The sequence below is a fragment of the Streptomyces xanthochromogenes genome, assembly GCF_014650455.1.
GTDB classification, from domain to species: Bacteria; Actinomycetota; Actinomycetes; order Streptomycetales; family Streptomycetaceae; genus Streptomyces; species Streptomyces xanthochromogenes.
This window is the reverse complement of sequence record NZ_BMUZ01000002.1, coordinates 86,915-144,585: the sequence shown is the minus strand read 5'-3', so window position 1 is coordinate 144,585 and position 57,671 is coordinate 86,915. Positions and strand designations below refer to the sequence as shown.

The following is a 57,671-nucleotide window of genomic DNA, read 5'->3' as shown; positions in this document are numbered from 1 at the left end:
GCGCTCGGCCGCTCGGCCCAGTCGGCGGCCTGCCTCGCGCTCCAACTCGCCTCGGAACACTCGGCTATGGTCTGTCTGGACGTCAACCACCGCCCGGAGCTGTGGAGTTCGGCGGAGGCGGCACAGGTGCTCCGGGAGTGGGCCCCCAGGGCCGACATCCTTTTCGCCACCGAGGACGAGCTGGCGCTCTGCCTGCCCGAAGGTTCCCCGGACGACACCGGGCAGCGGGCCGAGGAGCTGCTCGCGCTCGGCGTCGGCGAGGTCGTGGTGAAACCGGGCGCTGCCGGGGCGACCGTGTACGCGGCGGGCGCCCGCCCGCACCGCCCTGCCCGAGCGGTACGGTCCCCCGACGCGGCCGGCGCGGGCGACGCCTTCGTGGCCGGGTACCTCTCGGGACTGCTCGACGGCGCGGCCACCGCTGACCGCCTGGACCGCGCGACGGCCGCGGCGGCCTCCGCGGCCGCCTCGCCCGGCGGCTGGGAGGGCACCCCGACCCGCGCCGAACTCGCCCTGCTGACGGGCTGAGCGCGCCCCTCGAACCCCTCCGGGGCGGTCCACGGCGGTGGCCCGGCCCGGAGGCCCGCCCCTGGGGCCGGAGGTGGACGGACCCCCGGCCCCAGGTCTCCCCTAGTCTGGACCCATGCCTCGCTACGAGTACCGCTGCCGCTCCTGCGGCGACACGTTCGAACTCAGCCGCCCGATGGCCGAGTCCGCCGCCCCCGCGGTGTGCCCGGTGGGCCACGACGACACGGTGAAGCTGCTCTCCGCCGTCGCCGTGGGCGGCTCCGCCAAGTCCGGCCCGGCGGCGCCCTCCGGGGGCGGCGGCGGTTGCTGCGGAGGGGGCTGCTGCGGCTAGCCCGTTCCGCTGCCGGAAAGCGTCGCGCGCCCAAGGACGGCCACCTCGGCGGAACCTAGCGGCGCCGGGACAGCGTCAGGCCGTCCGCGACGGTCAGCAGGACGCTGTCCATCCGCTCGTCCGCGACGACGTGCTCGTTGAACGCCCGGATGGCCGCCGGCGCCCCCGTCGCCCCGGGGTCCACGACCCGCCCGTGGAACAGCACGTTGTCCGCGGCGATGAGGCCCCCGGGCCGCAGCCGGGGCACCAACTCCTCCCAGTACGCGATGTAGTTGTCCTTGTCGGCGTCGAGGTACGCGAAGTCGATGTGCGGCTCGGCCGGCATCGCCCGCAGCGTGTCGAGCGCGGGCGCGATCCGCAGTTCGATGCGGTCCGCGACCCCCGCCTTCGCCCAGGCCTCCTCGCCGTACGCCGTCCACTCCTCGGAGACGTCGCAGGCGATCAGCTTCCCGTCCGCCGGCAGCGCCTGCGCCATGGCCAGCGCCGAGAACCCGGTGAAGGTGCCGACCTCGACGACATGGCGGGCGTTCACCAGGCGTACCAGGAAGGCGAGGATCGGGGCCTGCTCCTCGGCCGACTGCATGCCCGCGTGGTCCGGCAGCCGGGCGTACGTGGTCTCCACCAGTTCCCGCTGCACCGCGTCCAGCGGCGGGTTGTGGGCCAGCATGTAGGCGTACAGCTCATCGGTGATTTTGGTGCTGTTTCCCTTGGTCATGCGGCGACCGTACCCAATACCGCACCGCTGCGGCATGCCCCTCAGGACGCCGCACGGGCCAGGAAGCGGCGCAGGATCTCCTCGCCCGCGAGCACCCCGCGCTCGGCCAGCGCCTCGGTGCACGGCGCCTGCCAGCCGGCCTCGGCGAGCTCGCCGTGGCCCGGGCGCCAGCCCTGGTCGGCGGCGAGCAGCAGGTCCGCGTCGAGGAGCGAGTCCCCGGCGGCCAGGGTGAGTTCGGCCCCGGTGCGGCGGGCGACCTCGCGGACCGCCGCGCTCTTGGTGAGCGGTTTCGGCACGGCGTAGATCTTGCGACCCTGGAGGGAGACGGTCCAGCCGCGCGGCTCGGCCCAGAGCGCGAGCTCCTTGACCCACCCCTCGGGCAGCAGCTCCCGCTCGACCACGAGGTAGGCGAAGAGGTCCTCGGCGATCCGCTCCTTGCGCAGCCACGCGGGGTCCGCGACGGCCCGCAGATGGGCCCGTACCTCGTCGAGGGAGGCGCACTCGGCGGCGATCCGGTCGGTCACCGAACGCGCCCAGTCCTGGTCGGACACCCCGTCCACGAGCAGGTGCCCGCCGTTGGCGCAGATCGCGAACCGCGAGGGTCCGCCCGGGAGTTGGATGCGCTGGTACTGCTTGCGCGTACGGGTCGTGGTGGGCACGAACACGGTCGCGGACTTCAGCTCGGCGAGCAGCCGGGCCGCGTGTTCGGTGACGTACGAGAGGGGCTTGTGCTCGTGCACCTCGACGCACAGGAGGCGCGGTGCCCGGTGGTCGGGCATGGTGAGGGCGAGGGCGGCGGCCGAGTAGATCAGGGTGCGGTCGAGGTCGCTGGCGACCAGGACGGGCGGGGTGCTCACTTGGCGGCCACCGCCTTGCCGTCGGCGCCGGTGGCGCCCCGGGTGTACTGGGGGTGGATCAGGCCGACGCAGCTGTACGGCAGGCCGTCCACCTCCTCGACGGGCACTCCCCGCTGCTCGGCGAGCAGCCTGACGTGGTCGAGGTCGGCCCCGGCGCCGCGTCCGGCGAGGATCTTCCAGGGGACCCGGCGCAGCAGCACCCGGGTGGTCTCGCCGACGCCGGGCTTGACCAGGTTGACGTCGTGGATGCCGTACTCCTCGCTGATCCGCTCGACGGCCGCCCAGCCCTCCCAGCTCGGGGTGCGGTCGGTGTCGCGCAGCGCCTTGGCCTCGCGGTCCACCTCGTCGGCGACCGCGTCGAAGCGGGCGGCGACCGTGTCGAGGAAGGCGCCCGACACATCGGCGCCGGCCAGCTCGCGGTAGAACTTGGCGCCGTGGAAGTCGCCCGGACCGATCAGGTCCTGGCGCAGCACGGTACGCGAAATCAGCCCGGAGACCGTGGAGTTGAGGCAGGCAGACGGGATCAGGAAGTCCTCGCGGGTGCCGTAGGTGCGCACGCAGGAGCCGGGGTCGGCGAGCACGGCGATCTCCGGGTCGAACCCCGCGAACTCGGGGAACTCACCTAGCGCGGCGGCCAGTTCGCGGGTGATGGCGCCCTTGCCGGTCCAGCCGTCGACGAACACGACGTCGGCGGGGTCGTGGTGGGCGGCGAGCCAGCGCAGCGCGTTGGGGTCGATGCCCCGCCCGCGCACGATGGACACCGCGTAGTGCGGCAGGTCCAGGCCGTGCCGGTGCCGGGCCCAGCGCCGCATCAGGACGCCGACGGGCGTGCCCGCGCGGGCCAGCGAGACGAGCACCGGGCGGGGTGAGCGCTCGGCCAGGACCGTCTCGGTGACCACGCCGACGGCCCGCGCGATCCGGTCGGCCGAGGCGTCGAGCGCGACGCGGAACAGCTCCTGGTACTGGGGGCTCGGCTGGTATTCGACCGGCAGCGACTCCGCGTAGTGCGCGCCGCCGCTCTGGATGGCCTCCTCGCGCTCCTCGGTGGGGGCTTCGAGCTCGACCCCGGACAGGTCCTTGAGCAGCCAGCCCACCTCGTCGGGGGCGTAGGAGGAGAAGGCGGGACCGCGCAGCGGCTCGGGCATGGGGGAACCTTCGGGTACGTACGAGGGCAGCACGGCGAGCACGACGTGCGGGATGTGGGCGGCGAGCTGGGCCAACAGGCCGTCGGCGGCGTGCAGTTGGGGGGTGTCGGCGGCCGAGTCGACGACGGCCACGACCGCGTCGAAGCCGCCGCCCGCGACGTTGTACGCGTACCGCTCGCCGGGGCCGTCGGCCGGGTCGTCGTGGGCGGGGAAGGCGAGCCTGGTACGGATGGCGTACCCGGGGTCGTCGAGGGCGAGCACGGGCGAGCGGGTGGTGGTGGAGTAGCGCACCTCGGCGCCGCCGCGCTCTTCGAGGGCGACGGCCAGACGCAGCGGCGCGTACATCAGCTCCTCGAAGCCGAGGACGAGCACGCGGCGCGGAGCCCCGGTACCGGCACTGGCACCGGCACCGGCCCCGAGCGCCTCGGCAAGGCTGCCCGCCATGTCCGGCAGCGCCGCCTCCAGGGCGGCCCGGTGGGCCGGGGTGAACCCGTGCCGCCCGCCGTCGGGCAGGCCTGCGGGCCAGCGGAGGGCGACGCGGTGTGCGCGGCCCGAGGACTGAGCGCCGCTCTCACCGGGCAGATGGCCCTGGTTGGGCACCTCGTGCTCCTCCACCAGCGCCCGCCCCTTCTCGAGCACCCCTTCCGGCAGCCGTACCGTGCCCGAGGCCGAAGCGATCAGGTCGACGCGGGCGCCGATGTCCGCCGCGAAGGCGGTGAGCCGGTCGCGGTCGCGCGGAGAGCGCATGTCGACGAGGGCGACGATCACGTAGTGGTCGCGGGGATGGCGCGCGTGCAGGTCGCGGATGGTGTTGAGGACCGTGTTCCCGGTGGAGAACTCGTCGTCGACCAGGACCAAGGGTCCCTGCCCCGCGAGGAGTTGGGGGTCCTCGGGGAGCAGCAGGTGGGAGGTGGCGTGGGAGTGGGACTCCTCGAAGCCGCCGGCCGTGGCCACGCCCGGGACCGGGCGGCGGGTGGAGTGCAGATACGGGGCGAGGGCCAGGCCGTCGGCGACCGAGTGGCCGAGCCCGGTCGCGGTCTCGGCGTACCCGAGCACCACGGCCCGCGCGGCCACCTCGTCCCCGAGCAACTCCCGCACCCGTACGCCCAGTTCGTATCCGGTCCCCCACACCAGCGAGGGAAGCTGCGGCACGTGCTTGCCCAGGACGTTGGAGACGAGCAGATGGGCCCGCTTCGGGTTGCGGCGCAGGGCGAGGCCGAGCAGGGCGCTCAGCCGTTCGTCCCCGACGAGCTCGACTCCGAGCCGCTCGGCGACCCACGTTCCCGACCACTCAACCACGTTGCTGTGTCCTTCTGTTGGTGCGTCAGCCGGCCGGGCCGGCTGCTGGTCCGTCCGGTGCGTCAGAGCGTCAGGCCGGCCGTCAGGAGGTCGACGAAGCCGACGTCCTCGGCGGCGACGCCGAACACCTCGGCGCGCAGCAGGGTCCGCTCGGCCCAGGCCCGGTGCGGCTTCACCTCGTTCATCTTGTTCGTGTATGCCGAGCGCAGCACACCCCCGCCGCCCCGTTCGGGCCGCAGGATGTCCGCCGCGTCGGTGAACTCCTCGTGACTGACCACCGACAGGGCGTGCACGGGCACCACGTGCGAGGGGTGGATGCAGGTCTTGCCGAGGAGGCCGTTGGCGCGGTCGAGCTCGATCTCGCGGAGCAGGCCGTCCAGGTCGTGCTCGATCAGCGCGGTGCGCAGCTCCTCGGCGCGGCCCTCCAGGAAGGGGCTGCGGCGCAGCTGGGGCTTGAACATCCGCTCCTGGAGCCGGAAGTACTCCCACACCGGGCCCGTGATGGTGAAGCCGCTGCCGTCGGCCCGGCCGAGCACGTTCACCACGTCTCCGATGACGCCGGCCACGATCTGGACGTCGTAGGCGGTCATGTCGGGCGAGCGGCGCAGTCCGTAGCCGGAGCAGAAGTCGGTGACGCCGAGGCGCAGGGCGAGGACGCGCTCGCGGTACTTCTCCACCGTACGAGCAATTCCGGCCAGGGTCTCGGCGCGGGTCTCCAGGTGGAGCAGTTCGGGCGATTCCAGGACGGGCATCGCGAAGAGCCGGCGGCCGCTCGCGGACTCGGCGGCGGTGAGCGCCTCCAGGAAGCCGATCCCGCGGTCCTCGGTGAACTTCGGCAGGACGAAGCCGCACAGCAGGCGGGCCGAGGCGCCGAGGCGCTGCACCAGGTCGGGTATCTGGAGGGGCTCGCGGACCCGGACGAAGAGCAGCGGGACCTCTTCGCCGCGGGCGTCGAGGTCGGCGAACTGGCGCACCAGATTGGCCTCGGCGGCCACCACCTCGGCGTCGTCTATCGAGTCCTCCAGGCAGAGCACCATGGACACGACACCCCTGCGGGCCTGTTTCAGGACGTCGTCGGCGAGCGCGGGGCGGGTCGCCGGGCTGTAGAGCGTGGCGCCGAGCGCGGCCGAGAGCACGCGCGGGGACGAGCCCGCGGTGAACTCGCAGGGCTCCTGATGAAAGAGGCTCTTCCGCGCAGCCGGCGGGAGGTGCCCGAAATGCCGCATACATATCTCCCGTACTGCCAGGACGGCCGAGAATTTGGGTGGCCGGTAATAGTACGTAGGAACACGTGTCAAGAGTTCCCCAAGTGCGTGAAGTTCAGGTAACTCGTCTGCATCAACCGCCCCGTACGTGGTCGGCGGCTACGCCGCGGGGCGTACCCGGCCGGGCCCCGCGTTGTCCGGGGGCCCTGCGGGAAGGCAGGATGACGGGCATGACGCACGCGATGCTGAAGGGATCGAACGTCCCGCTGGAGGCTCCGGCCGTACGGGCCGTGCTCCGCTGGTCGCCGGGCGCCGACGTCCCGGACGTGGACGCCTCGGCGCTGCTGCTCGGTGCCGACGGCCGGGTGCGTTCGGACGAGGACTTCGTCTTCTACAACCAGCCGCGCCACCCCTCGGGCCTGGTGCGCAGGCTGCCCAAGAAGCGTGTCGCGGAGGGGCTCACCGACACCGTCGAGGCCGATCTGGCCGCGCTCGACCGTTCCGTCGACCGGGTCCTGATCACCGCCTCGTCGGACGGCGCGACCTTCCGGGCGGTGCGCGACCTGCGCATCCTGCTCTTCGACGCGGCGGTGTCGGGGGCCGAGCCGGTCGCCCTGTTCGACGTGAAGCCGGAGACCGGCGAGGAGACGGCGATCATCTGCGGTGAGCTGTACCGCCGCGGCGACGGCTGGAAGTTCCGCGCGGTGGGCCAGGGCTATCCGACCGGCCTGGTGGGCCTGGCCACCGAGTACGGCATCTCGGTGGACGACGGCGAGGGCCCCGACGGCGCCGACAGCGCGCCGAGCACCCCCAGCGTCTCATCCGTGCCCCAGCCGCTGCCGCGGCACATGGCCCAGCCCGCGTACGGCTACCCGCATCCCGCTCCCCCGGCGCACCCGCCGGCCGTGCAGCCGTCCTACGGCTATCCGCAGCCGGCCTCGCCGCAGCCCGCGTACGGCTACCCCCAGCCGGCCCCGGCGCCCGATCCCGCGTTCGTGCTGCCGCCGATGGGGCCGCAGTTCATCCGTCCGTAGGCCGGGGGGCGCGGCTCAGGCCTTGGTCTTGTAGCCGCGGCCCCACTGGAGCCCCCAGCCGTACAGCCGGTCCAGCTCGGCCTGGAAGCCGTAGACGAACTTCACCTCGCGCCGCACCACCATGTCGCCCTTGACGTTCTCGATGGAGACCACCGCGCAGGAGCGGGCCTCGGGGGCGCGCTCGTCCAGCTCGATCTCGATGCGCGGGCCGTTGCTCGGGTAGAGCGTCACCTTGGCGTGGGTGCGGTCGAAGGCCGGGGTCTGGTCGTAGATGTAGACGAAGACCAGCAGCCGCTTTATCTCGTCGCGGTGATCCAGGTTGACGAAGATCGTCTCGCCCGAGGCCGAGCCGAACCGGTCGTCGCCGCTGCACTCCACATAGGGCGCCTTGTTGGTGGCGCCGAAGAAGTTGCCGAGCGGCTGGACCACGCCCTTGGTGCCGTCCTGGAGCTCGTAGAGACAGCCGAGGTCCAGGTCGACGTTGACCATGGACTGGGTGTGCCCCTGGACCATCTCCGGCTTGAAGAACTGCAGCGGATGGCGCAGCAGCCGCCCGCTCTGCTCGGACTTCCCGCCGAAGTCGGAGGTCCGCATCCGCCAGGACAGATTGACCCGCAGGCTGCCGGTGTTGGCCCCCTGCTTGCCGAGGGAGACCGTGTTGTGCCGTCGGGTCAGCTCGATCGTGTTGGTCGCCGCGCTGCCCGAGTCGAACTGTGAGGCCCTGCCTCGCCACAGGCCGTCCCAGAACGCCATTGCCCCCACCCCATAGGTCCGTGAACCGTCCCCGCACACAATGCTCTGCGGGGCGGTCGGCGAGGTTCGAGCCTCGTGACCGCCCCGCAGAGAGCGTTCCTCAATCCGGGCCGGATCACACGCGCCAGGGCGTGCGCTCCGGAAGCACCGGGGTCACACCCCGGAGCCGACTTCCGCCGGTTCGCCCGCACCGTCTCCGCCGGCCGCCGCCAGACGCCGGTTGCGGCGCACGGAGGAGAAGAAGGACCAGGCGATGAGGACGACGCCGACCAGACCGGTGATGACCTCGTTGATCTCGTACTGGATGGTGACGAGCAGAATCACGGCCAGCGCACCGATCGCGTAGTGCGCCCCGTGCTCCAGGTAGACGTAGTCGTCCAGGGTTCCCTGGCGGACCAGGTAGACGGTGAGCGACCGTACGTACATCGCGCCGATGCCGAGGCCGAGCGCCATCAGGACGATGTCGTTGGTGATGGCGAAGGCGCCGATGACGCCGTCGAAGGAGAACGACGCGTCCAGGACCTCCAGGTAGAGGAACATGAAGAACGCGGCCTTGCCGGCCATGGCCACGGCAGAAACCTTGCTGCCGGTGCGCTTGGCCTCTTCCTCGGCCTCGTGCTCGCGCTCCTCGTCCTCTTCGAGACGGTTCTCGAAGTAGCCGGAGAGGCCGCCGACGACCAGGTACGTGATGAGGCCGGCGATGCCGGAGATCAGCACCGTCTGCGCCTTGTCGACGTGTGCTCCGCCGTGCTGGTGGGCGTGGGTCGCGAAGGTCATCGAGGCGACGAGCAGGACGATCATCGCGATGCAGACGGACAGCATGTCGATCTTGCCCAGCTTGGCCAGCGGGCGCTCCAGCCAGGCCAGCCACTTGATGTCCCGGTCCTCGAAGATGAAGTCGAGGAAGATCATCAACAGGAACATGCCACCGAAGGCGGCGATCGACGGGTGCGCGTCGGTCACCAGCTGCTGGTAGCGGTCGGCGTCGTTCAGCGCCAGGTCGACCGCGTCGATCGGGCCGACCTTGGCGCTGATCGCGACGATGACGACGGGGAAGAGGAGTCGCATGCCGAAGACGGCGATGAGGACACCGATCGTGAGGAAGATCTTCTGCCAGAAGGCATTCATCTTCTTCAGGATTCCGGCGTTGACCACCGCGTTGTCGAAGGACAGCGAGATTTCGAGCACGGCCAGGATGGCGACGACCCCGAGGGCCGTCCACCCGTCGTACAGCACGGCCAGGGCCAGGCCGATCGCGGTGATCACGAATGACCAGCCGAAGGTTTTCAGAAGCACTGACTTCCCCATCGTGTAGAGCGGGCCGACCCCACGTAGAGCGGAGGTCCCCCCGCACCGCGCACGGCTTTACGCTGCTGTCTCCCGGGGAGGACCCCCGGACCCCCGGAAGGGAACGCCCCGGCCGGCACTCGATTTGAACGCAACCGGGCGATCTCTTTAGGAGACGTTGACCCCGAAGTCTAGAGCGATGCCCCGCAGACCCGATGCGTACCCCTGACCAACCGCACGGAACTTCCACTCGCCGCCGTACCGGTACAGCTCGCCGAAGATCATCGCTGTCTCCGTCGAGGCGTCCTCGCTCAGGTCGTAGCGGGCCAGCTCCTGGCCGTCTGCCTGGTTGACGACGCGGATGAAGGCGTTGGCGACCTGCCCGAAGGTCTGGCCGCGGTTGTCCGCGTCGTGGATCGAGACCGGGAAGACGATCTTGTCGCAGGCGGCGGGCACCTGCGTCAGGTCGACGATGAGCGACTCGTCGTCGCCCTCGCCCTCGCCCGTCAGGTTGTCGCCGGTGTGCTCGACCGAGCCCTCGGGGCTCTTGAGGTTGTTGTAGAAGACGAAGTACTCGTCGCCGAGCACCCGTCCGTTCGCGCACAGCAGGGCGCTGGCGTCGAGGTCGAAGTCGGCTCCGGTGGTGGAGCGCGCGTCCCAGCCGAGACCGACGAGCACCTGGGTGAGGTTCGGTGCGGCCTTGGAGAGGGAGACATTGCCTCCCTTGGCGAGCGTGACGCCCATGTTCGTGTCCTCCCCGAGAAGTGGAACAGGTGGTGAGCGCGTCCGGCGCCGCACCACAGGGGTGCGGCGCCGGACGGAGGAGCGGATCGGCTCAGACGTTGACGCCGAAGTCCTGCGCGATGCCGCGCAGGCCCGAGGCGTAGCCCTGGCCGATGGCGCGGAACTTCCACTCCGCGCCGTTGCGGTACAGCTCGCCGAAGACCATCGCGGTCTCCGTCGAGGCGTCCTCGCTCAGGTCGTAGCGGGCCAGCTCGCTGTTGTCCGCCTGGTTCACCACGCGGATGTAGGCGTTGCGGACCTGGCCGAAGGACTGCTGGCGGCTCTCGGCCTCGTAGATCGAGACCGGGAAGACGACCTTGGCGACGTCGGCCGGAACGGCGGCCAGGTTCACCTTGATGACCTCGTCGTCGCCCTCGCCCTCACCGGTGAGGTTGTCACCCTGGTGCTCGACGGAGCCCTCGGGGCTCTTGAGGTTGTTGAAGAACACGAAGTTCGAGTCGTTGGTGACCTTGCCCTGGTCGTTGGTCAGCAGGGCGCTGGCGTCCAGGTCGAAGTCACCCCCGGTGGTGGTGCGTGCGTCCCAGCCCAGACCGACGATGACCGCGGTCAGGTTGGGGGCGGCCTTGGTCAGCGAGACGTTGCCGCCCTTGCTGAGGCTGACTCCCACGAGTCCTCCCAATGGTGTGAGGGGGCCGGCTTGGTCAGCGTCCCCGTCGTGCGTTGGCATCGGATCAACGAATGGATCCTAGTAACCGGTTCCCGGGTCAAACAGACGATTCGGCCGAATGATCACGCGGTGTCGGCCGGTCGCCGGCCGGTGGTACACCCGGGTCGAGCAGGTCAGATGGTGTCGAGCGCCTTGAGGTACTCGTTCAGGTCGCGTGCGTCCGGAAGGCCGTTCACGACGGTCCAGCGGACCACGCCCTCCTTGTCGATGATGAAGGTGCCGCGCACCGCGCAGCCCTTGTCCTCGTCGAAGACGCCGTAGGCACGGCTGACCTCGCCGTGCGGCCAGAAGTCGGAGACCAGCGGGTACTCCAGGCCCTCCTGCTCGGCGAAGACGCGCAGGGTGTGGATGGAGTCGTTGGAGACGGCGAGCAGCTGGGTGTCGTCGTTGACGAACTTCGGCAGGTTGTCGCGCAGTTCGCACAGCTCGCCCGTGCACACGCCGGTGAAGGCGAACGGGTAGAAGAGCAGCACCACGTTCTTCTCGCCGCGGAAGTCGCTGAGCTTCACGGTCCGCCCGTGGTTGTCCTTGAGCTCGAACTCCGGGGCCTTGGTGCCGACCTCGATAGCCATGGAAACGCCTTCCCTTCAATGGGCCGATCTGGTGGCACCCACCCTACGCACCCCCCTATGCACAGGGCCCCCTCAGGCTGTGCCTGAGGGGGCCCTGTGGGGCGTGAGGAGGGATCAGCGCTTGGGGGACTTCAGGCGCGTGCCCGACCAGTCCTTGCCCACGCTGACGCTCTTGGCCGCCGACAGGCCGGCGGTCTGCGCGGCATCGTTGACGTCACTGGGCTCGACGTACCCGTCGCGGCCCGTCTTCGGGGTCAGCAGCAGGACCGCGCCACCGTCCTCAAGGAGACCGATGGCGTCCACCAGGGCGTCCGTAAGGTCGCCGTCCTCGTCGCGGAACCACAGCAGTACGACGTCGGCGACGTCGTCGTAGTCCTCATCGACGAGATCCTGGCCAATCAGGGACTCGATGCCCTCGCGGAGATCCTGGTCGACGTCTTCGTCGTAACCGATCTCCTGGACCACCTGTCCGGGCTCGAACCCCAGCCTCATGGCCGGGTTGGTCCGCTCCTCCGCGTGGTCCGCGGTCGCGCTCACGGCTTGCCTCCTGATCTTGATTCGGTAAGTTCTGCAGCCGCGCGCATGCGCGCGGCATTGGGCGTAGTCCACACGGGCGGGACGAATCTCGCAAGTACCCGGCCCCCGAACCCGCCCTTTGGGGGCCAGTGTGGCCGTGTTCAGGGACATCCGCATCCCCGCCGGTGATTCATCCCACACCATTGGTGACTGTTTGCACCGTTGTGTTCCTTTGGGTACTCCAATCGGGGCCGAACACCCTTCGGGAACTGGTGGCCGGGTTGAGCGTAAGGTTGCGATTTGGCCCGACCCGTCCAGGCCCTGAGCCTACTTCCTGCTCCGGTGACGGTTACCTCTCAGTTACCTCTCAGTAGAGATGACGTTTGCGCCCCAGCGGTACACGATGGGATGCGGCGCAGAATTGGCTGTCTTCCGCATCCCCCCGACAGTGAAGGAACAGCGTGGCTTCCGGATCCGATCGCAACCCGATCATCATTGGCGGCCTGCCGAGCCAGGTCCCGGACTTCGATCCCGAAGAGACCCAGGAGTGGCTCGACTCCCTGGACGCCGCCGTCGACGAGCGCGGCCGGGAACGAGCCCGCTATCTGATGCTCCGGCTGATCGAGCGGGCCCGCGAGAAGCGCGTGGCCGTGCCCGAGATGCGCAGCACGGACTACGTCAACACGATCGCCACCAAGGACGAGCCGTTCTTCCCCGGCAACGAGGAGATCGAGCGCAAGGTCCTCAACGCGACCCGCTGGAACGCGGCCGTGATGGTGTCGAGGGCCCAGCGCCCCGGCATCGGTGTCGGCGGCCACATCGCCACGTTCGCCTCCTCCGCCTCGCTGTACGACGTGGGCTTCAACCACTTCTTCCGCGGCAAGGACGAGGGCGACGGCGGCGACCAGATCTTCTTCCAGGGCCACGCGTCCCCCGGCATCTACGCCCGCGCCTTCCTGCTCGACCGGCTGAGCGAGCAGCAGCTCGACGCCTTCCGGCAGGAGAAGTCGAAGGCCCCGTACGGCCTTTCGTCCTACCCCCACCCGCGTCTGATGCCGGACTTCTGGGAGTTCCCGACCGTCTCGATGGGCCTCGGCCCGCTCGGCGCGATCTACCAGGCGCGGATGAACCGCTACATGCAGGCGCGCGGCATCGCCGACACCTCCAAGTCGCACGTGTGGGCGTTCCTCGGCGACGGCGAGATGGACGAGCCCGAGTCGCTCGGCCAGCTGTCCATCGCGGCCCGCGAGAACCTGGACAACCTGACCTTCGTCGTCAACTGCAACCTCCAGCGCCTCGACGGCCCGGTGCGCGGCAACGGCAAGATCATCCAGGAGCTGGAGTCGCAGTTCCGCGGCGCCGGATGGAACGTCATCAAGCTGATCTGGGACCGCAGTTGGGACCCGCTGCTGGCCCAGGACCGGGACGGCATCCTGGTCAACCGGATGAACACCACCCCGGACGGCCAGTTCCAGACGTACGCCACCGAGACCGGCTCGTACATCCGGGACCACTTCTTCGGTGACGACCAGCGGCTGCGCGCCATGGTCGAGGGCATGACCGACCAGCAGATCCTGCACCTCGGGCGCGGCGGCCACGACCACAAGAAGATCTTCGCGGCATTCGCGGCGGCCAAGGAGCACAAGGGCCAGCCGACCGTGATCCTGGCGCACACCGTCAAGGGCTGGACGCTCGGCCCGAACTTCGAGGGCCGCAACGCGACCCACCAGATGAAGAAGCTGACGGTCGACGACCTCAAGGGCTTCCGGGACCGGCTGCACATCCCGATCACGGACCAGGAGCTGGAGTCCGGCGCGCCGCCGTACTACCACCCCGGACGCAAGTCCGAGGAGATCCAGTACATGCACGACCGCAGGCTCGGGCTCGGCGGCTACGTGCCGACCCGTGTGGTGCGTTCGAAGCCGCTGGCCCTGCCCGAGGACAAGACGTACGCGGTCGCCAAGAAGGGCTCGGGCCAGCAGTCGATCGCCACGACGATGGCGTTCGTCCGCATCCTGAAGGACCTGATGCGGGACAAGGAGATCGGCAAGCGTTTCGTGCTGATCGCCCCGGACGAGTACCGCACCTTCGGCATGGACGCGTTCTTCCCGAGCGCCAAGATCTACAATCCGCTGGGCCAGCAGTACGAGGCGGTGGACCGCGAACTGCTGCTCGCCTACAAGGAGTCGCCGACCGGGCAGATGCTGCACGACGGCATCTCCGAGGCCGGCTGCACCGCGTCGCTGATCGCCGCGGGTTCGGCGTACGCCACGCACGGCGAGCCGCTCATCCCGGTGTACGTCTTCTACTCGATGTTCGGTTTCCAGCGCACCGGCGACCAGTTCTGGCAGATGGCCGACCAGTTGGCGCGCGGATTCGTCCTCGGCGCGACCGCCGGACGTACGACGCTGACCGGTGAGGGTCTCCAACACGCCGACGGGCACTCGCAGTTGCTGGCCTCGACCAACCCGGGCTGTGTCGCCTACGACCCGGCGTTCGGCTACGAGATCGCGCACATCGTCAAGGACGGTCTGCGCCGGATGTACGGCCCGGACAGCGAGGACGTCTTCTACTACCTCACCGTCTACAACGAGCCGATCCAGCACCCGGCCGAGCCGGCGGACGTCGACGTGGACGGCATCCTCAAGGGCATCCACCGCTACAGCGCGGGCACTTCGGGCTCCATCCCGGCCCAGATCATGGCGTCCGGCGTGGCCGTGCCGTGGGCGATCGAGGCGCAGCGCATCCTCGCCGAGGAGTGGAACGTCCGGGCCGACGTCTGGTCCGCGACCTCCTGGAACGAGCTGCGCCGCGAGGCCGTCGAGGTGGAGGAGCACAACCTCCTGCACCCCGAGGAGGAGCAGCGCGTCCCCTACGTCACGCAGAAGCTCCAGGGCGCGCAGGGTCCGTTCGTGGCCGTGTCGGACTGGATGCGGGCCGTTCCCGACCAGATCGCGCGCTGGGTGCCGGGAACGTACCAGTCGCTCGGCGCGGACGGGTTCGGCTTCGCGGACACGCGGGGTGCGGCCCGGCGCTTCTTCCACATCGACGCGCAGTCGATCGTGCTGGCCGTTCTCACGGAGCTGGCCCGGGAGGGGAAGGTCGACCGGTCCGCCCTGAAGCAGGCGGTCGATCGGTACCGGCTGCTGGACGTGACCGCGGCCGACCCCGGTGCGGCGGGCGGCGACGCGTAGTCGCGGCTGCTGGGCTGCGCAGTGCGGGGTGCGGTGGGTGCTGCGGGGTTTTTCCCTGGGCCCCACCGCTTCCGCGTGCTGATTGTCGGGTGCGGGTCGTTCGTGGCTGGTCGCGCCCACGCGGCGGAGCCGCACATGTCACAGCCCCGCGCCCCTGGTAGGTGGTCCGGCGTTGCGTTTGCTCGCGGCCCGGTAGGTGGCCCCGCGTGGAGAGTCGGAGGGTGGCAGGCCCCTTGGGGGGCCTGCCACCCTTTACCGGTCAGGGCGCGGTCGGATGATCCGGCGTCGCGCGGTCCGGCCCGGTCCGGGGCCACATGCGGTTCCGTGACCGGGGGTCCTGCGCGTATGGGTGCTGTGTCCGAAGCCCGCCATCATCACTGCCCGAGCCTGGTCGGCTCGGCCTCACTGCAACGGGTACCACGTCTCAGCTCTCCCACACCTTGAACGCCCGTACCCGGTAAGGAACTTGGGGCACCCAGGTCCCACCGCCGGGATACGTGTCGAACTCGGCCGTCTCCTGGCACTCGTCGGACTGATAGGCGGTGACGGGGCGGCCCGTGCGGTTGGCGAGGGACTGGACGTCGGTGCCCGGGGGCAGCGCGGTGCAGCTCTCGACGTCGATGCGCGTCAGGTCGTACACCTGCCGCGGGCCCTTGAAGGCGGCCTTCGCCCACAGGCACAGCTCGCCCGGCGCGCAGTCGCCGATGCGCGGGGCGGCGGTGGCCGGGACGGCGGCGGGCAGCAGGAAGGCGGTGGCGGCGAGCAGGGCGAGTGTGGTCGTCGTGGTGCGCATGAGCGGTCAACCCCCGTGGTGATGCGATCAGTTGGATTCCGATCGGTTGGAATTCGATCGGTTGGAATCGGAAAACGGGCGGCGCACGCCGACGGTTCCGCGTCGCGGGGCAACCCGCGCACAACCATCCGAATAGGTGAAAGCCCCGCCGGATCATGGCCGGCGGGGCTTTCGCGTACGGGAGTTGACGGGATCAGATGTGACCCACGCCCGCGCCCTCCTGCGCGTTCGCACCGCGCTTGGTGAACATGGCGACCGCGGCGGCCAGGACCGCGACGATGCCGGCGACGGTGAAGGCCGTGCTCATGCCCGACACGAACGTGTCGTGCGCGACGCCCGCGACCTTGGCCGCGATCTCCGGCGGAGTGTTCGGCGGGACCGGGCCCAGGCCGACCTCGACGGCCTTGGACAGGTCCGAGGTCTGCCCGGGCGTCATGGGCGGCAGCTTGGCGGCGGCCCAGTTGTCCGGGAGCTTGGAGGTGACCTCGGAGGACATCACGGCGCCGAGCACCGCGGTGCCGAGCGAGCCGCCGACCTGCATGCCGGCCTGCTGGAGACCGCCCGCGACACCGGACAGCTCCAGCGGCGCGTTGCCGACGATGACCTCGGTGGCGCCGACCATGACCGGGGCCAGGCCCATGCCGAGCAGGGCGAACCAGATCGACATGGTGACGGTGCCCGTGTCGATGGTGAGGCGGGACATGCCGAACATGGCGACGGCGGTGCAGACCATGCCGCCGACCAGCGGGACGCGCGGGCCGAGCTTGGTGATCAGGGCGCCCGCGATCGGCGAGGCGACGATCATCATGCCGGTGAGCGGCAGCAGGTGCAGACCGCTGTCGACGGCCGACATGCCGTGCACGTTCTGCAGGTAGAAGGTGACGAAGAAGAGGCCGCCCATGAAGGCGAACGCCATGAGGATCATCAGGATCGTGCCCGCGGACAGCGGCACGGACCGGAACAGGCCGAGCGGAATCAGCGGCTCCTTGACCTTGGTCTCCCAGAAGGCGAAGAGGACGAAGCTGATCACCGCGGCGGCGATGAACCCGAGGGTCCTGCCGCTGCCCCAGCCGTACTCCGAGCCCTTGATGAGCGCCCAGATCATGCAGAACATCGCGACCGACAGCAGCACGATGCCGAGGATGTCGAAGGACTTCGGGGCGTTCTCGGCGCGGTGGTCGCGCAGGATCAGCAGGCCGAGGACCAGGGCGATCAGGCCCACCGGCACGTTGATGAAGAAGACCGACTGCCAGTTGACGTGCTCGACGAGCACACCGCCGAGGATCGGGCCGCCCGCGGTGGAGGCGCCGATGACCATGCCCCAGATGCCGATCGCCATGTTCAGCTTCTCGGCCGGGAAGGTGGCGCGCAGCAGCCCGAGCGCGGCCGGCATCAGCAGCGCGCCGAACAGGCCCTGCAGGACGCGGAAGACGATGACGTAGGTGACGCTGTGGGAGAGGCCGATGGCCCCGGAGGCGGCACCGAAGCCGACGACGCCGATGAGGAAGGTCTGGCGGTGCCCGAACCGGTCACCGAGCTTGCCCGCGGTGATCAGGGAGACGGCCAGGGCCAGCATGTAGCCGTTGGTGATCCATTGCACGTCCTGGAGCGAGGCTCCGAGGTTGTGCTGGATGGCGGGGTTCGCGATCGCCACGATGGTGCCGTCGAGCGCGACCATCATCACGCCGATGGCCACGGCGAAGAGCGTCAGCCAAGGGTGGCCGCGCAGCCCCTTGGCCGGCGCCGGTATCTCGTCCTGTGGCGCCTTTTCGACGGTGGTCTGACTAGTCATGCGATCGAGGCTAGTGTCAGCCACTGACAGTTGACAAACCATTTCACAAGTCGGCAACTGTCACGTAGCTCACAGCTAGACTGAATACGCCAAATTGACCGAAAGAGGACCACGAAGTGACGGTGGAGCAGCGGCCGATTGCATCCGCGGGCGGCCTGCGCGAGCTGAAGAAGCAGCGCACGCGTGACGCCCTGTTGCGGGTGGCCCTGGAGCTCTTCACCACCAAGGGGTACGAGCAGACGACGGTCGACGAGATCGCGGATGCCGTCGACGTCTCCCAGCGCACCTTCTTCCGCTACTTCGCCAACAAGGAGGCCGTGGTCTTCGCGGCCCAGGACACGGTGGAGTGGCACTTCGTCGACGCGCTGCGCGAACGGCCGTCCGCCGAGGGCCCGTTCACGGCGATGCGCCGGGCGGTGCTCTCGGCCTGGGACACCATCGAGGAGCGGCTCTCGCCCGTGGTGCCGGTCACGCTCTACATGCGGACGTACCAGGTGATCGAGTCGACGCCCGCGCTGCTCGCGGTCCACCTGCGCCGCTCGGCGGAGCTGGAGGAGCACATCGCCCGGCTCATCGCCGAGCGCGAGGGCCTCGACATCGACGCCGATCCCCGGCCCCGGGTGGCCGTGGCCGCCTTCACCGGGGTGATGCGGGTCGCGGGCGGGCTCTGGGGGCAGGGTGAGGACCCGAGCGTGGCGGCGATCCGCGAGCTGACCGCCGGCTACCTCGACCACCTCGGCCCGGCGCTGGCCGACGACTGGCGCGCTTGAGCCCGGGCGAGGGAGGCCGTGCGCCCGGGCGAGGGAGGCCGTGCGCCCGGGCGAGGGGTGGCATCAGGGGGGGCCGAATCGGCCGCCGGACGTACGGAGCGTGCGCCCGCGCGCGCTCTTGGTGAGACCACTCCCCGCTCAAACGTGATCTGAGTCACTGTCAGCCCAGTGGACCTTCAGGGTCTCCTACTGTGGTCAGCAGTGACTTCCTTCGACTCCTCCCCCACGCTGAACGCCTGGCGCGCGCTGCTCGCGCTCGCCGTCGTGTTCGTCATGCTCGCGACCTCCGGCTGGACGGCGATCCGCGGCCACTCCGGCGACTCCGAGCCCCGTGCCAAGGCCCTCGCCGCCTGGGCGCGCGACACGATAGACGGCCACAAGCTGCCGAAGGCGGACGCCAAGGCCACGGTGCTGGCCCAGTTCTTCGGCTCGCTGACCGCCCCCGAGCGCGATCGGCTCGCCGATCACTACCCGCTGGTCGTCGGCAACCTCAACGGTGCTCCCGTACCCCTGCGCTACCGGGCCAATCGGGTCGCGCTCGCGGAAGCTCGCGCGGTCGAGCAGAAACGCATGGTCGACCCCCGGCTCACCGCCGACGGCCGCCAGGACGCGGGCCGCCGGATGCACCGGTTCGACTCACTGCTCGACGACGGCCGCCAGATCCTCGCCTTCGACCCCGCCGACACCGGCCGGGTCGCGGAGGTCTTCGGTGACCTGGACCACGCCCAGCGGGTCTCGGTGATCGTCCCGGGTGTCGACACCAACGTCCTGACCTTCGAGAAGAGCAGCCGCAGCAACACCGCCCCCGTCGGCATGGCCGAGTCGCTGTACGCGGCCGAGCGTGCCGCCGCGCCGAAGACCCGGACCGCCGTGATCGCCTGGGCCGACTACACCGCGCCGGCCGGTCTGGGGGTGGACGCGGCCATCGGCCGACTGGCCGAGGACGGCGCCGTGCGGCTCTCCGCCATGGTGGGCGCGCTGCCGGGGAAGTCCTCGGTCGAGCTGTTCTGCCACAGCTACGGCTCGGTGGTGTGCGGGGTCTCCTCACGTCAACTGCCGCCCCGCGTGAGCGACATCGCGGTGGCCGGCAGCCCCGGCATGCGGGTGCGCAACGCCGCCCAGCTGGGCACCGGGGCCCAGGTGTGGGCGATGCGCGACAAGGACGACTGGATCCAGGACGTGCCGTACCTGGACGTGGCGGGGCTCGGCCACGGCGCCGACCCGGTCTCGTCCGCCTTCGGCGCCCGGATCCTGTCCGCCTCGGGAGCCATCGGCCACACCGGGTACTTCGAACCCGGCACGCAGAGCCTCGCCAACTTCGCCGCCATCGGAGTTGGCGCGTACAAGACGGTCGGCTGCGCCGCCTACGACGCCGACTGCGGCAGCGGAATTTCCGACCGTACGGCGGCTTGACGGGCACATCGACGGGCGGACACGCGTAGACACCGTGTGATCGCCCGGACACCCGCGTGCCGACGAGGTTCCCTCCGAGGGGGGACGCGCGGGCGCGCGCCGCCTACGATGAGGCGCATGGGTGATGTGCTGGCCGGAATTCATGCCACCTGGGAGTTCGAGTCCGACTCCGTGCTCATCCGCTTCGAACGGGGGATACGCGCGCCGAAGCTGTTCCAGGCGCTGCGCGAACGACGCATCCCCCACGAGGCGTTGGAGTCGGTGTCGCTGTCCCAGGGCAAACGCGGCACCGTGGTGCTGCACGCGGTGCCGAGACCGGGCGCCGACCCGCTGATGGATGCCGCGGCGGGCCAGTTGAAGGAGGCCTGCGACCCCTACCGTCTGGTCCTGCCCGCCGAACGCGAGACGCTCGCCGAGTACTACGCGGACGAGCTGCGCACCGCTCTGGTGCCGTACGCCTCGAAACCCGCCGACCGCCATCTGGTGGACCCGCCCGGGACCCCGCTGAACTTCAAGGCGTACGACGGCAGGGCCGGCTTCGACGGGCGGCAGGTCACGTTCCGCTGGTTCTGGACGGGCGCCTCGTCGGAGAAGTGGAAGGCGGGCGACCAGACCTTCCCGATCACCGCCCTCAGCGGTGTCGAGTGGCGCTCCCCCGAAGTCTTCGACGGCCATCTGCGGCTGCTGCGCCGGGACGCCGACGACGGCCCCGCCCAGGCCGACCGCGACCCGGCGTCCGTGGTCTTCGGCCTCGGGTACGGGCCCGTGCACGAGTCGCTGCCGTTCGCGGCCGCGGTCCTCGCGGCGGTACGGGGCGGGGGCGGGGCCTCGATCCCGCTGCAGGCGGTACCGGTCGCGGCGGGCCGGCGCGACCCCGCCGACATCGCGGAAAGGATCCGCCACCTCGGTGACCTGCACCGGGCGGGGCTGGTCACGGACGACGAGTTCACCGCGAAGAAGGCGGAGCTGCTGGCGGAACTGTAGGCGTGTGCGCGGGCCCGACGGGGCCGGGGACGACGACCGACTCGTCGTCGGAGGCGGGGCGGGCGAGCTGGGGGCTGGGCGCGAGTGGGGAGCCGCGATACCCGAGACCGAGGACCGCGATACCCAGGGCGGGGACGGTGATACCCAGGTCCGGGGTGCGGGTGGCACTCCGGTATGACGCGTGGATGGCCCGGCCCTGCCTAGGCTGGCCGGGCCATGAAGATCACACCTCTCTCGCGCCGCGCACTCGACCTGCTGCGGCCCCCGGCCGAGGACACCCGGCCCCTGTTCTCGCGGGCGCCCAGGCGCTGGCAGCGGTGGAGCCCGTACGTCGTCGCCGGCGGCTTCGTGGCGGCGCTGCTGCCGGTCACCATCACCGTCCTCGCCAACGACTACCGGCTCGGTGGCGGCTGGGCCGGGGCGCTCGGAGTGGGCCAGACGGTTCCGCTGCTGCTCGCCGTGACCCGGCCGCTCCAGGCGTGGGTGATCGTTCTCGTCTTCGACGTGCTCGGCGCGCTCCTGCTGTACGGGGCCGACACGACCGCGCGTGCCTGGCCGTGGACCCCGACGGTGATCGTCGGCTACCTCGCGCTCATGGCGGCCCTCGGGCTGCGCGAGCGGACCCGCACGCTCGTCACCGTGTGGCTGGTGACCGGCGCGGCCGGCCTCGCCCTCGGCGTCTTCCCGCCGAAGGGCTCCACCAGTACCTACGTCCTGCTGATCGTCCTGGCGGGCGTGGTGCTGGCCTTCACCGGCGCCGTGCACCGGCGCGAGGAGGCCGAGCGGCTGCTCGCCGAGCAGGAGACCATCAGCGGGGCCGAGCGCGCGCAGCGCACCCTCCTGGAGGAGCGCGCCCGGATCGCGCGCGAACTGCACGACGTGGTGGCCCACCACATGTCCGTGATCACCGTGCAGGCCGACTCGGCGCCGTACCGGCTGACCGGGCTGGACGAGGCGGCCCGCGGGGAGTTCGCGTCCATCGCCTCCAGCGCCCGGGAGTCGCTGAGCGAGATGCGGCGGCTGCTCGCGGTGCTCCGCAGCGACGGGAGCGGCGGGGACGGGGGCGAGCGGGCGCCCCAGCCCGGCGTGGACCGCCTCCAGCAGCTCATCGAGGCGACCGTACGGTCCGGCCAGCCCGCCACGCTCTCGCTCGCCGCGGACCTGCCCGCGCTGCCACCCGCGGTCGACCTGTCGGCGTACCGGATCGTGCAGGAGGCGCTCGCCAATGTCGTACGGCACGCGCCGGGCGCCCCCACCCGCGTCTCCGTCACCGGCGACGGGCGGCATCTGACGGTGGTCGTCGTCAACGGCCCCGCCGCGGGCCGCACTTCGCCCCTGGAGTCCGCGGGGACGGGGCACGGGCTGGTCGGCATGCGCGAACGCGTACGGTTGACCGGTGGGTCGCTGGACACCGGACCGCTGCCGGACGGCGGCTTCCGGGTCGCGGCCCGCCTGCCCCTGGACACCGCATCGGCGTCCGCCCCGCCACCCGTGAACTCCCGCCCGAAGGAAGCCAGTTGAGCCCCATCCGCGTGATCATCGTCGACGACCAGGCCATGGTGCGGGCGGGGTTCGCCGCGCTGCTCTCGGCGCAGGCCGACATCGACGTGGTGGGCGAGGCGCCCGACGGCCGCCAGGGAGTGGCCGTGGCCCGCGCCACCCACCCCGACGTCGTCCTGATGGATGTCCGCATGCCCGAGATGGACGGGCTCGCGGCGGCCCGGGAGATCCTGGACCCGCCGGCGGGGGTCGTGCACCGCCCGAAGGTGCTCATGCTGACCACCTTCGACGTCGACGACTACGTGTACGAGGCGCTGCGCGCGGGGGCGTCGGGGTTCCTGCTCAAGGACGCGCCGCCCGCGGATCTCATCGGGGCGGTACGGGTCGTGGCGGCGGGCGAGGCGCTGCTCGCGCCGTCCGTGACGCGGCGCCTCATCGCGGACTTCGCCGCGCAGCGGCCGGCGCCGCGGCGGGGGGCGGTGTCGCTCCGGCTCAACGGGCTGACCCCGCGCGAGACGGAGGTGCTCGAACTGATCGCCCGGGGTCTGTCGAACCAGGAGATCGCGGGGCGGCTGGTACTGGCGGAGCAGACGGTGAAGACGCATGTCGGGCGGGTGCTGGCGAAGCTCGGCCTCCGGGACCGGGCCCAGGCAGTGATCTTCGCCTACGAGGCGGAAGTAGTACGCCCCGGCAACCCGGGCTAGCCCCGACCCCCTGGTGGCTCTGCCCACCCGCCCGCCCGTGACTCGGGGTTGGAGGACCCCGGCCCCTGGGGCTCCGCCCCAGACCCCGGGGGTTTGCCCACCCTCCCCCAAGCTCTTAATGAGCAGGGGGGACCCCCATCCCGTGCAGCGGGTTGGATGAGCTGAGCCCTGGGGCTGCGCCCCAGACCCCGGGCGGGGACTCCGCCCCCTGCACCCCCGATCGCGCCTGAACGGCGCTCGTCCTCAAACTCCCCCAAGGCCTCAAGGGCCAGGGGGGACCCCCATGACGGGCTGAAATGCCCTGGTGCGGGCCAGCACCGAAGCTTTTAGGGGCGCGAGGAACTGCGCGAGAAGCGACCACGGTCCGCGGACGACGACGGGCTTTGGGGCGCAAGGAACCGCGCGAGAAGCGACCACGGTCCGCGGACGACGACGGGTTTGGGGGCGCGGGGAACCGCGCAAGAAGCGAGCACGGTCCGCAGCCGGACCAGGGGCCCCGGGGCGCAGCCCCTGGAAGCCCACCCGCCCCATTCCACCCCCGGCGGGTTGCGGGAAGGGGCGGGGAGGGGAAAAAACCGCGGCCCGGGGCAGAGCCCCAGTACCCCGAGCCGACACCTCCGCCCCACGGCCCCGCGCCCCCCCCACTCCGCAACCCCGCAACCCCGCAACCCGCATCCCGCATCCCGCATCCCGCATCCCGCATCCCGCATCCCGCATCCCGCCGAAAGGGAAACTCACCCACCCCCTACCCCAGTAGCACTCCGCACTCGCCACCCCGGTGTGACGCCCCGCCACCGGCCCCCTCCCTACCTTCTCCCTCGTCAAGGAGCGGACAGGGAAAGGGAGTCGGGGCATGGGGCGGATTCGCAGGGCGTTGGTCGCGGGGGCGGTCGTCGTGGCGGGGGTCGTGGGGAGCGCGGGGTGGGCCGCGGGTGATGCGCAGGTGGCCGTCACCGGGCCGCCGCCCGGGACCGCGGCCTGGCGGGCGGACCGGGTGGGCGGGGAGCCGCTGCCCGACCCCGCATCGTCGACGCCCCGTCAGGTGGCTTATTTCTTCGGCACGTTGAGCCCCACCGAACAGCACACCCTCGCCCGCCGGCACCCCCAGGTCGTGGGGAACCTGGACGGCGCCCCCGTCCCCCTCCGCTACGAGGCCAACCGGCTCGCCCTCACCGCCACGCACGACCCCCGTTATACCCGCCTCGCCGCCCCCGATCGGCAGATCCTCGCCTTCGACCCGCGGGGGCGGGGCCAAGTGGCCGAGGTGTACGGGGAGTTGACGCGGGCCACCCGCGTGGCCGTCGTCGTGCCCGGGTCCGACATCGACGCCCGGACCTTCGACCGTACGAACGACCCCTACGGCACCCCCGCCGGCATGGCGGCCGCACTGCGCGGCGCCACCCACGACAAGGTCGCGGTGATCGCCTGGGCCGGGTACACCACGCCCGTCGGGGTGGGGGTCGACGCGGCGTCGGGGCGGCTCGCCGAGGCGGGGGCCGGGCGGCTCGCGCGGTTCACCGAGGGGCTCGACGCCGTCGGCGCACCCGATCCCGTGCTGTTCTGCCACAGCTACGGCTCCGTGGTGTGCGGGCTCGCCGCGAAGCACACCGACGCCTCGGACATCGTGGCGCTCGGCTCCCCCGGCATGCGTGCCGACACCGTCGCGGGCCTCGGCACCCGCGCCCGGGTGTGGGCCGCGAAGGACCCCTCGGACTGGATCGACGACGTACCGCACATCGAGTTCGCGGGGCTCGGTCACGGCACCGACCCCACCGACCCGGCCTTCGGCGCCCGCCGCATACCCGCCGCCGACGCCCAGGGCCACACCGGCTACTTCGCCCCCGGCACCGAGTCGCTCGACTCCTTCGCCGCCATCGCCATGGGAGACGTTCGATGAGCAACACCGCGCTCGGCAGGGCCGTTTCGGACATCGAGCGGAAGACCCCGCCCCATCGCGACCGCGCCATCGACGGGCTGCGCGCCCTCGCGCTGCTCGCCGTGCCGACCGGGCACTGGCTGCTCGGCGGGTTCACCCGGGACGGCTCGGGCGCGTTGCACAACGCCAGCCCGCTCTCCAGCTTCGCCGGGTTCGCGCCGGCCGGCTGGATTCTGCAGATGCTGGGCATCTTCTTCCTGGTCGGCGGCTACGCCTCCGTGCTGTCCTTCCACCGGCGCAAGGGGTCGACCGGAGCATGGCTCCGGGGGCGGGTCGCCCGGCTCGGCCGGCCCGTGCTCGGGGTCACCGCCGTCTGGGCCGCGATGATCCCCGTGCTCCACGTCCTCGGGGTCCCCCACGACACCCTGCGCACCGGCTCGACGCTCGTCATCCAGCCGTTGTGGTTCGTGGGTGTGTACGTCGTCGTCACCGCGCTCACGCCGTACTGCGTACGGGCCGCGCGGGCGATGGGCGGCTGGGCCGCGGCTCCACTGCTCGGGGTCGTCGCTGTCGTCGACTTCCTGCGCTACGGGCCCCTCGCCGACTCCATGCCGTCCTGGCTGTCGCTCGTCAACATCCTGCCCGGGTGGATGTTCGCGTACCAACTCGGCGTCTCCTGGGGCGAGAAGAGGATCGGACGCCGGGGCGCGTGGCTGCTGTTCGGCGGCGGGGCGCTGCTCTTCGCCGCGCTGCTCATGGTCTTCCACTACCCGGCGTCGATGGTCGGTGTGCCCGGCGAGGCGCGCACCAACTCGCATCCGCCGTCGCTGCTGGTGCTCGCGCTCGCCGCGGCCCAGTCGGGCGCCGCGATCCTGTTGCGCGACCGGATCGCCAACTGGCTGAAGCGGCCTGCCCTTTGGGCGCCTGTCGTGGTCGTCAACCTGTCCGCCATGACCATCCTGTGCTGGCACCAGACGGCGATGCTCGCCGCGGCCGTCCCGGCCTCGTTCGCCGGTCGGGTGCCGGGCCTGACCACCGCGCCCGACACCCTGGCCTGGATCGGTGAACGGCTCGCCTGGATGCCGGTGTTCGCAGTGCTGCTCGTAGTGATCGCCCGTTACGCACGGGGCTTCGAGGCACCCTGGACGAAGGCGACGAAGGCCCGCCGGGCAGCGGCCGGGCTGCTCGCGGCGGGCTTCGCGGTGTTCGCGCTGGGGCTCGCGTGATGTGCCCCGGCCTTGTTCTGCACGGCACATGCGATGTGCCCCGGCCCGTCCTTTGCGGCACGCGCGACGTACGGGAGGACCGGGGGCGCGGCCTACTGCTCGCGGACCGTCGAGGTGGCGGACATGTCGGGGTAGCGGTCGCCCGCGACCTGCCCGGCGATGGGCTCCAGGAGGGCCAGCTCCTCGGCGCTCAGGGTGATGCGGGTGGCGCCGGTGTTCTCCAGGAGGCGGCTGCGCTTGCGGGTGCCCGGGATCGGGACCACGGTCAGGCCGTGCACCTGGGCCCGCTGCTGCACCCAGGCGAGCGCGATCTGCGCGGTCGTCGCGCCGTGCGCCGCCGCGATCTTGTGCAGGGGTTCGAGCAGCGCTGCGTTGGCCACAGCGTTGTCGCCGGTGAAGCGGGGCTGGAACCTGCGGAAGTCGCCCTCGCTGAGCTCCTTGCCCGCGTCCGCGAACGACCCGGTGAGGAAGCCGCGGCCGAGCGGCGAGTAGGGCACGACGGTGACACCGAGTTCGGCGGCTGCCGACACCCCGCTGCGCTCGACGTCGCGGCTGAAGACCGACCACTCCGACTGGAGGGCGGCGATCGGATGCACGGCGTACGCCTCGCGCAGCTCGGGCCCGGTGACCTCGCTCAGGCCCAGGTACTTGACCTTGCCCTCGGCCACCAGCTCGGCCATCGCGCCGACGGACTCGGCGAGCGGCACCTCCGGGTTGCGGCGGTGCATGTAGTACAGGTCGATGACGTCGACGTCCAGACGGCGCAGGCTCGCCTCGACCGCCTTCTTGATGTAGGCGGGGCTGTTCTCGATGGCCCGGTAGGACGGGTCGTCGGCGCGGCGGTCGATGGCGAACTTGGTGGCCAGGGTCACCTCGTCGCGGTGGGCGGCGAGGAACGGGGCGAGGAACTGCTCATTGGCACCGAGGCCGTAGATGTCGGCGGTGTCGATGAGGGTGACGCCCGCCTCGACGGTCGCCTCCAGGGTGTCGCGGGCGGCGGCCTCGTCGGTGTCGCCGTAGAACTCGCTGATGCCCATGGCGCCGAAGCCCTGGACGCCGATCCGGGGGCCGTCGGTACCGAGGCGGACGGTGCTGATCTTCTCAAGGGGGCTGTTGCTCATGGGTGTTCAGGCCCTTTCCGACGCCTTGCGGGCGCCAGCGTAAAAGTCGATCTTGTAGTCGAGCACGGCGAGCGTGTCGTGGAGCTCCGCCATGCGCGCCATGACGTCGCGCCGGGTCTGCTCCAGGAGCTCCTGGCGTGCCTCGAAGGTGTGCTCTCCCTCGCGGACGAGTTCGGCGTAGCGGACCATGTCGGCGACGGGCATCCCGGTGAGCCGGAGCTTGCCGACGAAGGCCAGCCAGTCCAGGTCCTTGTTGGTGAACCGGCGCTGGCCGGTGTGCGAGCGGTCCACGTGCGGCATGAGACCGATCCGCTCGTACCAGCGGAGGGTGTGCGCGGTGAGTCCGGTGCACGCCACGACCTCGCTGATCGTGTAACGGTCCTGGCCGTCGGGACGCGGAGGACTCGGCTCGGTCGCGCAGAGGTCCTGCCGGGCCCGCCCCGCCGTCACCGTTGTGCTGTCGATCACCGTCATGTCCTCCACGCTAGAACCTTGGAGTGCACTCCAAGCAAGCGAAATGCGTGACGTTCTCGTGTCGTGTCGCCCATCGCCTCCCCGGATGCCCCGCCCGGCCGCGCCGACGCCCCCCGATCCCGCCCTGCGGCCGCCGCGCCGAGCCCACTAGGCTCGTACGCATGGAGAGCCTGCGGATCATCGAGACCTGGCCCGTACCGACCGCCGCGGCGGCCGTGGTGCGCGCCGACGGAACGCTTGCCGGCACGCACGGGCCGCTGTCCCACCGGTTCCCGCTGGCCTCCGTCACCAAGCCGCTCGCCGCGTACGCGGCCCTCGTCGCGTACGAGGAGGGAGCGATCGAGCTCGACGAGCCGGCCGGGCCGCCCGGCGCCACCGTCCGGCACCTGCTCGCGCACACCTCGGGGCTCGCCTTCGACGAGCACCGGGTGATGGCACCGCCCGGCGACCGGCGGCTTTACTCCAACGCCGGGTTCGAGGTGCTCGGTGACCACATCGCCAAGCAGTCCGGCATCCCGTTCGCCGACTACGTGCGCCAGGCCCTGTTCGAGCCGCTCGGCATGAGCGCCAGCACGCTGGAGGGCTCGCCCGCCAAGGACGGCGCCTCGACCGTGGCGGACCTCGCGAAGTTCGCCGCGGAGGTGCAGGCGCCGCGGCTGCTCCACCCGGCCACGGTCGCCGAGGCGATGCACGTGCAGTACCCGGGCCTCAAGGGCGTGCTGCCCGGCTACGGGCACCAGAACCCCAACGACTGGGGCCTCGGCTTCGAGATCCGGGGTGCCAAGTCCCCGCACTGGACCGGGAGTTCGTCCTCGCCGCGCACCTTCGGCCACTTCGGCCAGTCCGGTACGTTCCTGTGGATCGACCCGGACGCGGGACTGGCCTGCGTCGCCCTGACGGACCGCGCGTTCGGGCCCTGGGCGGCCGAGGTGTGGCCCGCCTTCACCGACTCGGTGCTGGCCGAGTTCACCCGCGGCTGAGTCCGCGCGGCAAGGGGCTCACACCGAGCCGAGCTCCCAGAACAGCACCTCGGCGTCGTCGTGCGCCGTCAGTTCAAGGCCCAGCGCCGCGGTGATCCGTGCCGAGTCGCCGGGCCCGAGCGTCTCCTGGGCCAGGCCCACCCGGCCGCGTACGACGTGGACGTACACCCCGGGAGCGTCCGGCACCGCGGTGCGCGCGCCGGACTCCAGGCGGCGCACGTAGAGCAGCGCGCCGGCCGGGAGCACCGCGTAGGGCGTGGAGTCCGCGATGCCACGCACGATGTCGTACGCGGGCTCGCCGCCGGGCTTCTTCGGGGCGAGCCACATCTGGAGGAAGACCAGCGGGTGCGGGCCCTCGTTGCGTTCCTCGTGCCGTACGCCGCCCGCGGAGCTCAGGCACTGCACGTCGCCGGGGCGCACCACGGTGGTGTGGCCCGCCGAGTCGCGGTGGGTGAGCTCGCCCTCGATCACCCACGCGAGGATCTCGGTGTGGCTGTGCGGATGCTCGTCGAAGCCCGCGCCGGGCGCGAGCCGCTCCTCGTTGCAGGCCAGGACCGGCCCGAACCGGAGGTTGTCCGGATCGTAGAACCGGCCGAAGGAGAAGGCGTGCAGGGACTCGATACCGACGTCGGGGTCCCCGCCCCGATAGCGCTCGTCACCGCGCCTGACTGAAATCACGCCCACCACGGTAGACCCGGGAGCGGACGGGGTGCGCTCCTCGTGCCGCCCCGATCGGCCGCCGGGACTCACCCCGCCCCGGCGGGGAGGGTTCCCGATAAGGCAGTCTTGTCCCCGTGCCAGCACCCGATCCCGTACACCCCGCGAAGAATGCCCATCCGCACGCCGCGACCCTGAAGCGTCTTGAGCAGTCCTCGGGGCGGCTCGCCGCGAACGCGATCGCCCGCATGGACGCGACGCTGCCGTGGTACCGGGCGATGCCGCCGGAGAACAGGTCGTGGATCGGTCTGGTCGCCCAGGCCGGCATCGCCGCGTTCACCGAGTGGTTCCGGCACCCCGAGACGCCCCAGGCGATCTCGACCGACGTCTTCGGCACGGCCCCGCGCGAACTGACCCGTGCGATCACCCTGCGCCAGACCGTCGAGATGGTCCGCACCACCATCGAGGTCATGGAGACCGCGATCGAGGAGGTCGCGGCCCCGGGTGACGAGTCCATCCTGCGCGAGGCACTGCTCGTGTACGCCCGCGAGATCGCCTTCGCGACGGCCCAGGTGTACGCGCAGGCCGCCGAGGCCCGCGGCGCCTGGGACGCCCGCCTCGAATCCCTGGTGGTCAACGCGGTGCTGTCCGGCGAGGCCGACGAGGGCGCGGTGTCGCGGGCGGCGGCGCTCGGGTGGAACTCCCCCGAGCACGTGTGCGTGGTGCTCGGTACGGCCCCGGACGGCGACAGCGAACTCACCGTGGAGGCGATCCGGCGAGCCGCCCGGCACGCCAAGCTCCAGGTCCTGACCGGGGTGCTCGGCAACCGCCTGGTCGTCATCGCGGGCGGCAGCGACAATCCGCTCCAGGTCGCCAAGAGCCTGATCGGACCGTATGCCGCGGGCCCCGTCGTCGCCGGGCCGATCGTGCCGGACCTGCTGGCCGCGACCCGGTCCGCGCAGGCCGCGGCGGCCGGCCTCAAGACCTGCTCGGCCTGGCAGGATGCGCCCCGGCCGGTCCTCGCGGACGATCTGCTGCCGGAGCGGGCGATCGCGTCCGATCCTGCCGCGCGCGAGCAGTTGGTGGAGGAGATCTACAGACCGCTGGAGGAGGCGGGCTCGGCGCTCCTGGAAACCTTGAGCGTTTATCTGGAGCAGGCGAGCAGTCTGGAGGGCGCGGCCCGGATGCTGTTCGTCCACCCCAATACCGTTCGCTACCGGCTCCGACGTGTGACGGACGTCACCGGGTGGTCGCCGTCCGATGTGCGCTCCGCGTTCACGCTGAGGATCGCGCTGATCCTGGGGCGTCTGGCCGACGGAGATCCACAGTCCTAGACTTTTGTCGGACACCCACAATTCCCCCGACGGTTCTTCGTCCCTGTCCCCACGGGCGTGCGGAGCCGTCCACAAGAGAGAGTGTGAGAGTGCTCGTACTCGTCGCTCCCGGCCAAGGCGCTCAGACGCCCGGCTTCCTGACCCCTTGGCTCGACCTCCCCGGCGCTGCCGACCGGCTCGCCGCGTGGTCGGACGCCATCGGTCTTGACCTCGTCCACTACGGCACGCAGGCGGACGCCGACGCGATCCGCGACACCGCCGTGGCACAGCCCCTGCTGGTCGCCGCGGGTCTGCTGTCCGCCTCGGCGCTGGGCGACATCGCCCCGGGCGCCGTCGCCGGGCACAGCGTCGGCGAGATCACCGCCACCGCGTTCGCGGGCGTCCTGTCCGAGGAGGCCGCGCTCGGCTTCGTCCGCACGCGGGGCCTGGGCATGGCCGAGGCCGCGGCCGTCACGCCCACCGGCATGGCCGCGCTGCTCGGCGGCGAGCCCGAGACCGTGCTGCCGCACCTGGAGAAGCTCGGCCTGACGCCGGCGAACGTGAACGGCGCGGGCCAGATCGTGGCCGCCGGCACCGCCGAGCAGCTGGCCGCCCTGGAGGCCGACAAGCCCGAGGGCGTGCGCCGCGTGGTGGCCCTCAAGGTGGCCGGCGCCTTCCACACGCACCACATGGCTCCGGCCGTGGCGTCCCTCGAAGAGGCGGCGAAGTCCCTGGAGGTCGCCGACCCGCGTTTCACCTACGTCTCGAACGCGGACGGCAAGACCGTGGCGAGCGGCCAGGACATCGTGGCCCGCCTGGTCAACCAGGTCTCCAATCCGGTCCGTTGGGACCTGTGCATGGAGACCTTCGGCGAGCTGGGCGCGACCGCGCTGATCGAGCTGTGCCCGGGCGGCACGCTGACCGGTCTCGCCAAGCGCGCCCTGCCGGGTGTCAAGACCGTCGCCCTGAAGACCCCCGCCGACCTCGACGCGGCTCGTGCGCTCATCGCCGAGCATGCATCCGCCTAAGGAGCCGAGAGCCATGTCGAAGATCCGCCCCAGCAAGGGCGCCCCGTACGCCCGCATCATGGGCGTGGGCGGCTACCGGCCCGTGCGGGTGGTGCCCAACGAGGTGATCCTGGAGACGATCGACTCCTCCGACGAGTGGATCCGTTCGCGCTCCGGCATCGCCACCCGGCACTGGGCCTCCGCCGAGGAGACCGTGGCCGCGATGTCGATCGAGGCCTCCGGCAAGGCGATCGCCGACGCCGGCATCTCCGCCGACCAGATCGGCGGCGTGATCGTCTCCACGGTCTCGCACTTCAAGCAGACCCCGGCGGTGGCGACCGAGATCGCCGACAAGCTGGGCACCGGCAAGGCCGCCGCCTTCGACATCTCGGCCGGCTGCGCGGGCTTCGGCTACGGCCTGACCCTGGCCAAGGGCATGATCGTCGAGGGTTCCGCCGAGTACGTCCTGGTCATCGGCGTGGAGCGGCTCAGCGATCTGACCGACCTCAACGACCGGGCCACGGCGTTCCTGTTCGGCGACGGCGCCGGCGCGGTCGTCGTGGGACCCGCGGACGAGCCGGCCATCGGCCCCACGATCTGGGGTTCCGAGGGCGACAAGTCCGAGACCATCAAGCAGACCGTGCCGTGGAACGAGTACGACAGCTCGGGCAAGTTCCCCGCGATCACGCAGGAGGGCCAAGCGGTCTTCCGCTGGGCCGTGTTCGAGATGGCGAAGGTCGCCCAGCAGGCGCTGGACGCGGCCGGAATCAGCCCGGACGACCTGGACGTCTTCATTCCGCACCAGGCCAACATGCGGATCATCGACTCGATGGTGAAGACTCTCAAGCTGCCGGACCACGTCACGGTCGCCCGTGACGTGGAGACCACCGGCAACACCTCGGCCGCCTCGATCCCGCTTGCAATGGAGCGGCTCCTGGCGACCGGACAGGCGAAGAGCGGCGACACCGCGCTCGTCATCGGCTTCGGGGCGGGTCTCGTGTACGCCGCGACGGTCGTTACCCTCCCCTAGGCACTCCGGATATTCCGGAAGCCCGTAATTCGAAGCATTTACACCGAAGGAGCGCCAACATGGCCGCCACGCAGGAAGAGATCGTCGAGGGTCTCGCCGAGATCGTCAACGAGATCGCTGGTATCCCGGTCGAGGACGTCCAGCTGGACAAGTCCTTCACCGACGACCTGGACGTCGACTCGCTGTCCATGGTCGAGGTCGTCGTCGCCGCCGAAGAGCGCTTCGACGTCAAGATCCCGGACGAGGACGTCAAGAACCTCAAGACCGTTGGCGACGCCGCCAGCTACATCCTGAAGCACCAGGCCTGATTCAGGACCTGAATTCGGGCTGCCACCCAGCGGTGGCGCCGCTGATTCACGTCCCTTACACACGTGGAGAAACTTCCTGTGAGCTCGACCAATCGCACCGTGGTCGTCACCGGTATCGGCGCAACCACACCGCTGGGTGGCGACACCGCCTCGACCTGGGAGGGTCTGCTGGCGGGACGCTCCGGTGTCCGCCCCCTGGAGGGCGAGCGCTTCGCCGAACTGCCGGTCAGGATCGCGGCCCCGGCCGCGGTCGACCCCGGTGAGGTGCTGCCCCGCCCGCTGGCCCGCAAGCTGGACCGCTCGGCGCAGTTCGCGCTGATCGCGGCCAAGGAGGCCTGGGCCGACGCGGGCTTCACCGCCCCGGCGGGCGACGAGGCCGGCGTCACACCCGAGCGGCTCGGCACGGTCATCGCGTCGGGCATCGGCGGCGTCACCACCCTGCTCGACCAGTACGACGTGCTGAAGGAGAAGGGCGTACGCCGCGTCTCCCCGCACACCGTGCCCATGCTGATGCCGAACGGCCCCTCGGCCAACGTCGGCCTTGAGGTCAACGCCCGTGCGGGCGTGCACACCCCCGTATCCGCGTGCGCATCGGGCGCCGAGGCCATCGGGTACGCCGTCGAGATGATCCGCACCGGCCGCGCCGATGTCGTGGTCGCCGGCGGTACCGAGGCGGCCATCCACCCGCTGCCCATCGCGGCGTTCGCCAACATGATGGCGATGTCCAAGAACAACGACCACCCCGAGCAGGCCTCGCGCCCCTACGACAAGGCCCGTGACGGCTTCGTCCTGGGCGAGGGCGCCGGCGTGGTGGTCCTGGAGTCCGCCGAGCACGCCGCCAAGCGTGGTGCCCGGGTCTACTGCGAGGTGCTCGGCCAGGGCCTCTCGGCCGACAGCCACCACATCGCACAGCCCGAGCCGACCGGCCGGGGCGTCGCCGCCGCGGTGCAGAACCTGCTCGACGCCACCGACCTCAAGCCGTCCGAGGTGGTCCACCTCAACGCGCACGCCACCTCGACGCCGCAGGGCGACATCGCCGAGATCAAGGCGCTGCGCAAGGTCCTCGGCGACGACCTGGACCACGTGGCCATCTCCGCGACGAAGTCGATGACCGGCCACCTCCTCGGCGGTGCGGGCGGCATCGAGACCGTCGCCACGGTCCTCGCGCTGTACCACCGCACGGCCCCGCCGACCATCAACGTCGACGAGCTCGACGACGAGGTCGACCCGGGCCTGGTGAGCAGCGAGCCCCGCAAGCTGCCCGAGGGGTCGATCTCCGCGATCAACAACTCGTTCGGCTTCGGCGGCCACAACGTGGTGCTCGCCTTCCGCTCGGTCTGAGCGACCTGAGCCGAGCGGCCGAAGCAGGCCGCGGGAGCCGAAGAGGCCGCAGAAAGGGCCCCACCGCCTCGGTGGGGCCCTTTCGCGTACGCGGGGTCTTGTCGGGTGGGTCAGACCACCTGGTGCAGCCAGCGCACCGGTGCGCCCTCTCCCGCGTAGCGGAAGGGCTCCAGTTCGTCGTCCCAGGGCTTGCCGAGGAGTTTGGCGATCTCGGCCTCCAGGTCGGTCTCGCCCTGTACGGAACGGGCGAGGGCGGCCCGCAGCCGGTCCTCCGGGATCAGGATGTCGCCGTGGATGCCGGTCACGGCGTGGAAGATGCCGAGGTCGGGCGTGGCGCTGTAGCGCTCGCCCTCCGCGGTGGCGCAGGGCTCGGCCGTGACCTCGAAGCGCATGAGCTGCCAGCCGCGCAGCGCGGAGGCGAGTTTGGAGGCGGTGCCGGGTTCGCCCCGCCAGGAGAACTCCGCTCTCCAGGTGCCGGGCGAGGCGGGCTGGCGGATCCAGTCGAGCTGGACGCGCACCCCAAGGACTCCGCCCACCGCCCATTCGACGTGCGGGCACAGCGCGCGCGGGGCGGAGTGGACGTAGAGAACTCCACGTGTCGTCACCGGGACCTCCAGTGCGGTTCGAGGTTCGCCTTCCCCAGCGGCCTCGCGCCCCTGCCGTTCCCGGTCAGGACAGCACCTGACATTCTGCCCCTGGGCTCAACAGTAAACAGCATCGGGAGCAAATCTCCTGAAATGGGACAGTATGTGACGTGATGTAATTTACCGGAGCCGACTGGCGTGGTTCCTCTGGCTGGACGGGCCAAAGCTACCGCGCGGAGCTGTGCCCAGGGTGTCGTAATGTCGGTCGGAGCGCCTTCGAACATCAAGGTTTCACCCGCGAGGACGCCGCGAAGGACCGATGACCGCCGCACGGAGGGGGACCGGGGATGCAGTACCGCCACCGGAGCCGTCGCGTCCGCACCGTGGCCGCGGTCGTGGCCGCGGCGGCGCTCGCCCTGACCGCGGGCTGCGAGTCCGGCGGCCACTCCGCGGCGAGCCCGGCCGCATCCGCGAAGCCCTCGCCGAGCCCCTCCCCCGCCTGGAACCACAGCCCGAAGTCCCTTGCCGCGATCGGGGACTCGATAACGCGCGGCTTCGACGCCTGTACGGTCCTGGCCGACTGCCCCGAGGTCTCCTGGGCGACCGGCAGCGACCCCCAGGTCGACTCGCTCGCGGTCCGCCTCCTGGGCACGGCGGCCCCCACCAGCAGCTGGAACTACGCGAAGACCGGCGCGCGGATGGCGGACCTACCGGCCCAGATGGACCTGGCCGCGGCCCATCACCCCGGCCTGGTCACGGTGATGACGGGCGCGAACGACGCGTGCCGCAAGGATGCGGCGGCCATGACGCCGGTGGCGTCCTTCCGCGCCGAGTTCGAGACGGCGCTGCGCAGGCTGCGCGCGGCCTCCCCCAAGTCCCAGGTGTACGTGGCGAGCGTGCCGGACCTCAAGCGCCTGTGGTCGACCGGGCGCGGCAGCCCGCTGGGCAAGCAGATCTGGAAGCTGGGCATCTGCCAGTCGATGCTGGCCGGCGCGGACGACCTCGGGCCCGCCGCCACGGCGCGGCGCGGCGAGGTGAACGCGCGGGTCGTGGCCTACAACGGGGTCCTGCGGGACGTCTGCGCGAAGGACCGCGCCTGCCGCTACGACGGCGGGGCGGTCTTCGACTACGACTTCGACGGCACCCAGTTGAGCCCGTGGGACTGGTTCCATCCCAGCAAGGACGGCCAGATGCATCTGGCCGAGATCGCGTACCGCAAGGTGACGGCGCCGGGTTGAGTCGGGTTGAAGGACCCTGGGGGCTCCGCCCCGGTACGGCTGAGGGGCGCGGGGAATGCGCGACCAGCCACGCACGGTGGACGGACGAGAACGGGGTTGGGGGCGCGGGAAACTGCGCGATCGCCCCCGGCGGCCCGCAGTCGAAACCCCGCGCACCCCGAACCCCGAACCGGACCCCCGCTACACCTCAAGCGTCGCCGACAGCCGCGCATCCGCCAGCGACGCGCACGCCCGCACCTCGTACTGGCCCGGAACGAACGTCCAGGCCCCCGCCTCCTCGTCCCACACCTCGAACGCCCGCCCGCGCAGCGGGATTTCGACCTCCACGGATTCCCCGGCGGCGGCCGCCACGGAGGCGAAGCCGGCGAGCCAGCGGGCCGGGCGCTCGACCGCGTCGGCGACCGGCGCCAGATAGATCTGGACGGTCTCGCGCCCCTCGCGCGTACCCGTGTTGCGAACCCGGACCTTCGCCTGTGCGGGGGTCACCTCCAGGGACTCGTACTCCCAGCCGGTGTAGCCGAGCCCGTGCCCGAAGGGGTAGGCGGGGGCCACCCCGGCCCGGTCGTAGCCCCGGTAGCCGATGAACAGGCCTTCCTCGTAAGGGAGTTGACCGCCCGTGGGCCGCACCTCGGTGACCGGCGCGTCGGCGAGCCCGGCCGGCCACGTGGTGGGCAGACGGCCGCCCGGTTCCGCGTGGCCGAGCAGCACGTCGGCGAGCGCGGCCCCGCCCTCCTGACCGGGGAACCAGCTCAGGAGCACCGCCGCGACCTCCTCGCGCCACGGAAGCTCCACGGGGGAGCCGGAGTTGACGACCACCACGGTGCGCGGGTTCACGGCGGCGACCGCCCGCACCAGGTCGTCCTGACGCCCGGGCAGTCGCAGATCGCGGCGGTCGAAGCCCTCGGACTCGACGCGGTCGGTGGTGGCGACCACCACCACGGCGAGCTCGGCGTCCCGCGCGGCCTCGACCGCCTCGGCGATCAGCTCGTCCGGGTCGCGCTGCGGGCCGAGGTGGGTGAGCGAGAACATCACCGCGGTGAGCGGGGCGTCGGGCGTCCGGTGCACGGTGTGCCGCAGGGACACCTCGACCGGCTCGCCCTCGTCGAGGTGGACACGGCCGCGCTCGGCCGGGGCGCCGAAGAACGCCTCGAAGGGGTCGGCCGCGTCGCTCATCGCCTGGGCCCCCTCCCACAGGACGCGGCCGCCGACGGACAGCGCGAAGGCGCCGATGCCCCGGGTGCCGAAGGTGTGCTCGCCGCTCTCGCGCGGGGTGAAGGTGCCCGTCACCTCGATGGAGTGCAGGGCCTCGTGGGTCACCCCGGCGGGCAGGTCGTCGCCGATCCACTGGACCTGGCCGCTGGGCAGCGAACCGGTGCCGAGCGCGTTCCCGTCGGCGTCGCGGCAGACGGCCCGGAGCTCGAACCCCTGGTCGGCGGGGGCGAGTTCGTCGCTCGGGTCGGCGCCGACCGTGTACGTCACGACACCCTCGGGCAGCGCGGCGGTCAGGCCGTCGAGCGGGGAGACCACACGCTCGGGGAAGACGGTCGCCGAACCGCCGCCCAGCACACGGGCGTCACGGGCCGCGGCGCCGCTGAGCGCGACCCTGCGGACGCGGGCCGGGTCGGCGGGCAGCGCCTGGCCCTCGTTGCGTACGAGGACGAAGGCGCGGTGGGCGACCTCGCGGGCCAGCGCCTGGCCGTCGAGGGCGGCGGGCGGTTCGGTGACGGCGCCGGGGACGCCGTCGAGGAGGCCGACCCGGGCGGCGAGGCGCAGCACGTTGCGTACGGCGTCGTCGACGACCGCCTCGTCCACGTCGCCCTTGCGGACGGCCGCGGCGAGCGCGTCCCCGTACACGGTCCTGGGCCCCGGCATCGCGACGTCGAGGCCGCCGAGGATGTCGCCGACGGTCGAGCGGGCGGCCATCCAGTCGGACACGATGAACCCGTCGAAGCCCCATTCGCCGCGCAGCACCTCGTTCTGGAGGTGGCGGTGCTCGGTCATCGTGGTGCCGTTGACCTGGTTGTAGGCCGACATGATGCCCCAGGGGTGGGCGTTTTCGACGATGGCCTCGAAGGGCGCGAGGTAGAGCTCGCGCAGCGGACGCGGGGCCACGACGTTGTCGACGGTGAAGCGGTCGGTCTCGGCGTCGTTGGCGACGAAGTGCTTGACGGTGGTGCCGACGCCGCCGCCCTGGACACCGTTGACGTAGCCGGAGGCGATCTCACCGGTCAGGTACGGGTCCTCGGAGTAGCACTCGAAGTGCCGTCCGCCGAGCGGCGAGCGGTGCAGGTTCACCGTCGGCGCGAGCAGGACGTGGACGCCCTTGCGGCGGGCCTCCTGGGCCAGCAGCGTCCCGGCCCGGCGGGCCAGCTCCGGGTCCCAGGTGGCGGCGAGCGCGGTGGGCGAGGGCAGCGCGATCGAGGGGTCCTCGGCGGTCCAGCGGACCCCGCGCACTCCGATCGGGCCGTCGGACATCACCAGGGAGCCGAGCCCGATCTGGGGCAGCGCGGGCAGCGACCACATGTCCTGCCCGGCGAGCAGCCGGGCCTTGGCCTCCAGGTCGAGCTTGCCGAGCGCCGCCTCGACGGCGTCGCTGTAGTCGGGGGTGGAAACGGATGCGCCGGTCACGGCCGTACCTCCTCGGAGAAGTCCGCTGATGGCACCATGGTGACCGGTTTACCTGTAGAGCGGTAGGGTTAGTTACCTGTCCGTGATAATCGAATGCCGTACGGTCCCTCTCGGAACACCGAGGAATCAGCGCGGACCAGCCCGGACCAGCGCGGAACAGCGCGGAACACCGGCGGCACGCCTCACGGCACACCACCGGACCGGCACGAAACGGGGGCGGACATGGCGAGGACCAGGAGCGCCAGAAGCGAGGAGCGGCGCGCGGAGATCCTGCGGGCCACCCTGGAGGTGATCGCGGAACGCGGCTACCGGGGTGCCTCGCTCGGCGCGGTCGCCGAGCGGGTCGGCCTCACCCAGCAGGGCCTGCTGCACTACTTCCCCACCAAGGAGGCCCTGCTCGTGGCCGTCCTGGAGGAGCGGGACCAGTGGGACACCGGCGGACGGCGGGCCTCCCCGGACGGCTGGCGCCTGGAACTGCTCGCGGCCCTCGTCGAGTACAACGCCATGCGGCCCGGCATCGTCCAGACCTTTTCGGCGCTGCTCGGCGAGTCGGTGACCGAAGAACATCCGGCCCGTCCCTTCTTCACCCGCCGCTACACCCAGGTGCGCGAGGAGATGACGGGGGTGCTGCGCGCCGAGTTCGGCGACCGGCTGCCCGGCGGCCTCACCCCGGAACGGGCGGCCCCGCTGCTCACCGCGGTGATGGACGGTCTCCAGTACCAGTGGCTGCTCGATCCCGACGCCGTGGACATGGCGGCCTCCTTCCACGACTTCGTGACGCTGCTGTACGGACCGGAAGGCTCGTCGGGGGACACGCCGGACGTCTCATAAGTCCCTCTATGCACACAGGACTTCCTTGCGAATACTGGGCGCCACCGGACTTCGACGGAAGGATCTGTGGTGGGACGACGTGTACGGGTGGCACAACTGGGCTGTGCGGTGGCGGCGATGACGTTCTGCACCCTGCTCGGCCCGGCCCCCGCCGAGGCCGCGGCCGGGCCCCGGCAGGCCACGGTCGAGGAGCAGCGCCTGGACCGGGCCGCGCCCCAGGAGATCCTGGCCCGCAGCGGATTCGCGGACGCCGCACCGGAGTTCACCCGCGCCATCGGGGCGACGCGGTCCTATGGCGCGGCCGAGCGACTCGTGGAGCGCGCCGGGACACGGCTGTGGCAGCGGGCGGTCGACCGGGTGCAGGGCCGAGGGCCGGCCGGCGGCAACCTGAGCCGCGACGACGACCGCCCGCTGTACTGGGCCAGGCTCGGCCTGACCCGTGAACTCAGGCTCTGGGAACCGAAGTTCGCCCTGTCCGAGGCGCGGCGGGCGGCGCTGATCGACCGCCTTGAGCAGACCTCGCGCGGCCAGACCACCGTCGGCTATCCCGCGGGCAAGGGCTACAAGCGAATCCTGCTGACCGGGTTCGACCCGTTCACGCTGGACAGCGACATCCGGATCAGCAATCCGTCGGGGGCGACCGCGCTCGCTCTGGACGGCACCTGGATCCGCACCGCCGACGGGCAGCGCGCCCGGATCGAGACCATGACGTTCCCGGTGCGCTGGCAGGACTTCGCGGACGGCGTGGTCGAGCGGGCCCTCACACCGGTACTGCCGAAGGTGGACCTCTTCACCACGGTGAGCCAGGGCCGGATCGGCCGGATCGACGTCGAACGGTTCAACGGGGCCTGGCGGGGCGGCTTCCCGGACAACGTGAACGCGTCGAGCACCGGGCAGGTCCCGGTGCGCGATCCGGCGACACAGCCCCAGTGGACCCGTACGACGCTGCCGTACCAGGACATCGTGGCGGCGGACACCGGACGCTTCCCGGTGTACGACCACACCGACGTGACCGAGATCCCGGCCGGCGCGACGGCGCCGGTGGACCGGCCCGACGGTCCGACTCCCGGCTCGGCCGCGCGGGCCGGGGGCGGCGGCGACTACCTCTCCAACGAGATCGCCTACCGGGCCACGCTGCTCCGCGACCGCCTGGGGCTGAGCATCCCCGGCGGCCATGTGCACACCCCGGTCCTGCAGTTCGGGCCCGGCAACACCGATCCGGCGAACGGCGCGGTGACAGACCCCGGGTTCGTACGCAACCGGCTCGACATCGTGGCCCAGATGCGGGCCATCGTGACGGCCGCGGCCGAATAGCAGGCGCGAAGCCCCCGTGGCTCCGCGCACCTCAACGGCGCGCGGACCCACGGGAGTTCACTCGCCGGGCGTGGACCGGTCGGATTCAGGGCCGGGCCGCGCCCCTCCGGAACGACCGCAGGCCGAGCAGTGCGTCGACGGCGAGGAAGGCCACCAGACCCGCCCCGAGCATCGGGACGAACCAGCCGATCACCGACGTCACCACCGCCAGCACGCCCAGGACCGGCAGCGGAACCCTGCGCCAGGCACCCCTGGGCTGCGGGCGGCCCGGGCCGCGCCCCTTGGCCGGCCCGCGCTGCCACCACATCCGGTAGCCCCAGACGATGAGCGCCATCAGCGCCAACGCGAGCGCGGCGAGGGCGAGTTGATTGGGCAGGCCGAGGAGGACGCCCATGTGCGCGTCGACGCCGAACCTGGTCAGCTGCGCGAGCAGCGGATAGTCGGCGAAGCGCAGCACGTCCATGACCCGGCCGTCGGCGGGATCGACGGCCACCGCGTCGAGGTGCACGGGGAACTCGGTGTCGCGCTCGCGCACCACGAATCCCTTGCCCGCACCGGGCAGGCCGATCTGGATGCTCGCCCGCACGCCTTGACCGCGGGCGATCCCGGCGACCTGGTCGAGGGTGAGCGTGGAGGGCGCGGCGCTCGGCATCGCCATGCCTTCGTGGTGCTCGTGTCCCCCGCCCGTGCCGCCGGTGGTCGCCGCGGCGACCGTGGGGGTGGCGCCGCCGAGCCGGTCCTTCAGCTCGGCGATGTTCTCGCCCGCGTACCGCGACCAGGTGAGGCCGGTGGCCGAGAGCAGCACGAGACCGGTCACCGCCCACAGGCCCACCGAGCCGTGCCAGGACAGGGTGCGGCGGCGGCCGGTGGCCGCGCGCTCGGGCCGCAGCAGCCGGAGCCTACGGCGTCGGCCGACCCACAGCAGCAGCCCGCCGAGCGCCACGACCCAGAGCCAACTGGCCGCCATTTCACTGTAGTTGCGGCCCAGCTCGCCGAGCTGGAGATCGGCGTGGAAGGAGGAGAGCCAGCTGCGCAGGGGCAGGGCGCCCGAGCTTCCGGTGCTGACGAGGGCGCCGCGTACGTCGGTGGTGTACGGGTTCACGAAGACGGCGAGCGACTCGTCGTCGGCGAGTCCCGGGGCCTTCATCAGGACCCGGGTGGTGGCGCCCCGCTCGGGCGACGGCCACACCGCGGTCGTCTCGCCCTCGGGATGGGCGGCCTCCGCGGCGGCGACCTGCGCGGTGAGCGGCTGGACGGACTCGCCCACCGGGACCCGCAGTTCGTGCCGGTACAGGATGTTCTCGGCCTGGAAGGACAGGGCGTAGAGCAGGCCGGTGAGAGCGGCCACGAAGAGGAGCGGGGCCACGAGCACGCCCGCGTAGAAGTGCAGTCGCAGGGCGAGCGGCCGAAGTGCCGCCCACAGGGAGGGCCGTGGGGTGGTGGGTGGTGCGGACTCCCGCGAAGGGGTGTCGACGGACATGAGCATCCTGACGGTCGGCGTGGGCATGGGGGAAGGGACCCCTGGCCACGCCGCGCGCGGGATCAGGCGAAGGCGGGGCGGCCGGGGGCCGTGGCTCGGGTGGCTTCCCCGGCCGGTGGCCCCCGCCGGATGACGGCATGGCTGTGCACCGCTCCGCGCAGCCCCGGACGCGGTCGGTGGTGCGGGCGCGGCGCGCGTACGGGACGCGGCGGCGCGGGCACGTGGAGACGTACGAGACGCAGTACCCGCCGCAGCGGGCGGGCGGCGAGCACCCCGAGGGCGCCGACGGTCCGGGCGAGCCGGAACGCGGCGGCCTCGCCGCGCCACAGCCAGACCCCGCAGATCAGCGCGGCCACCAGGTGCGCGGCGAGCATGCCGCCGGACATGGAGTGCGCGGCGGCATCCATCGCCAGGGCGTGCGCCTGGCCCGCGGACGCCGTCATCGACTCCCCCGCCATGCCCGGCATGTCCGCCATGGCGTGCATGTCCCGCATGGCCTGGCCGTCGGGGACGTCCGGCATGAGGTGGGCGTACCGCGCCCCGCACGTCATCGTGGGCATGGGCAGGGGCGTCGGCTCCGACGCGGGCGCGGGCGCCATGCCCGGCATCCCGGCCATCCGCATCGGCATCGGCATCGGCCGGGTCCGCGCGAAGAGGAGGTGCAGGGCGCCCTGGGCCGCGACTTGGCCGCCCGCGATGGCGGCGAGCCCGCGCCGGCGTCCGGCCGCACACCAGGCCACCGCTCCCGTCACCGCGAACGCGGCGAGCAGGACGGGGAGCGGGGGGTCATGGCCGGACATGGCCGCGTGCCCCACCGCCGCCAAAGCCACGCACAGCGCCGCGAACATCGCGGCCCGCAGGGTGCGCAGCGGCGACCGGGCATTCGTCATGACGGCCAGATCATGCCACCGCCGAGCCCTGGGCGGCCCCTCGGGGTCGCGGTGCCGCACGGGAAGGGACCTGCCGAAGTCCCGGTCGCCCGTGGGCGTCTTCAGGCCGTGGGCTGCCCGAGGCCCGGCGCGGTGTCCGCGTCGTCGTCCTCCGCCTCGACGGCCTCGCCGAGCAGGTCCCGCACCATCAGGGTCGCGCCCGCGACGGCCCCCGGCATCAGGAAGACGGCGACCAGCGGGACGACGAAGGCGAGCGCGAGGGGCACGCCGAAGCCGAGGACCAGCAGGCGGCGCGAGCGCAGCAGGGCGAGGCGGGGGCGCAGTTCCATGCCGCGGCGCTGGAGGGCGACCGCGGTCAGCTCCTCCGCGAGGAAGAAGCCGGTGACGCAGAAGCCGATCGCCGGGATCACGCTCTGGCCGATCACCGGGATGAAGCCGAGGCCGAAGAGCAGCAGGCCGTAGAACGCGACCCGGACCAGGATGCGCAGGGAGTCGCGGGCCGATATCCACAGTTCCCGGGCGAGCGAGAGGCCCGACTCGGGCGCCTCGCCGCCGCTTTCGGCCCGGTCGACGTCGGCGGACAGCTTCTCGTAGAAGGGCTGACCGACGAGCAGCGTCACCGCGGTGAAGGAGATCACGGCGAGGAACAGGCCGAGCGCGAAGACCAGCGCGGTCAGGAAGCCGCGGAAGAGCCCGAGCCAGGGCGAGCCCCAGCCGTCGGCGAACGGTGTCGCCCAGCCGACGAAGTCGTCGGCGCCATAGGCGAGTCCGACCAGCGCGCCCACGTACATCACGAGGGTGATGAGGCCGGGCAGCAGGCCGATGCCGAGCGATGTGCCGTGACCGGCGGCCCAGCGCTGCCCCTTGACCAGATATCCGAAGCCTGTCCCTAGATCACGCATGCCGTCGACCCTATCCGGCCGCCGAGGAGCGCGATCCGGCCGTCCTGCGCACCGGCTCGCGCGCGGCGGCACACGCCACCGGTGGGCCTTCCCGGGCAGCGAGGCAGCGGGGAACGTGTGGCCGCCGCGCGCGGCCCGGGGGGTGTTCCTCGCTCAGCGGCCGGCGAACCGGTCGAGCGCCGCCTGGGCCGCCTGCTTCATGCCGGGGTGGCCCAGGCCGTGCCCGGCGTCGTCGATCACCACGAGCTCGCACCCCGGCCACCCTGCGGCGAGCGCCCGGGCCGGATCGGGCGGCGAGCTGAGGTCCTGTCCACCGGTGATGAGCACGCCGGGCATCCCCGCCAACTTTCCCACCCCGTCGACCAGTTGACCGTCGTCGAGCCATGCCGCGTGGCGCCAGTAGTGCGTGACGAGGCGGGCGAAGGTCATCCGGAAGGCGGGGTCGTCGTACCGCGCGTCGCCGAATTCCTCGACCAGGGGCGTACCGGCCGCCCGGACGTGGGTGTCCTCCCAGCGGCACCAGGTGCGGGCGGCTTCCTCGCGCACCTCCGGATCGGGGTCGGCGAGCAGCCTGGCGTACGCGTCGACCACCCGCTCGCCCTCGCGGGGATGGGCCGCGTCGCGGAAGGCGGCCCAGGCCTCGGGGAAGTGCACCCGCACCCCCTCGGTGATCCAGTCCACTTCGGCGCGGCTGGTCGTCGTGACCGAGAACAGAACGAGTTCGGTGACCCGGTCCGGGTGCGCCTGCGCGTACGCCATACCGAGTGTGGCGCCCCACGAGCCGCCGAAGACAAGCCAGTTGGCCATGCCCAGGTGCTCGCGCAGCCGCTCCATGTCCGCCATCAGACGGTGGGTGGTGTTGGAGGCGAGGCCGGTCGCCGCATCGCTGACGGGCGGTGTGGAGCGTCCGCAGCCGCGCTGGTCGAAGAGGACGACGCGGTAGCGGGCCGGGTCGAAGTAGCGGCGCCAGAACGGCCCCGCGCCGGAGCCGGGCCCGCCGTGCACCACGACGGCGGGCTTTCCCTCGGGGTTGCCGCAGACTTCCCAGTACACGAAGTCGCCGTCACCGGTGTCGAGCGTGCCGTGGTCGTACGGTGCAGTCTCGGGAAAGGTCATGCGGGCCAGCATGGCAGCCGCCGCGGGGACCGCGGCCCGGACGGCAGCCGCGGGGCGGGCGGGCCGGCGCGACAAAGGGCCGCGCCTGTCGGGGCGCGGCCCTTCGGTGTCGGTGCCCTGCGGTTACGCGACGGCGAGGTTCACCGTGATGTTGCCGCGGGTCGCCTTGGAGTACGGGCAGACCTGGTGGGCCTTCTCGATGAGGTCCTGCGCGGTGGCGCGGTCCACGTTCGGGATGGTCGCGGTGATCTCGACGTAGATGCCGAAGCCGTCGTCGTTCTTGCCGATGCCGACGTGCGCGGTGACGGTCGAGCCGGAGATGTCGGCCTTCTCGTTGCGCGCCACGACACCGAGGGCGCCCTGGAAGCAGGCGCTGTAGCCGGCGGCGAAGAGCTGCTCGGGGTTGGTGCCCGCGCCGTTGCCGCCCATCTCCTTCGGCGGGTTGACGACGACGTCCAGCTGGCCGTCGTCGGTGGAGACGCGGCCGTCACGGCCGTTCTCGGCGGTGGCGACGGCGGTGTAGAGGACCTCGGACTTCTGAATGGACATGCTGGGGTGCTCCTCCTGGGTACGCGGCCGCTCGCGCCTCACGGCCGCCGGGATGTGGAAAAACCTTATCGGATCGCGGAAACAGTGCGCCGGAGTGTGCGATGGGTCACTCGGCATCGGCCACTCGGTACCGGCTTCCGGTGCCGGTTGCCCGGCGTCGGTTGCCCGCGGCTTCCGCCGCTCGGCACCGGCTGCCGGGTCACCGGTCGCTCGGTACCGGGCGTCCCGGTGGCCGGGCGTCGGCGGCCACCGGCCGCCGGTCCCGGCTCGCCCGCGATCCTCACGGCCGCGTACCCGGGAAGGCGCCGCGTACCCAGGGAGAGGGCGGGGCGGCTACTTGCCGAGCGAGACGACCATCTTTCCGGTGTTCTGGCCGCGCAGCATGCCGAGGAAGGCGTCCACGCCGTTCTCGATGCCCTCGACGACCGTCTCGTTGTACTTGAGCTCGCCGGAGGCCAGCCAGCCGGCGACCTCGCCGGTGAACTGCTGCTGCATGCCGTAGTGGTCGCCGACCAGAACGCCCTTGAGCTGCAGCCGCTTGCCGATGATCATGGCCATGTTGCGCGGGCCGGGAGTCGGCTCGGTGTCGTTGTAGGCCGCGATCATGCCGCAGATGGTCGCGCGGCCGTGCACGTTGAGCGTCGAGATCGCGGCTTCCAGGTGCTCGCCGCCGACGTTGTCGAAGTAGACGTCGATGCCGTCCGGGGCAGCCGCGCGCAGCTGCTCCAGGACCGGGCCGTTCTTGTAGTTGAACGCGGCGTCGAAGCCGAGCTCCTCCACCAGCCACTTGACCTTCTCGTCGGAGCCGGCCGAGCCGATGACCCGCGAGGCGCCCTTGAGCCGCGCGATCTGGCCGACCTGGCTGCCCACGGCACCGGCCGCGCCGGAGACGAACACGGCGTCCCCCTCCTTGAAGGAGGCGACCTCCAGGAGGCCCGCGTACGCGGTGAGGCCCGGCATGCCGAGCACGCCGAGGTAGGCGGAGAGCGGCGCGAGCCCGCCGTCCACCTTGGTGGCGTGCTTGGCGTCCACGTCGGCGTACTCGCGCCAGCCGAGCGGGTGCAGGACGTGGTCGCCGACCGCGAACCGCTCGTCGTTGGAGGCCACGACCTCGCCGACCGCACCGCCCTGCATGGGCTGGTCCAGCTGGAACGGCGGAACGTAGGACTTCGTGTCGTTCATGCGGCCGCGCATGTACGGGTCGACCGACATGAAGAGGTTGCGGACCAGGATGTGGCCGGACGCCGGCTCGGCGACCGGGGTCTCCCGCAGCGCGAAGTCGGACGGCACGGGCCAGCCGTTCGGGCGGGCGACGAGGTGCCATTCACGGCTGGTGGCGGGGAGTGCGGACGAGGTGGCCATGGGGTGCGTCCTCCTGCGAACAAGCGCTGATCGATACATCGGGTGCTTCGGTACGGGTACCCGATGCGGCGCGTGTGCCGTCACCGCGTCGGGCGCCCCGAATACTTCAGGTACTGAAAGAACAATGCGCCGAGATATTTGAGATTGTCAAGTAACTCGGTAGGCTGAGGGGCATGGCCTCTCGCATGGATCCCCTGAGCCTCGAAGTAGTCGAGCTGATCGGCACGGTGGTCGGCCGCTACTACGAGGAGTACGAACGGGCCGCCGCCGAGCACTCCCTCACCGGCGCACAGGCCCGGGTCCTCGGGCTGCTCTCCCTGGAGCCGATGCCGATGCGGCGGATCGCCCAGAAGCTGAAGTGCGAGCCGTCCAACGTCACGGGCATCGTCGACCGGCTGGAAGCCCGCGGCCTGGTGGAGCGCCGCCCCGACCCGGCCGACCGGCGAGTGAAACTGGCCGCCCCCACCCCCGACGGCCTCACCACCGCCACCGCCCTGCGCGACTCCCTGAACTTCGCGAGGGAGCCGCTGGCCGAGCTGTCCGCGGACGAGCGCAGGGTGCTGAGGGATCTGCTGCGGCGGATGCTGGGGAGCTAGCCGGTCCGACCCGCCCCCAAAAGGGCGCGGGGAACCGCGCGACCAGCCCACGACGGCCCGCACGGGACACGCGACGAGGCCCGCGTCCCCGAACGCCGGAGGGTCTGATCAGGTAGCCGACCGCCGACCGCGTCCGGGCCGCAGGGGTCGGGGGCGGAGCTCCTGGCAACGGCGGGTCAGGTGCACCACCACAGGAAGCGCCTGCAGGTCGGCGAGGGGCTCGGACTCGGAGGCGGTGGCGGTGGCGGCTGCTCGGAGGACGGGGGCCCACCGGGCGTGGGCCCACCGGGCTTGGGCGAGCCGGACGCCCCGGGTGAGCCGGAGGGCACCGGCGTGGACGACGGCGAGGACGGCCCGGGGTGCGGCGCGGCCGAGCGGGACGGCGTGGGCGAGGCCCCGGCCGTGTGCGCCTCGACCACGTCCACGTCGCGTGCGGGCGCCCCCGCACCAGGACCCCGCCCGCGCGAGGAACCCGGCTTCGCCGTCGGCGCGGACGGCACCACCGCCGCATCGCCCGACGGCAGCGGCTGGGGGTCGGAGATCTCCTGGTCCTCGCGCACCGCGGAGGCCCGGTCGTGCACCGGCGGCTCCATGGCCATCTGCACGAACCCCACCGCCCCGGCCACCAGAACGAGACCGGCCGCACCGAAGACGATCACCTTGCCCCGCTTGCGCCGGGCCCGCCGTCCCCTCCCGGTGGCGCGGCCGCCCCGGGCACGGCGATGGCCGGTGGGTGCGAGCACCTCCGGGGCGCCGGGCGCGGCACCGGCGTACACCAGGAGCTCGTCTTCGGGCGAGGGCGCCAGCGCCTCCGCGGGTGTTCCGCAACCGGCGCAGGCCAGTGCGCCGTTGAGGTGCCGTCGGCAGGAGTGGCAGTAATCCATGGCCCAGGGAGGCTATGCGGCGGCCGGGAGACAAAAGGGGCCGCGGATGTGTGAATCCTGTGCGGAAGCGCCGCCCGCCGGGCGTGGCCGCGTGACGAATCGCCATGGACCGGGGCGTTGTCAGTGGGGCGGGGCAGGATGGACGTCATGACGGAAACCGTGACGCGGCCGTTCGGCCCGCTGGACTTCCAACTCGTGCTGCTGCGGCGGATGGCCGACCACCAGCCGGGCCTCGTCGAGGACGCCCGGCACGAACTCGGCGCCTCGATCGCGGACATGCGCGAGGCCAACAGACGCTGGCAGGCGATGGTCCGCTCGGCCCGCTCCCGCGGCGCGCTGTCCCGGTACCGCTCGGTGCTCGGCCCGCCCGAGGCGGTCGTGCCGCGCAGGATCGGGGACCTGGACTGCGAGGCCCAGCTGTGGCCGGTGCCGCTCTGGCCGGACCTCCGGTTCGAGGCGCTGGCCGGGCCCGGCGGCGCGGTGTGGAACGAATGGCTGGTCAGAGCCCCCGGCATACCGGGTCCCGAGCTGCGCCGGGAGGAGGATCTGCGCCCCTGGTCGTGCACGGTGGACGAGGTGGCGCGGGCTTTCGCCCCGGCCCGCCCGATGGAGGGCTCGGCGCCGACGCGCCGGCAGCTGTCGATCACCCTGCCCGGCGGCGGCACCCGGGTGGCGGAGTTCACCTGGGGCCTGCTCCAGCGCCTCCTGCCCTGACACCCCGTGAGCCCGCCGCCCGCAGGCCCGCGGTAGGCACCCGAGGACGAGTACGCCGTACGAGGCGGGCCACGAGCGGCAAGCGGTATGCATCCGGGTGCGCGGGCGCACGCCCACGGGACCACAGGCGCACGCACCGAGCACGCGGCACGCGCCGCGGACACCCGCGAGGACCGACGAGAGGCGGGTCGACCTGCGGGGCGTGCTCTTTCTGGCTGGTCGTCAGCCGGCTACTCCCCGACCGGCGCATCCCAGCGCGCGCCGGTCCCCGGGCGGTCGCAAGATGCGAACTAAGTACCGCTCTCGGGAGGATCTGCCGTGACCGTCAGTCTTGAGCAGTTGCGCCGTTGCCATGTCGCCGTCGACCTCGGGGCCGCGAGGACCCGGGTGTACGTCAAGGGAGCCGGACTCGTCGTGGACGAGCCGAGCGTGGCCGCCGTCAACACCCGTACCGGCGCACTCATCGCCGTCGGCGCCTTCGCCGAACAGATGACGGGCCGTACGCCCGACTACATCCGGGTGGCCCGCCCGGTGTCCGGCGGCACCGTCGTCGACATCGAGATGGCCCAGCGCATGCTGCGGCACCTCCTCGGCGAGAAGCTGCGCCGCCAGCTGCGCCGCAAGCCCAGGCTGCGCGCCGCCGCATGCACCCCGCACGACAGCGACCCGCTGGCCCAGCGCGCCGCGATGGAGACCCTGGTGGGCCTCGGTGCCCGCCGGGTCGAGCTCGTCGACACCCTGATCGCGGCCGCCGTGGGCTGCGGGCTGCCGGTCGAGCAGCCCACCGCCACCATGATCATGGTGTGCGGGGCGGCCACGACCCAGATCGCGGTGCTCTCGCTGGGCGCGATCGTGACGGCCGTCCGCATCCCCGTCGGCGGCGAGGCCATCGACCACGCGGTCATTCAACACCTGCGTCACCAGCACGAGTTGATGCTGCCGAGCCAGTCCGTACGCCCCCTGCAGCTGGCCCTGCGCGGCAACGGCCTCACCCCGCAGGGGCCCGCCTCCACCGAGATCCACGGCCGCGACGTCGCCACCGGTCTCGCCCGCTCGGTCCTGGTCGACACGGCCGCCGTGCGCAACGCCATCCACACCCCGCTCACCGCGGTGCTCGACGGCATCGGCAAGGTGCTCCGCGAGTGCCCGCCCGACCTGGTCGCCGACCTCGCCGAGCGGGGCATCATGATGGTCGGCGGCAGCGCCCTGCTGCCCGGCCTCGACCAGATGCTGCGCGACTCCACGGGCATGCCGGTGCACATCGCGGAGCGGCCCGACGTCTGCGCGATCCAAGGCCTCGGTTCGATGCTCGAAGGCCGCATCCAGCCGATGGTCCTCGACCCGCTGGCCGAGTGACCGGCACGACGGGACACGTGACCGCCGCCCGCGTGACCGGCACGACGAGGCGCACGGCCGTCACCGGCGTGACCGGCACGACAATCGCCGTTGCCGCCGCGGCCGGCCGCGGTGAGGGATGCTCGAAGGATGAGTGAAGCGGAGAGCCAGGACAGTGCGGCGCCGCGGCTGCCGATGCTCCTGCAGGCGGTGCTCGGCGTCGGGACGGACCTCGAACTGCGCACCACGCTGCAGCACATCGTGGAGTCGGCGACCGAGCTGACGGACGCCCGGTACGGGGCGCTAGGGGTGATCGACCCCGAGCGCGACGCGCTCACCGACCTGTTCACGTCCGGCCTCAGCGATGCCGAACGCGAGCAGATCGGCCGGTTGCCCGACGGCCGCACCGGGCTGCTCGGCGCCCTCGTCCACGACCCCCAGCCCCTGCGCATCGACGACCGCGAGAGCGACGCCCGCTCGGTCGGTCTGCCGCCCGGCCATCCCCCGATGCGCTCGTTCCTCGGCGTACCCATCCGGGTGCACACCGAGGTCTTCGGCAACCTGTACCTCACCGAGAAGCGCGGCGGCCCCTTCACCGAGGACGACCTGGCGCTGCTGCGGGTCCTCGCCGCGCAGGCCGGCATCGCCATCGGCAACGCCCGCCTGTACGAGACCGTGCGGCTGCGGGAGCGGTGGATCGAGGGCGCGGCCACCGTCACCACCTCGCTGCTCACCGGCGAGACCGCGGCGGACGCGCTGATGAAGGTCGCCGAGCGGGCCCGGCTGCTCGCGGACGCGGCCGCCGGGGTGGTGCTCCAGCCCACCGCGGCCGGCGGCATGGAGATCGTCGCCGCCTCGGCGCCGGACGACCCCGACGACATCGTCGGCACCACGATCGAGCCCGGCTCACCGGTCCTGGTCCAACTCCTGGGCGGGGAGCCGGTGTTCCTGGAGGACTCGGCGACCGACCCGCGGATGACCACGCACGTACGCAGCCGGTTCGGGCCGAGCATGATGCTGCCGCTGCAGAGCGGCGGCAAGCTGATCGGCACGCTCGCGCTGCCCCGCAGGCGGGGCGCCCGCCCGTACACGGCGGTCGACCGGCTGCTCGCCGGCCAGTTCGCCTCGCAGGCCGCCCTCGCCCTGGTCCTGGCCGACGCCCAGCACAACCGCGAGCAGCTCGCCGTGTACGAGGACCGGGACCGGATCGCCCGCGACCTCCACGACCTGGTCGTACAGCGGCTGTTCGCCACCGAGATGATGCTGGAGTCGACCCGGCGCAAGGCCGAGAAGGCCGCGGCCGACGACACGGACGAGATGCTCACCCGGGCCGTCGACGAGCTGGACTCCACGATCCAGGAGGTGCGCACCGCGATCTTCGCCCTCCAGCAGCCGCCCGCCGACGCCCCGACGACCCTGCGCGGCCGGGTCCTGCGCGAGACAGCGGGCGCGGGCGCTCTGCTCGGCTTCCGCCCCTCGGTACGGTTCGAGGGCGCGGTCGACACCCTGGTCGGCGAGCCGGTGGACGCCCAGCTCGTGGCCGCCCTGCGCAGCGCCCTGGCCGCGGCCCATCGCCGGGCCGGGGTGTCATCGGTCCGCGTCGTGGTGGACTCCGGCGCCGAACTCCCCGACGGGCGGCCCGGGGTGCGGCTCACGGTGGTCGACAACGGCATGCGGGACGACGGCATCCGCGGCACGACCCTGACCTGGCAGGCCCCGCTCCACTGACCCCCGCGAGCACCCGGCAGGGCCCGTCGCCATGCCGTGACGGCGCTCACGCCCAAGCCGACTCCAGCGGAACGCGGGGCCGGGTACGGCAGGATGTCGATCATGCGTCCGGACGGCGCCGCGTAGGGTCGAGGACCTGGGACCCGGCACGGTTCGGGCCCCGTCCGCGCCGTCGACCGAGGAGTCCCTTACGTGTCCCCTCTCTTCCCCTCCCTCCACGCCGCCGAGCCACGGGAGGCGGTCCGCTTCGGCGAGCACGCGCTGACCTACGCCGAACTCGCCGCCGCGGCCGCCGCGCCGGCCCGGCGGATCAAGGACGCCGGGCGGGTCGCGGTGTGGGCGACGCCGACCCCGCAGACGGTGGTCGGCGTGGTGGCGGCGCTCGTCGCGGGCGTACCGGTGGTGCCGCTGAACCCGAAGACGGGCGAACGGGAGCTGGCGCACATCGTCCGCGACAGCGGGCCGACGGTGGTACTGGCGGGCAGCGGCGACCAACTCCCCTCCCTTCTCGGCCAATTGACCCGCATCGACGTGGACGTGGATGCGGACGTGACTGCGGCTGCGGCTGCCGACGTGGCTGTGGATGCCGAGGGGTCACCGACCACGGCGGGCCCGGCCCTGCCCCCCGAGCCCGATGACGAGTCGCCGGCCCTGATCGTCTACACCTCCGGGACGACCGGTCCGCCGAAGGGGGCGGTGCTGCCGAGGCGGGCGATCGCGGCGACGCTCGACGCGCTCCGGGACGCCTGGGAGTGGACGGCCGACGACGTCCTGGTGCACGGCCTCCCGCTGTTCCACGTGCACGGCCTGATCCTGGGCATCCTCGGCCCGCTGCGCCGCGGCGGCTCGGTGCGCCACCTCGGCCGCTTCTCGGTGGAGGGCGTGACGCGCGAACTGTCGGCCGGCGCGACCATGCTGTTCGGGGTGCCGACGATGTACCACAGGATCGCCGAAGTGGTCGACAGGGATGTCGAGTTGGCGAAGGCCCTCACGGGTGCGCGCCTGCTGGTGTCCGGCTCGGCGGCGCTCCCGGCCCCCGACCACCGCCGCATCGCGCACGCGACGGGCCGGGCGGTCATCGAGCGGTACGGCATGACGGAGACGCTGATGCTGTGCGCCGAGCGGGCGGGCGGCGGGGCCCGCCCCGGCACGGTCGGCGCCCCGCTGCCCGGCGTCGAACTGCGCCTGGCCGAGGAGGCGGACGGCATCGGCGAGGTCCAGGTGCGCGGCCCGAACCTGTTCACCGGCTATCTGAACCGCCCGGACGCCACGGCCGCGGCCTTCACCGAGGACGGCTGGTTCCGCACCGGCGACCTGGCGAGCCTGGACGAGGAAGGACAGGTACGGATCGTCGGCCGCAAGGCCACCGACCTCATCAAGAGCGGCGGCTACAAGATCGGCGCCGGTGAGATCGAGAACGCGCTCCTCGACCACCCCGGCGTCCGCGAGGCGGCGGTGACGGGCGAGCCGGACGACGACCTGGGCGAGCGCATCGTGGCATGGGTGGTACCGAGGGACCCCCAATCGCCTCCGGAAGAACGCGAGTTGACGGAACATGTGGCGCGTGAGCTGGCCCCCCACAAACGCCCCCGAGTGGTGCACTTCCTGACCGAGCTGCCCCGCAACGACATGGGCAAGATCATGAAACGAGCCCTGCATGTCTGAGCGGACGACGGAGCGGATGTCCGCGAGGGCGGCGATCGCGACGGTGGCGGACAGCTTCACCGAACTTCCGTACCCAGAAAGAGACTTCGCCACGGACGGGCCCCTCGCCTGGGAGGGTTACGGGGCGTCGCGAGCCCGCGCGACGGAGCGGACGGGCGAGGACGAGTCGGTGGTCGCCGGCCTCGCGGAGGTGTCGGGACGCCCCTGTGTCCTGATCTCCTTCGAGTTCGGCTTCCTCGGGGGTTCACTGGGGCTGCGAACGGGCGACCGCCTGGAGGCGGCGTACGGAACGGCGTGCGAGCGGCGCCTGCCGCTGGTCTCCCTCATCGCGACCGGCGGCAGCCGGATGCAGGAAGGCATGCTCGCGCTGACCCAACTACAGCGCGTGGCACGGCAGTCGGCGCTGCTGCGGGCGGCCGGCCTGCCCCAGATCGCGGTGCTGCGCGACCCGACGACGGGCGGCGGCTGGGCCACGCTGGGCGCGGGCGCCGACGTGGTCCTCGCGCTGCCCGGCGTCCAGATCGGCTTCGCGGGCTCGCGGGTGCGCCCCGCGGACGCGGACCCGGCGGCCTACCGGGCGGAGGGCCAGCTCGCGGCGGGGCAGATCGACGCGATCGTCCGCCGCCAGGACCTGCGGAACGTCCTGGCGGGCTGGCTCACCCTGCTCGATGGCACCGGCCCCGCCGAACCGGCCCCGGCGCCGGCCCCCTTCGGCGATTCGGGGCTGCCCGCGGACGGCTGGGAGGCGGTGTCCCGGGCCCGGGCGGCGGGCCGTCCGCGCGCCGAGGCGTACCTGGACGCGTACTTCCCGCACCGCCAGGCGCTGGTCGGCGACCGGTGCGGGGGCGTGGACCCGGGGATGCTGTGCGGCTTCGGCCTGCACGCGGGGGTGAGTTACGCGTACGCCGCCCAGACCGGCACCGCGACCCGTCCCGCGGGCTACCGGGCCGCGGCCCGCCTCATCCGTCTGGCCGACCGCCTCGGCATCCCGGTCCTGACCCTGGTCGACACCCCCGGCGCGGCGAACGACGCGGCGGCGGAACGGGAGGGGCAGGGCGCGGCGATCGCGGACGCCTTCGCGGCGGTGGCGTCCGCACGGGTCCCGGTCACGACCCTGGTCATCGGCGAGGGCGGCTCGGGCGGGGCGCTGGCCCTGACGTCCCCCGACCGCACGTGGGTGACGGCGGACAGCTACTTCTCGGTGATCGCGCCGGAGTCGGCGGCGGCGATCCTGAAGCGGGACGCGTCGCAGGTGCGGCGGACCGCGTCCCAACTCCGGTTGCGCCCGCAGGATTTGGTGGAGCTGGGGGTGGCCAGGGGGGTGCTGGGAGCGTAGTCGGGAGGGGCCGGATGCAGCGCGGCCCGGGGCGCGCCGGGGCTCCGCCCCTCCCCCGGTCGCGCCCCCGCCCCTTCCCCCAGGGCGGAGCCTCAGGAGGCGGACAAACGCCGGCCAATACTTGGACTTTCGCGCCGGGGGCGATTGGGGGCCCGCACCCCAGGGGGAGCCTCCCCCGCATGAGACACACCGCCCTCCTCACCCTCACCGCCCTCGCCTTGCTGGCCCCCGCCCCCGCCCCCGCGCAAGCGGCCGCGCCCCCCGCCACCTACTACGTCGACTGCCGCGCGGGCAACGACACCAACCCCGGCACCTCCCCCGCCCACCCCCTGCGCACCCTCGCGAAGGCAAGCGCGAGGACGTACCGGCCCGGCGAGCGCGTCCTCTTCCAGCGCGGCACCACCTGCACCGGAACCTTCGCCCCGAAGGGCTCGGGCACCCCCGGCGCCCCGATAGCGGCCGAAGCGTACGGCACCGGTACGGCCAAGCCGCACCTGGAGGGGAACGGCGCCCGGGCGGCCGTACTGCTCGACAACACGCAGCAGTGGGAGCTGAACGACCTGGACGTGTCCAACACCGGCCCGGCGACCACGACCGCCCGCCGTGCGGGCATCCTCGTCCGCCTCACCGACTTCGGCACCGGCCACCACTACGCCGTGCGCAACGTCGACGTACACGACGTGAACGGCGCCGACTTCAAGGACCCCGACCCCTCCGGCGGCATCCTCTTCGCCGCGCAGGGCGCAGCCACCCCCACCGGCTTCGACGACGTCACGGTGAGCGGGTCCACCGTGACCCACGTGGACCGCACCGGCATCGGGACGTCCTCGACCTGGGGCAAGCGCCCCGAGCATCCGGACGGCCCCGGCCGCAGGTTCGTACCGATCACCGGCCTGCGCATCGAGAACAACCGCGTCTCGGACACCGGCGGCGACGGCATCGTCGTCCAGAACGCGGACGGCGCGCTCGCCGAGCACAACACCGTCGACGGGTTCAACGCCCGTTCCGCCGGCTACAACGCCGGTCTGTGGGCGTGGAATGCGGACCACGTCCGCTACCAGTACAACGAGGTGTCCCACGGCCACGGCACCCGCGACTCGATGGCGTTCGATATCGACGGCGGCAACAACGGCAACGTCTACCAGTACAACTACAGCCACGACAACGAGGGCGGCTTCCTGCTCGTCTGCAACGGCACCGGCATGACGTCCGCCGACAACGTCGTGCGGCACAACATCAGCGTCAACGACCGCAACCGCAGCGCCCCGTACGGCATCGTGTCCGTGGTGTGCGGCCCCACGACCCGCACCCAGGTGTACGACAACACCGTCGTGACGAACCAGTCCGGCACCGCCATGGTCAGCGACAACGGCCCCGGCAACGTCACCTTCCGCAACAACGTCTTCGCGTCGAGCGCGCCCGGCGGCGCCCCCTTCGCGGACCCCCGCAACGCCTACGACCACAACCTCTACCGGGGCGTGGGGGCCGTGCCGGCCTCCGACCGCTCCCCCGTGACCGCCGACCCCGCCTTCACCGCCCCGGCCCCGGCGGGCCCGTACGACGTCCAACTGCGCCCGGGTTCCGTCGCGTTGAGGGCAGGGGTTCCGATCGCCGACGGCGTCACCCGGGACTGGTTCGGCAACGCGGTCTCCTCCCCGCCGAACATCGGCGCCTACCAGGGCCCGGGCGCGGCACCCCGGTACGGGCGCTAGGGGACGGGGTTGCGCGCGTCGTAACGGGAGAAGCCGCGGCGGCTGAGCCCGAGCACCGTGACCGCGAGCACGCAGGCGAGGCCGCCGCCCACCACCATCGCGGTGGGCGAGGTGAGGTCGGCGACCGTACCGGCGAGGAAGTCGCCGAGCCGCGGGCCGCCCGCGACGACCACGATGAACACGCCCTGGAGCCGTCCCCGCATGTCGTCGGGGGCGGCGACCTGCATCATCGTGTTGCGGAACACCATGGACACGGTGTCCGAGAATCCGGCGACGGCGAGCATGAACAGGCCGAGCCACAGCTGCCGGGTCAGGCCGAACACCGCGATGGCCGCGCCCCATCCGCCCACCGAGATCAGCACCGCGAGCCCGTGCCGGTGGATGCGTCCCTGCCAGCCGGAGAACACCCCGCCGAGCAGCGCGCCGATCGCGGGTGCCGCGACGAGCAGTCCGGTGGTGCGCGCGTCGCCGCCGTACCAGAGGACGGCGACGGCCGGGAACAGGGCGCGGGGCTGGGCCAGGATCATCGCGCAGAAGTCGCTGAAGAACGTCATCCGCAGATTGGGCCGGGTGGCCAGGAACCGCAGGCCCTCCAGGACCGAGGGCCGCTTGGC

52 protein-coding genes (2 of these 52 running past the window's edge) are annotated in these 57,671 nt (G+C 72.1%); 27 read left to right on the top strand and 25 right to left on the bottom strand.

Translation table 11 applies throughout. The features are described from left to right. Positions 1–525, top strand: the 3' portion of a protein-coding gene (locus IE267_RS04485) for a sugar kinase (protein WP_189762232.1). It extends 405 nt beyond the left edge of the window; only the last 525 of its 930 coding nucleotides appear in the window; its start codon lies beyond the left edge, outside the window; the stop codon is at positions 523–525. A 115-nt stretch (positions 526–640) separates the two neighbouring features. Then, positions 641–856: an FmdB family zinc ribbon protein gene (locus tag IE267_RS04480; protein WP_167153498.1), complete on the top strand. Its 216-nt coding sequence runs from the start codon at positions 641–643 to the stop codon at positions 854–856. Between the two features lie 55 nt (positions 857–911). Here IE267_RS04480 and IE267_RS04475 read toward each other — a convergent pair whose 3' ends face one another. The 4 genes from IE267_RS04475 to IE267_RS04460 form a co-directional block, all read right to left on the bottom strand. Next, on the bottom strand, positions 912–1,571 hold the full coding sequence (locus IE267_RS04475) for an O-methyltransferase (protein WP_189762231.1): 660 nt from the start codon (positions 1,569–1,571) through the stop codon (positions 912–914). A 41-nt stretch (positions 1,572–1,612) separates the two neighbouring features. Beyond that, positions 1,613–2,428, bottom strand: a complete 816-nt coding sequence (locus IE267_RS04470; RefSeq protein ID WP_189762230.1) for an HAD family hydrolase — start codon at positions 2,426–2,428, stop codon at positions 1,613–1,615. After that, the gene (locus IE267_RS04465; RefSeq protein ID WP_229860708.1) at positions 2,425–4,872 is read right to left on the bottom strand and encodes a phosphoribosyltransferase; all 2,448 of its coding nucleotides are present in this window, start codon (positions 4,870–4,872) and stop codon (positions 2,425–2,427) included. The genes IE267_RS04470 and IE267_RS04465 overlap by 4 nt, the downstream gene beginning before the upstream one ends. A gap of 62 nt (positions 4,873–4,934) precedes the next feature. After that, positions 4,935–6,098 carry an HpcH/HpaI aldolase/citrate lyase family protein gene (locus tag IE267_RS04460; RefSeq protein WP_167153491.1) on the bottom strand — a complete coding sequence of 388 codons (1,164 nt, stop codon included), beginning with the start codon at positions 6,096–6,098 and terminating at the stop codon, positions 4,935–4,937. A 200-nt stretch (positions 6,099–6,298) separates the two neighbouring features. On the opposite strand from IE267_RS04460, the gene IE267_RS04455 reads away from it, so the two are divergent. Continuing rightward, a complete protein-coding gene (locus tag IE267_RS04455; protein ID WP_373304461.1) occupies positions 6,299–7,111 on the top strand; it encodes a TerD family protein in 813 nt (270 codons plus the stop codon). 15 nt (positions 7,112–7,126) lie between these two features. On the opposite strand, the gene IE267_RS04450 is transcribed toward IE267_RS04455, so the two are convergent. The 6 genes from IE267_RS04450 to IE267_RS04425 form a co-directional block, all read right to left on the bottom strand. Beyond that, complete coding sequence (locus tag IE267_RS04450) at positions 7,127–7,864, bottom strand: TerD family protein (protein WP_161247981.1); 738 nt, start codon at positions 7,862–7,864, stop codon at positions 7,127–7,129. A 153-nt stretch (positions 7,865–8,017) separates the two neighbouring features. Next, on the bottom strand, positions 8,018–9,160 hold the full coding sequence (locus IE267_RS04445; protein WP_161247983.1) for a DUF475 domain-containing protein: 1,143 nt from the start codon (positions 9,158–9,160) through the stop codon (positions 8,018–8,020). Positions 9,161–9,319: 159 nt separating this feature from the next. After that, on the bottom strand, positions 9,320–9,895 hold the full coding sequence (locus tag IE267_RS04440; protein ID WP_161247985.1) for a TerD family protein: 576 nt from the start codon (positions 9,893–9,895) through the stop codon (positions 9,320–9,322). A 91-nt stretch (positions 9,896–9,986) separates the two neighbouring features. Continuing rightward, positions 9,987–10,562, bottom strand: coding sequence for a TerD family protein (locus IE267_RS04435; RefSeq protein ID WP_161247987.1), 576 nt, complete (start codon positions 10,560–10,562; stop codon positions 9,987–9,989). Between the two features lie 173 nt (positions 10,563–10,735). Continuing rightward, positions 10,736–11,194: a peroxiredoxin gene (locus IE267_RS04430; protein ID WP_100576725.1), complete on the bottom strand. Its 459-nt coding sequence runs from the start codon at positions 11,192–11,194 to the stop codon at positions 10,736–10,738. Between the two features lie 114 nt (positions 11,195–11,308). Further along, complete coding sequence (locus IE267_RS04425; protein ID WP_161247989.1) at positions 11,309–11,731, bottom strand: DUF3052 domain-containing protein; 423 nt, start codon at positions 11,729–11,731, stop codon at positions 11,309–11,311. A 440-nt stretch (positions 11,732–12,171) separates the two neighbouring features. Between IE267_RS04425 and aceE the strand changes: the two genes are divergently transcribed. Beyond that, positions 12,172–14,904: a pyruvate dehydrogenase (acetyl-transferring), homodimeric type gene (gene aceE / locus IE267_RS04420; protein WP_161247991.1), complete on the top strand. Its 2,733-nt coding sequence runs from the start codon at positions 12,172–12,174 to the stop codon at positions 14,902–14,904. Positions 14,905–15,328: 424 nt separating this feature from the next. Here aceE and IE267_RS04415 read toward each other — a convergent pair whose 3' ends face one another. After that, positions 15,329–15,697 carry a peptidase inhibitor family I36 protein gene (locus tag IE267_RS04415; protein WP_189762229.1) on the bottom strand — a complete coding sequence of 123 codons (369 nt, stop codon included), beginning with the start codon at positions 15,695–15,697 and terminating at the stop codon, positions 15,329–15,331. Between the two features lie 193 nt (positions 15,698–15,890). After that, a complete protein-coding gene (locus tag IE267_RS04410) occupies positions 15,891–17,489 on the bottom strand; it encodes an MFS transporter (RefSeq protein ID WP_189762228.1) in 1,599 nt (532 codons plus the stop codon). A gap of 116 nt (positions 17,490–17,605) precedes the next feature. Here IE267_RS04410 and IE267_RS04405 point away from each other — a divergent pair, with 116 nt between their 5' ends. From IE267_RS04405 to IE267_RS04375, 7 genes are all read left to right on the top strand, one after another. Then, positions 17,606–18,259 (top strand): TetR family transcriptional regulator, encoded by a 654-nt coding sequence (locus IE267_RS04405; protein WP_229860706.1) that lies wholly within the window; start codon positions 17,606–17,608, stop codon positions 18,257–18,259. Between the two features lie 201 nt (positions 18,260–18,460). Then, positions 18,461–19,672: an alpha/beta hydrolase gene (locus IE267_RS04400; protein WP_167153481.1), complete on the top strand. Its 1,212-nt coding sequence runs from the start codon at positions 18,461–18,463 to the stop codon at positions 19,670–19,672. A gap of 117 nt (positions 19,673–19,789) precedes the next feature. Next, a complete protein-coding gene (locus tag IE267_RS04395) occupies positions 19,790–20,656 on the top strand; it encodes a DUF4429 domain-containing protein (RefSeq protein WP_189762227.1) in 867 nt (288 codons plus the stop codon). A gap of 216 nt (positions 20,657–20,872) precedes the next feature. Next, a complete protein-coding gene (locus IE267_RS04390; protein ID WP_189762226.1) occupies positions 20,873–22,177 on the top strand; it encodes a sensor histidine kinase in 1,305 nt (434 codons plus the stop codon). Continuing rightward, positions 22,174–22,860 (top strand): response regulator, encoded by a 687-nt coding sequence (locus IE267_RS04385; protein WP_268251524.1) that lies wholly within the window; start codon positions 22,174–22,176, stop codon positions 22,858–22,860. The genes IE267_RS04390 and IE267_RS04385 overlap by 4 nt, the downstream gene beginning before the upstream one ends. Positions 22,861–23,713: 853 nt before the next feature. Continuing rightward, a complete protein-coding gene (locus tag IE267_RS04380; protein WP_189762225.1) occupies positions 23,714–24,757 on the top strand; it encodes an alpha/beta hydrolase in 1,044 nt (347 codons plus the stop codon). Then, positions 24,754–25,962 (top strand): acyltransferase family protein, encoded by a 1,209-nt coding sequence (locus IE267_RS04375; protein WP_189762224.1) that lies wholly within the window; start codon positions 24,754–24,756, stop codon positions 25,960–25,962. The genes IE267_RS04380 and IE267_RS04375 overlap by 4 nt, the downstream gene beginning before the upstream one ends. A gap of 92 nt (positions 25,963–26,054) precedes the next feature. Here IE267_RS04375 and IE267_RS04370 read toward each other — a convergent pair whose 3' ends face one another. Both IE267_RS04370 and IE267_RS04365 read right to left on the bottom strand, forming a co-directional pair. Further along, on the bottom strand, positions 26,055–27,083 hold the full coding sequence (locus tag IE267_RS04370; RefSeq protein ID WP_189762223.1) for an aldo/keto reductase: 1,029 nt from the start codon (positions 27,081–27,083) through the stop codon (positions 26,055–26,057). A gap of 6 nt (positions 27,084–27,089) precedes the next feature. After that, on the bottom strand, positions 27,090–27,557 hold the full coding sequence (locus IE267_RS04365; protein WP_167153469.1) for a MerR family transcriptional regulator: 468 nt from the start codon (positions 27,555–27,557) through the stop codon (positions 27,090–27,092). A 161-nt stretch (positions 27,558–27,718) separates the two neighbouring features. Between IE267_RS04365 and IE267_RS04360 the strand changes: the two genes are divergently transcribed. Next, positions 27,719–28,537, top strand: coding sequence for a serine hydrolase domain-containing protein (locus IE267_RS04360; RefSeq protein ID WP_189762222.1), 819 nt, complete (start codon positions 27,719–27,721; stop codon positions 28,535–28,537). Positions 28,538–28,555: 18 nt separating this feature from the next. On the opposite strand, the gene IE267_RS04355 is transcribed toward IE267_RS04360, so the two are convergent. Beyond that, positions 28,556–29,215 (bottom strand): pirin family protein, encoded by a 660-nt coding sequence (locus IE267_RS04355; protein ID WP_189762221.1) that lies wholly within the window; start codon positions 29,213–29,215, stop codon positions 28,556–28,558. Positions 29,216–29,331: 116 nt separating this feature from the next. On the opposite strand from IE267_RS04355, the gene IE267_RS04350 reads away from it, so the two are divergent. The 5 genes from IE267_RS04350 to fabF all read left to right on the top strand — a co-directional run bounded on the left by IE267_RS04350 (position 29,332) and on the right by fabF (position 34,193). After that, positions 29,332–30,528: a PucR family transcriptional regulator gene (locus IE267_RS04350; protein WP_167153465.1), complete on the top strand. Its 1,197-nt coding sequence runs from the start codon at positions 29,332–29,334 to the stop codon at positions 30,526–30,528. Positions 30,529–30,617: 89 nt separating this feature from the next. Next, a complete protein-coding gene (locus tag IE267_RS04345) occupies positions 30,618–31,535 on the top strand; it encodes an ACP S-malonyltransferase (protein WP_189762220.1) in 918 nt (305 codons plus the stop codon). Positions 31,536–31,548: 13 nt separating this feature from the next. Next, a complete protein-coding gene (locus IE267_RS04340; protein WP_167153461.1) occupies positions 31,549–32,544 on the top strand; it encodes a ketoacyl-ACP synthase III in 996 nt (331 codons plus the stop codon). 59 nt (positions 32,545–32,603) lie between these two features. Beyond that, positions 32,604–32,852 (top strand): acyl carrier protein, encoded by a 249-nt coding sequence (locus IE267_RS04335; protein WP_053730594.1) that lies wholly within the window; start codon positions 32,604–32,606, stop codon positions 32,850–32,852. 78 nt (positions 32,853–32,930) lie between these two features. Further along, a complete protein-coding gene (fabF, locus tag IE267_RS04330) occupies positions 32,931–34,193 on the top strand; it encodes a beta-ketoacyl-ACP synthase II (protein WP_167153459.1) in 1,263 nt (420 codons plus the stop codon). A 110-nt stretch (positions 34,194–34,303) separates the two neighbouring features. On the opposite strand, the gene IE267_RS04325 is transcribed toward fabF, so the two are convergent. Continuing rightward, on the bottom strand, positions 34,304–34,798 hold the full coding sequence (locus IE267_RS04325; RefSeq protein ID WP_161252142.1) for a DUF3145 domain-containing protein: 495 nt from the start codon (positions 34,796–34,798) through the stop codon (positions 34,304–34,306). Positions 34,799–35,124: 326 nt separating this feature from the next. Here IE267_RS04325 and IE267_RS04320 point away from each other — a divergent pair, with 326 nt between their 5' ends. Next, complete coding sequence (locus IE267_RS04320) at positions 35,125–36,015, top strand: SGNH/GDSL hydrolase family protein (protein ID WP_189762219.1); 891 nt, start codon at positions 35,125–35,127, stop codon at positions 36,013–36,015. Positions 36,016–36,195: 180 nt separating this feature from the next. Here the strand turns inward: IE267_RS04320 and IE267_RS04315 are convergent, their stop codons facing one another. Beyond that, a complete protein-coding gene (locus IE267_RS04315; protein WP_229860704.1) occupies positions 36,196–38,643 on the bottom strand; it encodes a beta-glucosidase family protein in 2,448 nt (815 codons plus the stop codon). A 222-nt stretch (positions 38,644–38,865) separates the two neighbouring features. On the opposite strand from IE267_RS04315, the gene IE267_RS04310 reads away from it, so the two are divergent. Next, positions 38,866–39,474, top strand: a complete 609-nt coding sequence (locus IE267_RS04310) for a TetR/AcrR family transcriptional regulator (RefSeq protein ID WP_189762218.1) — start codon at positions 38,866–38,868, stop codon at positions 39,472–39,474. A 66-nt stretch (positions 39,475–39,540) separates the two neighbouring features. Continuing rightward, entirely contained in the window at positions 39,541–40,788 is a 1,248-nt protein-coding gene (locus IE267_RS04305; protein ID WP_373304460.1) for a pyroglutamyl-peptidase I, read from the top strand. An 85-nt stretch (positions 40,789–40,873) separates the two neighbouring features. On the opposite strand, the gene IE267_RS04300 is transcribed toward IE267_RS04305, so the two are convergent. The 6 genes from IE267_RS04300 to IE267_RS04275 form a co-directional block, all read right to left on the bottom strand. Further along, complete coding sequence (locus tag IE267_RS04300; protein ID WP_373304459.1) at positions 40,874–42,295, bottom strand: PepSY-associated TM helix domain-containing protein; 1,422 nt, start codon at positions 42,293–42,295, stop codon at positions 40,874–40,876. Between the two features lie 35 nt (positions 42,296–42,330). After that, positions 42,331–43,158 (bottom strand): hypothetical protein, encoded by an 828-nt coding sequence (locus IE267_RS04295; protein WP_229860699.1) that lies wholly within the window; start codon positions 43,156–43,158, stop codon positions 42,331–42,333. A 101-nt stretch (positions 43,159–43,259) separates the two neighbouring features. Next, complete coding sequence (locus tag IE267_RS04290; RefSeq protein ID WP_167153451.1) at positions 43,260–44,060, bottom strand: EI24 domain-containing protein; 801 nt, start codon at positions 44,058–44,060, stop codon at positions 43,260–43,262. 153 nt (positions 44,061–44,213) lie between these two features. Beyond that, entirely contained in the window at positions 44,214–45,176 is a 963-nt protein-coding gene (gene pip / locus IE267_RS04285) for a prolyl aminopeptidase (protein ID WP_189762217.1), read from the bottom strand. Positions 45,177–45,299: 123 nt separating this feature from the next. Further along, on the bottom strand, positions 45,300–45,725 hold the full coding sequence (locus tag IE267_RS04280) for an organic hydroperoxide resistance protein (protein ID WP_100576701.1): 426 nt from the start codon (positions 45,723–45,725) through the stop codon (positions 45,300–45,302). Between the two features lie 333 nt (positions 45,726–46,058). Continuing rightward, on the bottom strand, positions 46,059–47,087 hold the full coding sequence (locus IE267_RS04275) for an NADP-dependent oxidoreductase (protein WP_167153445.1): 1,029 nt from the start codon (positions 47,085–47,087) through the stop codon (positions 46,059–46,061). Between the two features lie 173 nt (positions 47,088–47,260). Between IE267_RS04275 and IE267_RS04270 the strand changes: the two genes are divergently transcribed. After that, positions 47,261–47,683: a MarR family winged helix-turn-helix transcriptional regulator gene (locus IE267_RS04270; protein WP_161258298.1), complete on the top strand. Its 423-nt coding sequence runs from the start codon at positions 47,261–47,263 to the stop codon at positions 47,681–47,683. A gap of 176 nt (positions 47,684–47,859) precedes the next feature. Here IE267_RS04270 and IE267_RS04265 read toward each other — a convergent pair whose 3' ends face one another. Then, positions 47,860–48,567, bottom strand: a complete 708-nt coding sequence (locus IE267_RS04265; protein WP_167153443.1) for an SCO2400 family protein — start codon at positions 48,565–48,567, stop codon at positions 47,860–47,862. A 147-nt stretch (positions 48,568–48,714) separates the two neighbouring features. On the opposite strand from IE267_RS04265, the gene IE267_RS04260 reads away from it, so the two are divergent. From IE267_RS04260 to IE267_RS04235, 6 genes are all read left to right on the top strand, one after another. After that, a complete protein-coding gene (locus tag IE267_RS04260; protein ID WP_189762216.1) occupies positions 48,715–49,281 on the top strand; it encodes a hypothetical protein in 567 nt (188 codons plus the stop codon). A gap of 318 nt (positions 49,282–49,599) precedes the next feature. After that, entirely contained in the window at positions 49,600–50,637 is a 1,038-nt protein-coding gene (locus IE267_RS04255; protein WP_161258290.1) for a rod shape-determining protein, read from the top strand. Positions 50,638–50,766: 129 nt separating this feature from the next. Further along, the gene (locus IE267_RS04250) at positions 50,767–52,344 is read left to right on the top strand and encodes a GAF domain-containing protein (protein WP_189762215.1); all 1,578 of its coding nucleotides are present in this window, start codon (positions 50,767–50,769) and stop codon (positions 52,342–52,344) included. Positions 52,345–52,536: 192 nt separating this feature from the next. Continuing rightward, entirely contained in the window at positions 52,537–54,009 is a 1,473-nt protein-coding gene (locus tag IE267_RS04245; RefSeq protein WP_189762214.1) for an acyl-CoA synthetase, read from the top strand. Further along, positions 54,002–55,345, top strand: coding sequence for a carboxyl transferase domain-containing protein (locus IE267_RS04240; RefSeq protein WP_229860697.1), 1,344 nt, complete (start codon positions 54,002–54,004; stop codon positions 55,343–55,345). Before IE267_RS04245 ends, IE267_RS04240 begins: the two co-directional genes overlap by 8 nt. A 179-nt stretch (positions 55,346–55,524) precedes the next feature. After that, on the top strand, positions 55,525–57,057 hold the full coding sequence (locus IE267_RS04235; protein WP_189762213.1) for a right-handed parallel beta-helix repeat-containing protein: 1,533 nt from the start codon (positions 55,525–55,527) through the stop codon (positions 57,055–57,057). On the opposite strand, the gene IE267_RS04230 is transcribed toward IE267_RS04235, so the two are convergent. Then, on the bottom strand, positions 57,054–57,671 hold the 3' end of the coding sequence (locus IE267_RS04230; RefSeq protein WP_161252045.1) for an MFS transporter. The gene runs 621 nt beyond the window's last position; 618 of the gene's 1,239 nt are visible here — the last part of the coding sequence; its start codon lies off the right edge, out of view; its stop codon occupies positions 57,054–57,056. The two genes, IE267_RS04235 and IE267_RS04230, sit on opposite strands and share 4 nt — an antisense overlap.

What these genes read in the sequence shown, in the direction of transcription:
- IE267_RS04275 (WP_167153445.1), bottom strand. Translation starts at nt 47,087, where the DNA reads ATGGCCACCTCGTCCGCACTCCCCGCCACCAGCCGTGAATGGCACCTC.
- pip (WP_189762217.1), bottom strand. Translation starts at nt 45,176, where the DNA reads ATGACCTTTCCCGAGACTGCACCGTACGACCACGGCACGCTCGACACC.
- IE267_RS04360 (WP_189762222.1), top strand. Translation starts at nt 27,719, where the DNA reads ATGGAGAGCCTGCGGATCATCGAGACCTGGCCCGTACCGACCGCCGCG.
- IE267_RS04290 (WP_167153451.1), bottom strand. Translation starts at nt 44,060, where the DNA reads ATGCGTGATCTAGGGACAGGCTTCGGATATCTGGTCAAGGGGCAGCGC.
- IE267_RS04460 (WP_167153491.1), bottom strand. Translation starts at nt 6,098, where the DNA reads ATGCGGCATTTCGGGCACCTCCCGCCGGCTGCGCGGAAGAGCCTCTTT.
- IE267_RS04430 (WP_100576725.1), bottom strand. Translation starts at nt 11,194, where the DNA reads ATGGCTATCGAGGTCGGCACCAAGGCCCCGGAGTTCGAGCTCAAGGAC.
- IE267_RS04480 (WP_167153498.1), top strand. Translation starts at nt 641, where the DNA reads ATGCCTCGCTACGAGTACCGCTGCCGCTCCTGCGGCGACACGTTCGAA.
- IE267_RS04390 (WP_189762226.1), top strand. Translation starts at nt 20,873, where the DNA reads ATGAAGATCACACCTCTCTCGCGCCGCGCACTCGACCTGCTGCGGCCC.
- IE267_RS04455 (WP_373304461.1), top strand. Translation starts at nt 6,299, where the DNA reads ATGACGGGCATGACGCACGCGATGCTGAAGGGATCGAACGTCCCGCTG.
- IE267_RS04395 (WP_189762227.1), top strand. Translation starts at nt 19,790, where the DNA reads ATGGGTGATGTGCTGGCCGGAATTCATGCCACCTGGGAGTTCGAGTCC.
- IE267_RS04300 (WP_373304459.1), bottom strand. Translation starts at nt 42,295, where the DNA reads ATGCCCACGCCGACCGTCAGGATGCTCATGTCCGTCGACACCCCTTCG.
- IE267_RS04250 (WP_189762215.1), top strand. Translation starts at nt 50,767, where the DNA reads ATGAGTGAAGCGGAGAGCCAGGACAGTGCGGCGCCGCGGCTGCCGATG.
- IE267_RS04450 (WP_161247981.1), bottom strand. Translation starts at nt 7,864, where the DNA reads ATGGCGTTCTGGGACGGCCTGTGGCGAGGCAGGGCCTCACAGTTCGAC.
- IE267_RS04310 (WP_189762218.1), top strand. Translation starts at nt 38,866, where the DNA reads ATGGCGAGGACCAGGAGCGCCAGAAGCGAGGAGCGGCGCGCGGAGATC.
- IE267_RS04265 (WP_167153443.1), bottom strand. Translation starts at nt 48,567, where the DNA reads ATGGATTACTGCCACTCCTGCCGACGGCACCTCAACGGCGCACTGGCC.
- IE267_RS04240 (WP_229860697.1), top strand. Translation starts at nt 54,002, where the DNA reads ATGTCTGAGCGGACGACGGAGCGGATGTCCGCGAGGGCGGCGATCGCG.
- IE267_RS04410 (WP_189762228.1), bottom strand. Translation starts at nt 17,489, where the DNA reads ATGACTAGTCAGACCACCGTCGAAAAGGCGCCACAGGACGAGATACCG.
- IE267_RS04440 (WP_161247985.1), bottom strand. Translation starts at nt 9,895, where the DNA reads ATGGGCGTCACGCTCGCCAAGGGAGGCAATGTCTCCCTCTCCAAGGCC.
- IE267_RS04320 (WP_189762219.1), top strand. Translation starts at nt 35,125, where the DNA reads ATGCAGTACCGCCACCGGAGCCGTCGCGTCCGCACCGTGGCCGCGGTC.
- IE267_RS04475 (WP_189762231.1), bottom strand. Translation starts at nt 1,571, where the DNA reads ATGACCAAGGGAAACAGCACCAAAATCACCGATGAGCTGTACGCCTAC.
- IE267_RS04335 (WP_053730594.1), top strand. Translation starts at nt 32,604, where the DNA reads ATGGCCGCCACGCAGGAAGAGATCGTCGAGGGTCTCGCCGAGATCGTC.
- IE267_RS04295 (WP_229860699.1), bottom strand. Translation starts at nt 43,158, where the DNA reads ATGACGAATGCCCGGTCGCCGCTGCGCACCCTGCGGGCCGCGATGTTC.
- IE267_RS04415 (WP_189762229.1), bottom strand. Translation starts at nt 15,697, where the DNA reads ATGCGCACCACGACGACCACACTCGCCCTGCTCGCCGCCACCGCCTTC.
- IE267_RS04260 (WP_189762216.1), top strand. Translation starts at nt 48,715, where the DNA reads ATGACGGAAACCGTGACGCGGCCGTTCGGCCCGCTGGACTTCCAACTC.
- IE267_RS04270 (WP_161258298.1), top strand. Translation starts at nt 47,261, where the DNA reads ATGGCCTCTCGCATGGATCCCCTGAGCCTCGAAGTAGTCGAGCTGATC.
- IE267_RS04375 (WP_189762224.1), top strand. Translation starts at nt 24,754, where the DNA reads ATGAGCAACACCGCGCTCGGCAGGGCCGTTTCGGACATCGAGCGGAAG.
- IE267_RS04340 (WP_167153461.1), top strand. Translation starts at nt 31,549, where the DNA reads ATGTCGAAGATCCGCCCCAGCAAGGGCGCCCCGTACGCCCGCATCATG.
- IE267_RS04280 (WP_100576701.1), bottom strand. Translation starts at nt 45,725, where the DNA reads ATGTCCATTCAGAAGTCCGAGGTCCTCTACACCGCCGTCGCCACCGCC.
- IE267_RS04370 (WP_189762223.1), bottom strand. Translation starts at nt 27,083, where the DNA reads ATGAGCAACAGCCCCCTTGAGAAGATCAGCACCGTCCGCCTCGGTACC.
- IE267_RS04235 (WP_189762213.1), top strand. Translation starts at nt 55,525, where the DNA reads ATGAGACACACCGCCCTCCTCACCCTCACCGCCCTCGCCTTGCTGGCC.
- IE267_RS04365 (WP_167153469.1), bottom strand. Translation starts at nt 27,557, where the DNA reads ATGACGGTGATCGACAGCACAACGGTGACGGCGGGGCGGGCCCGGCAG.
- IE267_RS04380 (WP_189762225.1), top strand. Translation starts at nt 23,714, where the DNA reads ATGGGGCGGATTCGCAGGGCGTTGGTCGCGGGGGCGGTCGTCGTGGCG.